The following is a 57,075-nucleotide window of genomic DNA, read 5'->3' as shown; positions in this document are numbered from 1 at the left end:
GAACAGCGGGACCTGGACGGCGAGGCGCAACGCGAACATCCCGACCCACAGCCACGTCGCCAGCGCGTACCGGCGCATGAGCGCCGCGTCCCCGCGCCAGCGCTGGGCCCACGCTCGGAACGCGCCGGGAGCCGGCTCGTCCTGGTCGGCTTCGGTGCTGCCGACGACACCCACGTTGCTCTCGACGCGCTCCCCCGCGGCGCCGTGCGCTCCCGAGGTCGTGGCGCCGTCGGGCACGTCGCTCGCCGCGACCGCGGCCTTGACCTTGTCCCCGTCCGTCCAGCCGCTGCGCAGCGCCTCGACGACCAGGCCCACCACGGGCCACCGGACCAGCACCGAGACCGCCATCGCGACCAGGTAGGCCGCGTTCGTGAGCAGCCCCGCCGCGTAGTAGTTCTGCGCCTCGCCCGAGCGCCACGCCCACAGCACGCCGATCGCGACGCCCAGGAAGCCGCCGAACGCCTGCGTGACGGGCGTGCGCTGCACGAGGCGCGCCGCCACGGCCACGAGCGCGACCGCGACCGACGCGATGAGCGCAGGCCGCAGGGTGTTGCCCGTCGCGATGAAGACGACCACGAACACGAGGCCAGGAGCCATGGACTCCACGAGTCCGCGCACCCCGCCGATCGTCTCGGCGAGCGAGAACGACTCCCCCGCCAGGGCGCGCACGCCGCGCGCGGCACCCTCGTCCGGTGGGACGACGTCGTCGATCGCCTCCGCGACCTCCTCGACCTCCTGGGCGGGGTCCACCGGGCCGCGCTCACGCGTGGGCTCGTGCGTCATGTCGTCTCTCTCGCCAGCAGGAAGGGTCACGGACTCACTCGCCTGCGCGGGGGCGCAGCTCGTAGCGGGGGTTGAACATGGTGCGCCGACCCGCGATCTCGCAGACCAGCCCCTCGACGCGGACGCGACGTCCCGGCTCGACGCCGGCGATGCGGCGACGACCGAGCCAGACCAGGTCGAGCGAGCCCGACCCGTCGTAGAGCTCGGCCTCGACCGTGGGCACGCCCTCACGGGGGCGCAGGATGACCGAGCGCATGACGCCCGAGACGGTCGCGCGCTTGCGGTTCGCGAGGTCGGAGACGGCCGAGCACCCGACCTGGCTGGCCGAGTCGTGACGCTCCTCGTCCGCGGCGATCTCCTCCTGGGAGGCCAGCACGGAGTGCAGGGCCTGACGCAGCGTCATGGTCAGCGCCTCTCGGTGATCTCCGGCCCGCGCGTGAGCGGGTCGAAGGTCGGGAGCGAGGGAGCCGCGCCCTCGGGGGCGGCGGCAGCGGGACGCTGCGCCTGGCCGGGAAGGTGCATCGCGAGGAGGTCGCGGGGCGGGCGCGCGTTCTGGTCACGGACCACGACGATGTTCGCGAAGACCGACTCGAGCAGCCGGGCCGCCTCCGGGTCCGCAGCGGCCTTGCCCGTCAGGACACCCCGCAGGAACCAGCGCGGGCCGTCGACACCGACGAACCGGGCCGCACGGAAGCCCTTCTGACCGTCCGGCCCCGTGGCCGGGAGCTTCGCGAGCAGCTCGCGACCGAACGTGCCGGGGATGTCGTCGACCGTCCCGCCCTGCTGACGCACGGACTCCGCGATCTCCTCGCGGATCTCGTCCCAGATGCCCATGGTCTTGGGCGCCGCGAAGGCCTGGATCTGCAGGGCGGAACCGTTGACCGCCACGGCGGCCCCCGTGATCTTCTGCGTCTTCTTGTCGACCTCCATGCGCAGCTCCATGCCCGGGACGCCCGGCAGCCAGATGGCTCCGAGGTCCGCGCGGGCACCGAGCTCGCTCACCTGCGAGGAGTCGAACGGGCCACGAGCGCCCGCCGCGGGCACGACCGGCGCCTGGGTCCCCGGGGTGCCGACCGCGTCTGCTGCGGTCTCCTCGGTCCCGGAGCCCTCGGCGGCGACCGCTTCGTCGCTCGACTTCTGCGACGCACTACGCCGGAACAAACCCACGGACGTTCTCCTTCAGCTCTTCGCCGTGTCGACCATCGACCACGGCTCGTTCGGGACGGCAGAACCGACCCCTGCTCCTACCACCCTAGACCGCTGCGCCGCCTGCGTGACCGTCCTTGGCCACGGGCGAACACCCCCCGCGTCACGGGGCTCACTGCGCGGCGACCCACCCGCCGCTCGACCCGAACCCGCCCTCGCCGCGGTGCGAGCCGGGCAGCCGCTCGGCCTGCAGGAAGCGCGCGTGCTCGACCTTCTGGACCACGAGCTGGGCGATGCGGTCGCCACGGTGCAGCACGACGGAGGTCTGCGGGTCCGTGTTGTGCAGGACCACCTTGATCTCGCCGCGGTAGCCCGCGTCGACGGTCCCCGGGGCGTTGACGATCGTCAGGCCGTGCCGGGCCGCGAGGCCCGAACGGGGGTGGACGAACGCGGCGTAGCCGTCGGGCAGCGCGATCGCGAGCCCCGTCGGGACGGTCGCGCGGCCCTGCGGCGCGATCTCCACGTCGACGGTGGTCACGAGGTCCGCGCCGGCGTCGCCGGGGTGGGCGTAGGCGGGGACGGGGGTCACGTCGTCGAGGAGCTGGACCAGCACCTCGACGTCGCCCGGTCGGGCGGGCACGGGCGCGAGGGCGGTCGGAGCCGCCGGTTCGTCGATGGGCACCCGCAGAGCCTAGTCCGCGGCGGGCGGACCCGCGAACACCCTCGGGCGCCGGGCCGTGCTCCCGCTCCCTCCGGACACGCGGCGAGCACGCCGGACGGACCTGGGATGATGGGCTCATGCCTCAGCCTGCCCCTGCCTACAGCGAACGCCTGCTCCCCGGCCCGGGCGGGTGGTCCGCCGCCGTCGCCTTCGCCGTCATCCTCGGTGTGGCGCTCTGGCCCGTCGACGACGTGCTGTCGATCAGCACGGCGGTCGTGGCTCTCGTGGTCCTCGTCGTGCTCGCGTGGTGGACCTCCCCCGTGGTCTCGGTCTCCCCCGGCCCGGACGGCCTGCGGATGCTGCGCGCCGGCCGGGCCACGATCCCGACGTCGCTCCTCGGGACCACCACGGTGCTCGACCGTGCGGCGATGACCCGCGAGCTCGGCCCCTCGCTCGACGCCCGGGCGTACGTCTGCCTGCGGGCCTGGGCCCGGACCGGGGTACGCGTCGAGCTCGTCGACCCGGCCGACCCGACCCCGTACTGGCTCGTCTCCACGCGGCACCCCGCCGAGCTCGCCGCGGCCCTGGCCGCGAGCGCCCCGGCGACCGGTCCAGGGGCTCCGGGCGCCACGACCGACGCCGGACCGCCCCCCCGCTGACCCCGGACGCGCGGACGGCCGCCACCCCTCGTGGGGTGGCGGCCGTCCGTCGTTGGGGCTCAGGCCGTCAGGCCGCGCACTCCGAGCAGATCTGCTGCCCGTTCTTCTCGTACGCGAGCTGGCTGCGGTGGTGCACGAGGAAGCAGCTCGAACAGGTGAACTCGTCAGCCTGTCGAGGCAGCACGCGGACCGAGAGCTCTTCGCCGGAGAGGTCCGCGCCCGGGAGCTCGAACCCTTCCGCAGCCTCGGTCTCGTCTTCGTCCACAACGCCCGAGCTCTTGTCGGAGCGACGAGCCTGCAGCTCTTGGATCGAGTCCTCGCTGAGATCCTCTTCGCTCTTGCGGGGGGCGTCGTAGTCAGTTGCCATCTGTGGGGTCACACTCCGGAACGTCGTGGTCGAACATGGGGGTCGTTCGGTCCGGCGAAGGCCGTCGAACAGGCACTCCGTAGGACGTGTTGCTGGACGTCCTGACTGGTGTACGCGGTGTAATGCTCCGCCGCCGGGAATTGTTCCCGGGGGCGAACGGATTCTGCACCATTTACCGCGCGGGCGCATCCCCGACGCGAGTGGTCCTCGTCACCTCTCACGAGGCCCGACGGATTCCCTCACCTGGAGCCGTCGGAATCGGCACCGGCCGCCTCCAGGAGCGCCACCAGGTCCGACACGGCCTGCGGCGGACCCGCGACCGTCATGTCGACCCCCGCCGCGCGGCCGTGCAGGCCCGTCACGGTCGCACCGGCCTCCTGCGCGACGAGCGCTCCCGCAGCGAGGTCCCAGGGGTTGAGGCCGCGCTCGTAGTACAGGTCCAGGCTGCCGGTCGCGACGAGGCACAGGTCGATCGCCGCCGAACCGAGCCGGCGGATGTCGCGCACCCTCGGCAGCACGTCCACGAGCACCTGCGCCTGGTGGCGCCGCCGGTCGGCGTCGTAACCGAAGCCCGTCCCGACGAGGGACGTCGCGAGAGGGCCCGCGGGGTTGACGGCCACGGGCTCGCCGTCGAGGGTCGCACCCGCGCCGAGCCCGGCCGTCCAGGTGCGGCCGTCGACGATCGAGTGCACGGCACCGGCGAGCACGGTCCACTCGGCCGGGTCGGGAGGACCGGCCACCACGGCGACCGAGATCGCGTACGAGGCGACCGAGTACAGGTAGTTGACCGTGCCGTCGATCGGGTCGATGACCCACGTCAGCCCGGACGTGCCCGCCGACGCCCCCTCCTCCTCGCCGAGGATCGCGTCGTCGGGACGCTCGCGGGCGATGATGCGCCGCAGCAGAGCCTCCGACTCGGCGTCCATGGCCGTCACGACGTCGACCGCGCTCGACTTGGTCGCGGCCACCTCGACGTGCTCGGGGCGGCCGTCGCGCACGAGCGCCCCGGCCTCCCGGGCCAGGCGCTCGGCGAGGGCTCGCAGCTCCGCGACGGTGACGTCGTCGGGCAGGCGGGGGTCATCGATGAAGGAGGTCACGCATTACATCCTGCCCGACCCCGCGCCGCCGCGACGACCCGACCACGGACCGGGGACGGTCCACCCGAGGCGCAGCGAGACCAGCCGGAAGCCGAAGATCAGCGCAATCGTCGCGAGCTGCGTCCACCCCGTGAGCCACCCCTCACGCCACAGGACGGCGGTGATCGACGCGCCGACGATCGCGGGCACCGCGTAGAGCTGGCGGTCCTGGAGGATGAGAGGCGCCTCGCTCGTGAGCAGGTCGCGCAGGACCCCGCCGCCGATCCCCGTCAGGGTGCCGACGATCACCGCGGCCATGAGGCCGACCCCGTAGTCGAGCCCCTTGGTCGTCCCGACGATCACGAACAGCGCGAGCGCTCCCGCGTCGAGCACGATGATCCCGCGCCGCATCCGTTCGAGGCGCGGGTGGAAGAAGTAGATGACCACCCCCGCGGCCAGCGCGGCCACCACGAGGCGCCAGCTCGAGATCCCCACGGGAGGCGTCGCGCCGATGAGCACGTCGCGAAGGATCCCGCCGCCCAGGCCCGTCGCCCATGCGAGCACGAGCACCCCGAAGATGTCGAAGGACTTGCGGATCGCGGACAGCCCGCCGGACAGCGCGGCGCAGAACACAGCGCCCAGCTCGAGGACGTCGTCCATCGGGAACTCGATCACGGGGAGAATCATCCCAGCAGACCCCGGAACGCGGCACACCGAGCCGCCTGCGCCGCGCGGGCGATCCGGGATGGCACTCTCGGGAGTGCAGGCCCACCGGCGACGAGCCGGTCTGCACGGCGTGGGAGGATTCATGAACGAGCTCGAGCTGGTGAGGTTGCACGAGGACGGGGAGACCCTCGTCCTCGCCGGAGCGGACGGTGCGCGGTTCACGCTGCCCATCGACGACGCGTTGCGCGCTGCCGTACGCCGCGACCGCACCCAGCTCGAACAGCTGCGGGCCCAGGCCCCCGGGGTCCTGCCCGTGCGGGAGATCCAGTCCCAGCTGCGCGCGGGCCACAGCGCCCGTGAGGTCGCCGAGAAGGCCGGCATCCCGATCGAGCAGGTGCGCCGCTTCGAGGGGCCCGTGCTCGCCGAGCAGGAGTTCGTCGTCGAGCAGGTCCGCAAGAACCGCCTGGGGCACGACGAGGGCTCCCCCACCCTGGGCGAGCTCGTCACCGAGCGACTGACCGCCCGCGGCGTCGAGCCCGAGGACGTCGAGTGGTCCGCGGCCCGCCCCCACGGGGCGCCGTGGACCGTCACGGCGCTCTTCCTGATCGGCGACCGTGCCCGCAGCGCGCGCTGGTCGTACGACCCCCAGTCCCGCTCTCTGCACGCCCTCGAGGACGAGGCCCGCTGGTTGTCCGGCGCCTCGCCCGAGGCCGAGCCCGTGCGCGGCGTGCGCGGCGCGATCTTCGACCACGCTGCACGCGGGGGCGGCCAGGCGCCGTCCGCACCGTCGCCCGAGCGGGCTGGCACCGACTCGTCGGACGAGCCCGCGAGCACGCCGGTCGTCGAGACCCTGCCGGTGCACGACGAGACGACGTCGATCCTCGACGACCTCAGCCAGCGGCGCGGGGTGCGCGCGCACCGCGACGAGGACCCGGCGATCTTCGAGGGCTTCGGCCCTCCGCAGACCTTCGACCTGGGCGACCGGTCGTCGCGCCGCGACGACTCGCGCGGCGACGAGGAGCCCGCAGGGGCCAAGGTCATCACCCTGGGTCAGGGCGGGCGCCAAGGAGCGCACCACCGGCCCGACGACGGCGCTCACCCGTCACGGTCGGCCCGCCGGGGCGCGGGCCGGGACGAGGGGCTCGACCCGTCCGAGGTGCCTCCTGACCAGGACTCGCGCGACGCCCACCCCGCAGGGTCGGGAAACCGCGAGCGCCGCACCGGCGACGACCGTACGGCCGACGTCGACCCAGACGACGCACCGGCCAGCGCGCCGCGCTCCCGGCGCGAGGACGCCGGGAACCGCACCGAGCCTGCGGCGCACCCGGCCGAGCCACGGCGCAGCGGTCGCAAGCCGCGGGCGAGCGTCCCCAGCTGGGACGAGATCGTCTTCGGGGCCAAGCCCGAGCACTGACCTGCGACGGGCGAGGGGCCGTGTCCCTCCGCGCCCCCTCGTCCGCGGCGTCCCCGGGGTTCCTTGCGCGCGGCGTCGCCGCCGGCTCAGCGTGTGGCCGGGTCGTCCGACAGCTCGAGGACCAGCCCGTCCCCGGTCGCCGAGCGCAGCCGGGCCGACGCAGAGGTCATGCGTCTCATGTGGTGCCGTCGGCACAGGACCTCGTACGCGACCTCGCTCTCGCTGTCCCCCGTGTCGCCGACCACGACCTGCGCCCCCTCGACGACCATCCAGCCGTCGACCGTGCGCGCGTTGTGGGTCGCGCGGGCCCCGCACCAGCACAGCGCCTGCACCTGGAGCACCTCGACCCGGTCCGCCAGCTCGATGAGCCGCGCGGAGCCCGGGAACAGGTGGGAGCGGAAGTCCGCCGTGATGCCGAACGCGAACACGTCGATCTCGACCTCGTCCACCAGGCGTGCGAGCTGCTCGACCTGGGTCGTCGAGTAGAACTGGGCCTCGTCGCAGATCAGGTAGTCGACGGTCTCACCGTGCCGGCGCGCGTCCACCACGAACGACCAGAAGTCGGTGTCGTCCCGTACCTCGTGCGCGGCGACCTCGAGGCCGAGGCGCGAGGAGAGCCGGTCCGTCCCGGCACGGTCGTTGCGGGAGAACTTGAGACCCGTCCGACCACGCGCGGAATGGTTGTGGTCGAGCTGCAGGGCGAGGGTGGACTTGCCGCAGTCCATCGTGCCGGAGAAGAAGACCAGCTCTGCCACGGTCGTGGGCCTTTCGGGTACGGGGGACGGTCCCCTGAGGACACCCGGCCGTAGGTCAGGACCGGGTGGGGTGGGTTCGTGCTCAGGTGGTCGTGACGAGCAGCGGGACCTGCATCTCGGTGCGGGTCAGCGAGCCGTGGACGCCGACGAGCTGGAGGGAGGCCGCGGTCTGCGTGCGGGAGTCCACGACGGTGGCACGGCCACGCATCGCGACGACGACGTCCCCGATCGCAGGGAGCACATGGTCGGCGACGGGGCCGAACCAGCCCGCGGCCACGGCGTCCTCGCGCAGCGCCACGATCGCGTCGTCGCCCAGGACGGACGACCAGCGCGCCGCGACCGAGGAGGCCTGGTCCGGGCGGGCGTAGACGTGCACCGCACGGGGCTCGCCACCCACGAGGTCGACACCACGCCCCAGCTCCGGGGTCTTCGCGACGTCCCAGCGCTTCGAGCGGTCGACGTCGACCATGCCGTGGTCGGCCGTCACGATCAGCAGGGTGCCGTGCGGCAGCGACCGGGCGAGGCGCCCGAGCTCGCGGTCCAGGTCCGACAGCGCGTCGCCCCACTGCCGGGAGCGCCAGCCGTGGTGGTGACCGGCCTTGTCGACGTCGCCCCAGTAGAGGTAGACGATCCCGGGGGCCGTGAGCTCGAACGCCACGGTGTCGACGCGGTCCGCGATGGACTCGGCCGCGAGATAGCGTGCGCCGCGCAGCGCGGCCACGGTCATGCCCGAACCCGCGAACCTGGCGGGACCGACCGAGGAGACCTCGACCCCGGCCTCGGCCAGGCGCTCCAGCACGGGCGGTTCCTGCTGCAGGTCGCGCGGGTCGGCGGCGCCGTCCCACGAGACCATGTTCGCGAGCCGACCGGAGACGGTGTCGCGCTGGGTGTAGCCGAGCATGCCGGTGCGACCTGGTGACGTCCCTGTCCCGAACGTGCCGATCGCCGCGGCCGTCGTGCTGGGGAAGCTCGACGTGAGGACGCGTGAGGTGCCGAGCAGCGAGCGCAGGAACGGCGCGTGGCCCGCCCGCTCGGTGAGGTTCGCGTGGCCCAGGCCGTCGACGAGCACGACGCACACCCGGTCTGCGGCGGGCAGGCCCAGGTCCGCCCGGGCCCGCAGGGAGCTCGTGCCGGTCGTGGTCGTGAGGTCCAGCCCCAGGGCGCCCGCCGCACCGGGCAGGACCGAGCTCAGGGCGAGCCCGTCGTAACGCGGGGCGAGGAGCCCGTCCGGGAGGACCTCGGGCAGGACCGTCACCGGCTCGCCCGGCCCACGCCGTGGGCCGTCGCCGCCGACAGGGCCTTGGCGAACGCGAGGGCGTTGCGCACCGCGTCGCGCCCTTCCGCCTCGGCGCTCACGCGCACCACGATGTCGTCGGGCGTGATCTGCCCCGTCAGGCCGTGGTCCGCCTCGCAGCCCGGGTCGGGGCACTGCGCCGGCTCCAGGTCCACCCGGGACACGGCTCCCCAGCCGATCGCGAGCGTCACCTCGATGGGCGGCGTGCCGCTGCGGTGCTTCTCCGGGTCGACGACCACGTGCGACAACGAGACCGAGCGCAGCTCGGAGATCGGCACCGACTCGGTCGTCGCCGCGGCCGACGCGGACGGGTTCTCGCTGTCCGCGGGGTGGTCGTCCACGTGCGCGGTGATCAGGCGGGTCGGCGTGAGGACCAGGACCGTCAGGTGGCGGCGGACCTCGACGTCGAACGTCGTCTCGACGTAGACGAGGTGGGACACGAGGTCCTCCCCGGCGATGGCGACGTCGAGCACGTCCTGCACGAGCTCCGGGTAGTAGCCCGCGCGGCGCAGCTGGGAGGTCAGGTCGGTCCGGGAGGGGGATTCAGCAGATGGCACCCGCGCATTCTCCCACCGCACGGCGCGGCGGGGCCAGCCCGCCCGCGCGCCTGGGACCGCTCAGCCCGGGAGCGCGCGGCGCAGGGTGTCGGCCCGCTGCGCGCCGGCCACCTGGACCCGCGCCCCGAGCACCGCCGCGCCGTGCTCGGCGACCACGACCGGGTAGAGCTCGACGCTGCGCAGCTCGGGCAGCTCGTCGGCCATGAGCGACATGCGGGAGAGCAGGTCCTCGAGCGCCGCGGTGTCCGCCACGGGCGCCCCCATGTAGCCGAACAGGCGGGGCGCGGCCCGGATCGAGCGCACCATCGTGGCGACGTCGACGTCGGTGAGCGGGGGCACGCCGTAGCTCACGTCGCCCAGGAGGTCGACGGCGTCGCCCGCGAGACCGAACGAGACGACCGGCCCGAAGAGCTGGTCCTCGGTCGAGCGCACGACGCACGCCACACCCGCGTCGGCCATGCGCTGGACCTCGAAGGGTGCGGGGCCCGTGTGCCCGTCGGCCCCGGTGCCGGCCTCCCCCGTCGTGGCGCGCCCCGGGTTCCCCGCGGGCAGCACGGCCGCGAGCGAGGCCCTCATCTGCTCGACGTCGGCGCGCAGCTCGTCCTCGTCGCCGATGTCGAGGCGTACGCCGCCCAGGTCCGCCCGGTGGCGCAGCGACTCAGCGGTGCTCTTGAGCGCGACGGGCCAGCCGATCTCGTGCGCCGCGGCCACGGCCTCGTCGGCCGTGCGGACGCGGCGCGAGGGCCACAGCTCGATGCCGTACGCCGCGAGGAGCCGGGCCGTGGTCCCTGCGTCGAGGTCGACCACCGAGTCGCCCGCGAGGGCGCCCTCGACGATCGCCCGGGCGCGGTCGGAGTCGACGTCCGCGGGACGGTCGACCGTGCCGTGGTCGGCGTCGCGCCAGCGCGCGTACCCGACGACCGCGCCGACCGCCGCGACGGCGTCCTCCGGCGTCGAGTAGGCGGGCACGTGCAGGCGCGGCCCGTCGGGGTCCGCAGGGTTCGGTGCGCTGAGCTCGGCGGCGAGGCCGTGGAGCCCGAGGACGCTCGCGACCGTGGTGCGTCCGCTCGCCGCGGCCGCCCGGGCGACGGCCCGCGAGACGGTGCCGACGCGGGGTCGGACGGTGGGGACGTGCACCGCGACGACGACGTCGCACGCGTCCGGGGCGTAGAGGGCGGCGACCGCGCTCTCGATCCGCTCGTCGTCGGCGTCCTCGGGCAGGAAGGTCGAGCAGTCGGAGACCACGAGCCCGGCCGAGACCACGGCCTCCGCGACGAGCGCGGTCAGCGCGGCCGACGACGCGAGGATCCCGATGCGCCGCCCGGACGGCAGCGGCTGGTTCGCGAGGAGCTGGGCGATGTCGACGAGGTGGTGGGTGTTCTCGGCGTGGATCACCCCGGACTGGCGCAGCATCTCGTCGAGCGTGCGGCGCGGGGCGCGCGTCGAGCGGACCGCGTGACCGGGCGGCACGACCTGCCCAGAGCGCCCCGCGGTCACGACCACGACCGGCTTGACCGACGCCAGCCGTCGGGCGATGCGGGAGAACTTGCGGGGGTTCCCGATCGACTCGAGGTACAGGCACACGACCGACGTCTCGGGGTCGTCCTGCCAGAACTGCATGAGGTCGTTGCCCGAGACGTCCGCGCGGTGCCCGGCCGACACGAACGACGAGATGCCGATCCCGCGGCGCAGCGCCGTCGCCAGGAGAGTCACGGCCGTGGGCGCGGACTGGCAGAAGATCCCGATGCTGCCCGCGACCGGCTCGACCTCGGCGAGGCTCGCGTTGAGCCTGTGCCCCGCGTGCGTCGTCAGGAGCCCGTAGGTCGCGGGGCCGACCACGCGCATGCCCGCGGTGTGCGCGGTGCGCAGGAGGTCGCGCTGGAGCGCGAGCCCGTCGGGTCCGGTCTCGGCGAAGCCCGCGGAGAGCACGACGACGGCGCGCACCCCGAGGCGTTCGAGCTCGGCCGTCGCGGCGATCGCCTCGCGCGGGGGCAGCGCCAGCAGCGCGAGGTCCACGGGCCCGGGGACGTCCGCGATGCGGGCCCGGAAGCGGACCGGGGGCCCGGCGGCCTCGTCGTCGAGCTCCTCGACCAGCTCCTCGACGAGCTCGGCAGCCGCCGCGGCGTCGTGCAGGTGCCCGTGCGCGGAGCCGTGATCGTGATGGTGCGGCCCCTCCGGCTCCTCGACGTGGCTCGGACCCTCTCCGCCGTGCCGCTCCCCGCGGTGCTCGCCCGCGGTCTGGACCGGGAGCTCGGGGCTGCCGGGCGCGGTGAGGCCGACCACCTCGAACGTCCCGTCGCCCGGGTCACGGAGGGCGTTGGCGAGCACACGCTCGGCCAGGAGCCGCTCCGCGGTGCCGGGCGCCGCCGTCGGGCCGGGGCCCACGAGCAGGACCCGGCGGGCCGTGAGCAGGCCGTGCATGGACCGCGCCTCGGCGCGGTGCTCACGGTCCGCCATGACCTCGCGCGAGCGGTCCGTCGGGTCGAGGTCGACGCTCACCGCGACGATCCCGTCGTCGACGTGCTGGCTCACGACGTAACCGGCCTCCTGGAAGACCGCGAGCATCTTGCCGTTCTGCGGCAGCACCTCGGCACTGAACCTGCGCACGCCACGCTCGCGGGCCGCGGCCGCCAGGTGCTCCAGGAGGACCGACCCGAGGCCGCGCCCCTGCTCGGCGTCGGCGATGTTGAAGGCGACCTCGGCCTCGTGCGGGGCGACCTTGTCGAAGCGCGCGACGCCGATGATGTCCTCGCGCAGGTCCTGGCCCACCCGCTTGACCGCGACCAGAGCCACGCGCTCGGCGTGGTCGACGACCGTGAAGCGCTCGAGGTCCCGGTCCGAGAGCCGCTCGATGTTCGCGAAGAAGCGCAGGTACGTCGAGCGTTCGCTCTGGCCCATGTGGAAGCGCTGGAGCGCCGCGGCGTCGGAGGGCCGGATCGGACGCACGTGCGTCGTCGTGCCGTCGCGCAGCACGACGTCGGCCTCCCACTCGACCGGGTACTGGTCCGGCTGCGGCGCCGGGTCAGGGTCGGCCGGGACGTCGTGTCCGTTCACCCGCCCTAGGCTACTGGTCGGAGCGACGCTGGTCAGCGGCGCGCCCGGCGCGCGGGAGAATGAGGGCCCGGATGTCGGTGGGCCGCGCTACCGTTCGCCGACGAGCACTCGTGCCCGGCCGTCCGGCCCGCCGACCGCACCGCCGACCGCACCGAAGCACCCGACCCATCGACCCGCAGGAGCCCGACGACCCATGGCGCGCAGACCGTCCGCCTCGAAAGCCCCGCTCGACCCGAGCGAGGTCCACGAGAAGATCATCGACATCGACGTCACGACGGAGATGGAGGGGTCCTTCCTCGAGTACGCGTACTCGGTCATCTACGCCCGCGCGCTGCCGGACGCGCGCGACGGGCTCAAGCCCGTCCAGCGCCGCATCCTGTTCCAGATGTCCGACATGGGGCTGCGCCCGGAACGCGGGCACGTGAAGTCGGCGCGCGTCGTCGGCGAGGTCATGGGCAAGCTCCACCCCCACGGCGACACCGCGATCTACGACGCCCTGGTGCGCCTGGCCCAGCCGTTCTCGCTGCGCCTGCCGCTCGTCGACGGCCACGGGAACTTCGGGTCGCTCGACGACGGACCCGCCGCGCCGCGCTACACCGAGGCGCGCCTCGCGAGCGCCGCGATGGCCATGACGATCGGGCTCGACGAGGACGTCGTCGACTTCATCCCGAACTACGACAACAAGCTGACCCAGCCCGAGGTCCTGCCCTCCGCGATCCCGAACCTGCTCGTCAACGGCGCCGCGGGCATCGCGGTCGGCATGGCGACCAACATGGCCCCGCACAACCTGGTCGAGGTCGTCGCCGCGGCCCAGCACCTCATCACGCACCCGACCGCGGACCTCGACGCGCTCATGCGCTTCGTCCCCGGCCCGGACCTGCCGGGCGGCGGCAAGATCGTCGGCCTCGACGGCATCCGCGACGCCTACCGCACGGGGCGCGGCTCGTTCCGCACCCGGGCCACCGCGCGCATCGAGAACATCACGGCCAAGCGCAAGGGCATCGTCTTCACCGAGCTCCCCTACCTCGTGGGGCCGGAGAAGGTCATCGAGAAGATCGCCGAGGGCGTGAAGTCGAAGAAGCTCGTCGGCATCACCAACGCGACAGACCTGACGGACCGCGCGCACGGGCTGCGCCTCGTCGTCGAGATCAAGACGGGCTTCAACCCCGAGGCCGTGCTCGAACAGCTCTACAAGGTCACGCCGCTCGAGGACTCGTTCGGCATCAACAACGTCGCGCTCGTCGAGGGACAGCCCCGCACGCTCGGCCTGCGCGAGCTCCTCCAGGTGTGGGTCGACCACCGTATCGACGTCGTCCGTCGTCGCAGCTCCTACCGCCTCGCCAAGCGCAAGGAACGCCTGCACCTGGTCGAGGGCCTGCTGCTCGCGATCGTCGACATCGACGAGGTCATCCAGGTCATCCGGTCGAGCGACGACGCCGAGACGGCGCGCACCCGTCTGCGCGAGGTCTTCGACCTGTCCGAGCCGCAGGCCGAGTACATCCTCGAGCTGCGCCTGCGCCGCCTGACCAAGTTCTCGCGCCTCGAGCTCGAGAAGGAGCAGGAGGCGCTGCGCCTGGAGATCGCCCAGCTCGAGGAGATCCTCGGCGACGAGGCCAAGCTCCGCGCGGTCGTCTCCGCGGAGATGAAGGAGGTCGCGAAGGTCTACGGGACGCCGCGACGCACCATCCTGCTCGAGTCGGCGGGCGCGTCCCCCACGTCCGCGCAGGGCGTGCTGGGCACCATCTCGGCCGTCCCGCTCGAGGTCGAGGACACCCCGTGCTGGGCGCTGATGTCCGCGACTGGGCTCCTGGCCCGCACGGGCGACGCGACCGAGCCGGGCACCGGCGGCCGCCGCCACTCGCACGACGCCCTGAGCGGCGCCGTGCCGGCCAGCGTGCGCAGCGACGTCGGGCTCGTGACGAGCAAGGGCCGCATCGTGCGGCTCTCAGTGCTCGACCTGCCCGCCCTCCCGCCGACCGACGGCGCCCCGAGCCTGTCCGGCGGCGTGCCCCTGAGCGAGATCGTGAGCCTCGAGGCCGGCGAGAAGCCGCTGACGATCGTGTCCCTCGACCCCGACGCCCCCACGCTCGCGCTCGGCACCGCGGGCGGCGTCGTCAAGCGCGTCATCGCGGGCGACATGCCGACCAACAGGGACACCTGGGAGGTCATCTCGCTCAAGGAGGGCGACGCCGTGGTCGGCGCGGCCCCCGTGACCGAGGCGGACGAGCTCGTCTTCGTGAGCTCCGACGCGAGCCTGCTGCACTTCGACGCGTCGGCCGTACGCCCGCAGGGACGCAGCGCGGCGGGCATGGCGGGCATCAAGCTCGCCCCGGGCCAGCAGGTCACGTTCTTCGGCGTGATCGACGCCGCGAGCCGCGACCTCATGACGGTAGTGACCATCGCCGGCGCCTCCGACGCCCTGCCGGGCACGCAGGCAGGCTCGGGCAAGGTCACCCCGTACGAGCTCTACCCCGGCAAGGGCCGCGCGACGGGCGGCGTCCGCGCCCAGCGGTTCCTCAAGGGCGAGGACACGCTCATCTTCGCGTGGGTCGGCCGCGGTCCCGGCCGGGCCGTGGGGTCCGCGGGCCAGCCCGTCGAGCTGCCGCCCGTCGACCAGCGCCGCGACGGCTCGGGCGCACCGCTCGACGTCCCGATCACGGCGATCGGCGTGGGCTGTGCCTCCCGACGGGGTGACCGACGGTGGGTGCGCCGGGGTGCCCGGGTCGCCCCCACGGTCGTTCACGTTCCTGCCGGCTCTGCGCAGCAGGACCACGGCCCGCTCAGGCCGACGGTGCGCCCGCCGCTCCGCCTGCGACCGCCGGTGCCCCGCCGGCCGGGCCCGCAGCGGACGCGTCCTGCACGTCGCGGCGCAGGATCCCGACGACGAGCAGCGCCTGCCCTGCGAGATACGTGAGCATGACCCAGAAACCGGACGACAGCGGACCCGGGACCTCGAAGCCGGGCACGAACGCCCCGAGCGCGATGAGCGCGTCCGAGACGAGGAAGATCGCGCCGCCGACGCCCGCGACCCGGTTCACCCCGGTCGACAGCACCGCCATGACCGTCAGGCACACGCCGTAGACCATGACCGGGACGAGCAGAGCGCCCGCGTGCGGGGCGCACACCGCGACCAGGGCCCCGAGCGCGACCCCGTAGGGCACGAGCAGGAGCGGACGGCGCAGCAGGCTCTCCCCGCGTCGCGGCCAGAACGCGGCCGCGTACGCGAGCTGGGCGAGCAGGAAGAACCCGACCATGGTCAGGAAGGAGACGTCACCGCTCGACAGGTCGGGCGCGCTGTCGCCGAGCCACGAGAAGCCCAGCGCGACGAGCGTCCAGCGCACGAGGCGCGACCGTCGGGCGCCGGACGTCGCCGCCCACACGACCAGCGCGAGCAGCGGCATGACGAACCACTGCGTGACCTCGGCGAGCTGCTCGGCCCCGGCCAGGTGCGCCCCGAGGTGCACCGCCGAGAGCAGCAGGAACGCCCCGGCCGCGAGCGCCGCTGGGCGCCGCCGCAGGAAGGTGGACGGGACGGGGGCGTGCGAGACGCGCGAGATCGAGGCAACCACGGTGTTCCCTTTCGAGGCGAGGGCACCCGCGTCACGGGTGTCCCAGCAGCGCGGCACCGTTGCCGCGCTGAGCTGGGAACACGGTAGAGCCTCAGAGCTCGATCGAGTACATCCGTGAGCCGTCGGTCTTCTCGTAGCCGAGGCTCGCATAGAGACCGTGGGCGCCGGACGGGTTCTCGGTGTCGACGTCGAGCTCGGCGAAGTCGATGCCGCTCGCCCGGTAGGCGGCCATGCCCGCGCTGAGCAGGGCGACGGCGATCTTGCGCCCGCGGTAGGCGCGGCGCACGCCCAGGGTCTCGGTGTACCCGCTCGAGTAGCCCTGGACGGGCCAGTCCTGCTCGTAGCGCCCCGACAGCAGGTACCCGGCCACGACCGGCCCCCCGCCCGTGCTCCCGGCGGGAGCGACGCCGTCGGGCAGGCTGCCCTCGACGGGCGAGCCGTCCGAGGGTGCGGGCGAGTCGTCCACGACCAGGACGCTCCACTCGGGAGCGAACATGCTGCGCCCGTGCACCCAGGACTCCGGCGTCGCGGGCTCGCTGCCCCAGTGGTCGCGGAACGCGTCGTTGTGCGCGAGGCGCGTGGCCTCGTCGAGCTCGGGCGACCACGGCACGACGCGCAGCCCCTCGCCGAGGGTGACCTCGGGCACCGGGAGCGACAGGTCGCGCCGCAGGTTCGAGTAGAAGCGGTTCGCGGTGAACCCCGCGGCCTCGAACAGGCGGCACTCGAGCTCGTCGTCGTCCTGGGCATAGCCCGCGATGCGGGCGGGCAGCTCCTTGCCCGAGGCCGCGAGGAGCTGGCGGGCGCGCCCCGTGGACCAGGCGATGACCTGGCGGCCGACGCCCCGCCCCCGCCACTGCGGGTGCACGGCACCCTGGACGAACGCGCGCACGACCGTCGTGTCCCCGGGCCGTGTGTCGACCGACGCGTACGCGCGCGGCTCGCCGTCGGCGTCGATCCCGACCAGGGTGTCGCGGGGCAGGTCGCGCCAGTCGCCCTCGAAGATCTCCTCGGTCTCCTCGAGCGAGGTGCGGTACGGGTGCTTGTCGTGCTCCTCGACGGCCGCGATCAGGCCGAAGAGCGCCGGCGTGTCCTCGACCACCAGGGGCCGCCAGGTCAGCCCCTCGACGTGCGGGACGGGCACGACGTCGGGCGCGGCGACGCGCTCGGCGATCGGGGCGAGGGTCTGACGGACGGAGGGTGCTGGGCTCATGGGCACCACGCTAGGGTCGGGCGCCGGACGCGGCACCCTGTTTTTCCGGACGCCCCGGCCGCGCACGCTCCCCCGGCGTTACAGTTCCCCCCATGTCCCACGACGCCGCCGACGCCCGTTCCGCCGCCTTCGCCGAGGCCCTGCGCACCCGCGTCGTCGTGGCCGACGGCGCGATGGGCACCATGATCCAGGAGCAGGACCCGAGCCTGGACGACTACCAGCAGCTCGAGGGCTGCAACGAGATCCTCAACGTCTCGCGGCCCGACATCATCGCGGCCGTGCACGACGCGTACCTCGCGGTCGGCGTCGACTGCGTCGAGACCAACACGTTCGGCGCCAACTGGTCCAACCTGTCGGACTACGACATCGAGGACCGTATCCGCGAGCTGGCCGCGGCCGGCGCGCGCATCGCCCGGGAGCGGGCCGACGCCTGGTCGACCCCCGAGCAGCCGCGGTGGGTCCTGGGCTCCATGGGACCCGGCACCAAGCTCCCCAGCCTGGGGCACACGACGTACGCCAACCTGCGCGACACGTTCGCCGAGCAGGCCGCAGGACTGCTCGACGGCGGCGTCGACGCGATCCTCGTCGAGACGAGTCAGGACCTGCTCCAGGCCAAGGCCGCGGTCAACGGCTCGCGCGCCGCGATGCGCGACGTCGGGCGCTCGGTGCCGGTCATCGTGCAGGTCACGGTCGAGACCACGGGCACCATGCTCATGGGCTCCGAGATCGGTGCGGCCCTCACGACGCTGCAGTCGTTGGGCGTCGACGCGATCGGGCTGAACTGCGCGACGGGCCCGGCCGAGATGAGCGAGCACCTGCGCCACCTGGCCAAGCACGCCGAGATCCCCGTGACGTGCATGCCCAACGCCGGGCTACCGGTGCTGGGCGCCAACGGGGCCTCGTACCCCCTCACGCCGAGCGAGCTCGCGGCGGCGCACACCCAGTTCGTCACCGAGTTCGGCCTGGGCCTCGTGGGCGGCTGCTGCGGCACGACGCCCGAGCACCTGCGCCAGGTCGTCGAGGCCGTGCGCGCACGGCCCGTCGCGCCACGCAGCCCCGAGCGTGAGAACGGCGTCGCGAGCCTGTACTCGCACGTCGACTTCCACCAGGACTCGGCGTTCCTCGCGATCGGCGAGCGCACCAACGCCAACGGCTCCAAGGCGTTCCGCGACGCGATGCTCGCCGAGAACTGGGAGGAGTGCGTCCAGATCGCGCGGGCGCAGACGCGCGACGGCGCCCACCTGCTCGACGTCTGCATCGACTACGTGGGGCGCGACGGCGTCGCGGACGCCCGCGAGGTCGTCTCGCGTCTCGCGAGCGCGTCCACGCTCCCCCTCGTGATCGACTCGACCGAGCCGGCCGTCATCCAGGCAGGCCTCGAGCTCGTGGGCGGGCGCGCCGTCGTGAACTCGGTCAACTTCGAGGACGGCGACGGGCCCACCTCGCGCTTCGCACGCATCATGCCGCTCGTCACGGAGCACGGTGCCGCCGTCATCGCGCTCACGATCGACGAGGAGGGGCAGGCGCGCACGGCCGAGACCAAGGTCGCGATCGCCTCGCGCCTCATCGACACGCTCGTGGGCGAGTGGGGCGTGCGCCTCGACGACATCGTCGTCGACACCCTCACGTTCCCCATCGCGACGGGCCAGGAGGAGACGCGGCGCGACGCGATCGAGACCATCGAGGCGATCCGCGAGCTGGTCGCGCGCTACCCGGGCGTGCACACCACGCTCGGCGTCTCCAACGTGTCGTTCGGCCTCAACCCGGCCGCGCGCACCGTGCTCAACTCGGTGTTCCTGCACGAGGCCACGCAGGCCGGGCTCGACTCCGCGATCGTGCACGCCGCGAAGATCCTGCCGCTCGCCTCGATCCCCGACGACCAGCGCCAGGCCGCGCTCGACCTCGTGTGGGACAAGCGCGAGTACGACGCCGAGGGCAACCTCACGCACGACCCCCTGGCCCACCTGCTCGACCTCTTCTCCGGCGTCGACTCCGCGGCGCTCAAGGACGCGCGCGCCGCCGAGATGGCAGCGCTGCCCGTGGGCCCGCGCCTCGAGCGACGCATCGTCGACGGCGAGCGCAAGGGCCTCGAGGCCGACGTCGACGAGGCGCTCGCCTCCGGCATCAAGGCGCTCGACATCGTCAACGACCACCTCCTGGAGGGCATGAAGGTCGTCGGCGAGCTGTTCGGCAAGGGCGAGATGCAGCTCCCGTTCGTGCTGCAGTCCGCCGAGGTCATGAAGACCGCGGTCGCGCTGCTCGAACCGCACATGGAGAAGACCGACGAGGCGGGCAAGGGCACCATCGTCCTGGCGACCGTGCGCGGCGACGTCCACGACATCGGCAAGAACCTCGTCGACATCATCCTCACCAACAACGGGTACACGGTCGTCAACATCGGCATCAAGCAGTCGATCGGCGCCATGATCGACGCGGCCGAGGAGCACGACGCCGACGTGATCGGCATGTCGGGGCTCCTCGTGAAGTCGACCGTCGTCATGCGCGAGAACCTCGAGGAGCTCGCCACGCGCGGGCTCGCCTCCCGCTGGCCGGTCCTGCTCGGCGGCGCGGCCCTGACCCGCACCTACGTCGAGGACGACCTCGCCGGCATCTTCCCGGGCGAGGTCCGCTACGCCCGCGACGCGTTCGAAGGCCTGCGACTCATGGAACCGCTCGTCCGCGTGGCGCGGGGAGAGGCGCGCGACGCCGTCGGGCTGCCTCCCCTCAAGAAGCGCCGCCACGCGACCGTGACCGTGACGCAGACGCCCCTGGAGGACCTGCCCGCACGCTCCGACGTCGCCGCGGACAACCCCGTGCCCGCCCCGCCCTTCTGGGGCACGCGCATCGTCAAGGGCATCCAGCTCGCCGACTACGCCGCGTTCCTCGACGAGCGCGCCACCTTCATGGGGCAGTGGGGGCTCAAGCCGGGGCGGTCCTCCGATGCGGACGGCGCAGCCGGAGCCTCATACGAGGAGCTCGTCCAGACCGAAGGGCGCCCGCGCCTCAACGCGTGGCTCGAGCAGATCCGCACGGACGGCATCGTCGACCCGTCCGTGATCTACGGGTACTTCCCCGTGTGGTCGGAGGGCGACGACGTGGTCGTGGCGCACCACGGCCCCGGGCTCGCGGGCATCGGAGCGCCCGACGGCGGCTCGGGCGGTCCCGTGGGCGAGGAGCGGCTGCGCTTCACGTTCCCCCGGCAACGCCGCGACCGCCACCTGTGCCTCGCGGACTTCGTCAAGCCCCGCTCGTGGGTCGAGGAGACCGGGCGCTACGACGTCCTGCCCGTCCAGCTCGTGACCGTGGGCGACACGGTCGACGTGCACACCGCCAAGCTCTTCGCCGCGAACAAGTACCGCGAGTACATGGAGCTCCACGGGCTGTCCGTGCAGCTCACCGAAGCGCTCGCCGAGATGTGGCACTCCCGCGTCCGGTCCGAGCTCGGGTTCTCGGACGAAGACCCTGCTGACGTCCAGGGGATGTTCGACCTCGACTACCGCGGGGCGCGGTTCTCCCTCGGCTACCCCGCGTGCCCCGACATGGAGGACCGGCGCAAGGTCGTGGAACTGCTTCGGCCGGAGCGGGTGGGCGTGGTGCTCTCTGACGAGCTGCAGCTGCACCCGGAGCAGTCGACCGACGCGTTCGTGTTCCACCACGGGGAGGCGAAGTACTTCTCGGTCTAGTCTTGGCCGCGGAACATACGCCCAGGTCAGGGCGCACTCCGTGTCCACAGGCCTCGTGAGTCCTGATCGTGCGCATCGGCCCATGCGTCCCGGCGAGCGGACTTCGATGCCGGTGTGGCGCGCCAGACAAAGTCCTGCGTGCCCACACCTGTGGCTGCATTCAGGGCTGCACCCAGCCGACGTTCGAGAACAAGCGCCCGGCCGACGAGGTAGACCGACTACTGGCCGATGCGGTGATCGGCCTGGCGACGGAGTCCAGCCTCATGGTCGAGGTCGAGCGGGTGGTTGCCGAGCGTGATGCGGCGTGGGCAGGGGAGGCGGGGCCCTTTCGCGTCACCGGGTGAAATCTCCGATTCGGGTTGCGTTGCGCAGAATGAATGAAATCCTCTTCTCATCCGCTATGGCGCGAACTAGGAGGAATGTGGCAATGGTGCCCCTTGGACCGTCCGATGGCTCGAAAGACCCGCCTGGCCTCACCCGACGTGCAGCCCTGCAAGGCGCCGGGGTGTTAGCACTGGCAGCCGCAATGGGGGTGGCCACCGCCGCCCCGGCTGCCGCTGCCACAACAGACCAGTTCGTCACACTGTGCCTCGCGCAGGTCGGAAAGCGGTACGTCTTCGGGGCCGCCGGTCCGAACACCTTCGACTGCTCAGGCCTCATCTACTGGTCGCTAGGGCAGCTCGGAATTACCTCCCCGCGGCCCTCGGACAAAATCATCAACTTCACCCAGCCCATCTCAGTGAAGCAGGGCATCGCCACCCGCGGCGCACTGCTCTACTACGGCGTCTACGGCGACCGCCGGGCGCACATCGCCGTCTCGCTCGGCGACGGTCGCATCGTCGAAGCCGCGAACGAGAGGCTCGGCGTCCGAGTCCACAGCGCGTTCGGCTACGGCTGGACCCACGCCGGCGTCATCACCCAACTCACCTCCCCACCACCCCCCGCACCCGACCCGGTGCCCGACGTCCAGGAGGACGAAATGCTGCTCATCCGTGACAACTCCACCGGCGCCGTGATGCTCGTCATCGGCGGTGTTGGCAGCTCAGTCCTCGGCCCGGACTACGCCGCCTACCAAGCCGCCGGGATCCCCGTCGCAGGCGTGAGCGCCGACGGCTTCGCGATCGCCACACAGCGCTACCTCCAGCGCTGACGGGTCTCTCGACCCGAGAGCACCTGACCCGAGCACGACTAAGCCCCGCCCTCCCGGGCGAGTTCTAGCGGTCGTCGCAACACCCGAGCGATGGGCATGCGATGGGCTTCGAGATTCGTCAGGAGCGGCAGAGTGCTGGGCGGAGGCTGAGGTTGGAGAGGGCGGAATACTTCCGCCTCATGGACCTTGGTTACGCCAACGCTGAGGCGTGCGAGCGAGTAGGTATCAACCCTCGAACGGGCAGGGAGTGGCGCAACGGTCGTCCGGACGGGCGCAAGAGGCCCCCGGTGGCTCCTGTGCGTCGTGAACAGGAGCCACCTGGGGCCTCTCGCCATTTGTCCGAGATCGAGCGCGTGCACATCGCAGACCGCATCCGGGAGATGGCCTCGATCCGTGTAATCGCAGCGGAACTCGGGCGGAGCCCCTCGACGATCAGTCGAGAGGTCCGGCGCAACCGGTCACCCCTGCGAGGCTCGTCCTATGTCTACCGGCCCTACGCTGCTCAGCGTCGAGCCGAGGCACGGCGCCCGCGCCCCAAGCCCCGAAAGCTTGAGACGAACCCTGAGCTGCGCCACTTCGTCCGGTCGCATCTGGGCGTGTGGTGGAGCCCTGAGCAGATCAGCAAGACACTGGCTCGGCGCTTCTCGCACCGCCCGGAGATGAGGGTCTGCCACGAGACGATCTACCAGGCGATCTACCACGGCACAGACACCGACCTCACCAGGACCGCAGCCCTGGCCCTGCGGCGCCGGAGGACCTACCGCCGCCCGCAGCGACAGGCGACCTCACGCCGTCCCCGGTTCACCGGGACGATGCTCATGATTCGCGACCGACCCCACGAGGCCGAGGACAGGACGATCCCTGGACATTGGGAGGGGGACCTCATCATCGGCGCGAAGAACGCCTCTGCGATCGGCACGTTGGTCGAGCGCGCATCCCGGTTCACCATGCTCGTCCATCTGCCCGGCACACGCCGAACGGACCTGTTTCACCGTGAGCTCGCTGGCGCCGTCCAAGCACTGCCGCCGATTTTGCGTCGATCGTTGACCTGGGACCAGGGAAACGAGATGGCCACGCACCAGCTCTTCACTACCGCTTCGGGCATGCCCGTCTACTTCTGCGACCCTGCTAGTCCCTGGCAGCGGGGCACGAATGAGAACACGAACGGGCTCCTGCGTCAGTACTTCCCCAAGGGCACCGACCTTCGCCGATTCACATCCGCCGACCTCATCGCCGTCGCCGCCGAACTCAACACCCGGCCCCGCAAGACGCTGGGCTGGCAGACACCAGCCCAGCGTCTCCGCGAACTCATCACATCGCCGATGTGATGCCCCCTCACATCAGGCTAGGCATCAATGCCATAGCCAGGTTTAGCCACCGCCACTTTCACCGCTCGAGCGAAGACGGGTACCGAGATCTGGCCACCGTCATCGGCAGGCGCGTCCTCAAGTTCGCCAGCCAACCTCTGGAAGAACGCCTCTGCGGCGAAGGCGCTCCATACCTCAGGTGTGTCGTAGGCCGAGTCACGCAGGTCCCACAAGGCACCCACAAGCTCGTCCTTCGTGCGGGCCGCATCGAGCCTCTGCAGCGCAATCGAGAGTCCGTCCATGCGCCGATCGTAGAGCTGAGCGTCGGTCACATGACCTTCGATGCCTACCCCTACGATCGTGATGGGATACTGCGCTACACACACACCGTGTTGCGACGATCGCTAGAACTCGCCCCGTAGGAGGGCGGGGCTGTTCCTAGCGACCAGGTTCGTCGATCCGGATCTCCACGACGTCGGCAAACGGAAACGGCACACGGTGCAGTGCGGCTGCCACGGCGATCACTGGGTTCGCGTCCGTGATGCCCAACGGTACGGTCGGTGCCGAGACGCGTACATAGGGACCATGGTGCAGGTGCCAGTCGTAGGTGAACAGTCCACGCCGACTGCACTCGAAACAGTCGGAGTAGTTGCCGCTCAACCGATCCTGGGACCGCAGATCTACTGACTCTCCTCGAGGGTGCATGCACCTCAGCGAATCAACTCCCTGCTCCACCGCCGCACGCTCACCGAAGACAGCCAGAGGGATCGCTCCCGCCCCCGTGGTCGTGAACATCGCGATCAAGCCATCGCGATCGTGCCAGGAAGTCCCACGCGATCCCGTAGAGGTCTTCCCGACTACTGACGTCGCTCATGAACCCATTGTCTCAACTGTCCATAGGGAAACGCGTCCGAGGCGCATTGCCGGAGACGGTCCGGAAGCTCATCGCATCGGGCGACCTCAAAGCGTACCGACTCGGTGGCGATCGCGGCCCATGGCGCATCAGACCCGAGGCACTCCGTGCCTACCGCGAGCAGCAGGCCCGACGAGCCGCAGACCCGAGGGTACGCACACGGCCCACGCGCGGGCGAACATGGTCGTTGACCACACCACTGGCTACACCTGACCCAGTTCTCGTTGCAATACAGGAAATGCGTGGGGTTAGAACTGGAGGCGAAGTACTTCAGCATGTGCCAACGGCACAGGTGCGTAGGGGCGAACGCTGGCGTGGCAGGCGATCTGCCGCTCAGTGCCACTGCCACGTCTCGATGACCTGAGCGATGAGCTCGGCGCCGTTGTCATACGGGGTGACGATTCCGATCACGAAGAACTGGACCGTCTCCGTGCCCGGCGCGAACGGTGCGGGCGTGAACGCAGAGATGAACACCTTCGTCTGCGTCGTGCTACTGATCCCTTCGACCCGGGTGATGTTCGCCGGGACACCGTCGAGGGTGGCCGCTTCGCGCAAGCTGATGACCTCTCCGTTCTAGGCGAAGTACGAATCCGCGACCGCGTCGACGGCTCCGTCGACGTCGGTCCCGACCATCCAGGAGTCGGACGTCGAGACGCGCACCGGTTCGACGCTCACCTGTCCGTAGATCGCACCGACGCCCGTCGGCACCACCGTGCCCTCCCTGACCTCGCCCCAGAGCTCGAGGGCGCCTGCGCACCGGCGCTCCTCGTCGGCCGAGATGTTGTTCACAAAGGTCTGCGGACCCTCGTAGGACCCCAGGAGCCTCCACCGAGGACGACGACCACCACAGAGCTCCTGCGCGAGGCGGGGGCGGTGCCGTACGCGGCACCTGGTGTCGAGGGCCTCGCCCCGATGACTTCTCCCCCGCCCCCCGGTCTACCCCCATGACCCTGCCACCGACCAACCGGAGCACATCATGGGATCGATCGAGATCGAGCTGTTCACGACCCTGGACCTCGTCGGGCAGGCGCCCGGCGGCCCCGACGAGGACCCGATCGGGTTCCCGTTCGGCGGTTGGCAGGCTCCCCTGCTGGACGACGTCGCCGGGGAGCAGGTCGCCGCCGCCTACGAGGGCACCGACGCTTTGCTGCTCGGCCGCCGCACGTACGACATCTTCGCCGCCTACTGGCCCCACCAGGAGGGCGGTCAGGACGACGACTTCGCCGCCCTCTTCAACCGCATCCCCAAGTACGTCGCCTCGCGGGGCAAGCCGGATCTCTCCTGGTCCGGGTCGACGCAGCTCGGCCACGACCTCGTGGCCGCAGTTCGCGAGATCCGCGACCGGCACGAGCACGTCAAGGTCGTCGGCAGCCTGGGTCTGGTGCAGACGCTCCTGCGCGAGAAGCTCTTCGACCGCCTCGACCTGTGGGTGCACCCCATCGTCCTCGGCGTCGGGAAGTCGGTGTTCGACGGCGGCGCCGTGCCCACCAACCTCACCCTCCTCGAACCGCCCGTCGCCAGCCCTGCGGGCACCGTGCTGCTGCGTTACGGTCTAGCCGACGGCACGCCCTCGACGGGCGACATGGCGGCCGCAGACCGCGGTGTCGACCGCCAGGCCGAGAACACCTGAGACGGGACCAGACATGGCGATCCAGCGACTCGACAACGTCGGCATCGTCGTCGACGACCTCGACGCGGCAGTGGCGTTCTTCGTCGAGCTCGGGATGGAGCTCGAAAGCAGGGCACCGATCGAGGGCGCCTGGGCGGGGCACGTCGTCGGGCTCGACGGGATGCGGTCGGAGATCGCGATGATGCGCGTGCCCGACGGTCCTGGCCGGCTCGAGCTCAGCACGTACCACTCCCCTGCGGCCGTGGACGTCGGCCTGGGCAGTGCACCGTCGAACACCCTGGGCCTGCACCGCGTGATGTTCGCGGTCGACGACATCGACGACACGGTCGAACGGCTGCGTGGGCACGGGGCCACGCTCGTCGGCGAGATCGTGCGGTACGAGGACGCCTACCGGCTCTGCTACCTCCGCGGGCCGGAAGGGATCGTCGTCGCGCTGGCTGAAGAGCTCGGGTGACCACCTGGGCTCGTGGTCCTTCGTTGCCCGACGACGTCACCCTCGCCGCCGGAGCACGTCACCGTCGGCGGCAGGCACGGCCGGGGAGGGCGCACCCCGGAATTCGCCTGACGTGACCGCCGTCACCTTCGTAGACTGCGGGGCATGGCATCCCGCATCAGTGAGCTCGTCCTCGACTGCGCCGACCCCGAGCTGCTCGCGCGGTTCTGGAGCGGAGTCCTCGGCTACGTCGAGCTCGGACGGGAGGAGGGGGCGATCGAGATCGGCCCGGCCGACGTCGGGTTCGGCGGCCTCCAGCCGACCATCATCCTGAGCCCCAGCAACGACCCGAAGACGGCCAAGCTCCCCCTGCACATCGACATCAACGCGGTCGACCGGGACCAGGACGCCGAGCTCGAACGCCTGCTGGCCCTGGGCGCACGTCGCGCGGACGTCGGGCAGACGGGTGACGAGTCGTGGCACGTCCTCGCCGACCCCGAGGGGAACGAGTTCTGCCTCCTGCGCAAGCGTCTGAACCCCTGACGCCGAGGTAGACCCGTGTGTGCGAGGTAGACCTCCCGGAGACCTACCTCGCACACACGAGTCTACCTCGGCGAACGTGAGCAGAGGCAGGGGCTCATGCCGCCTGCGGGACGGCCACGAGTCCCCGCGAGCGCTCGAGCCGCTCGACGAGCAGCGTCCCCGCAGCCACGACCGGCAGGAGCACGAGGTTCCCGACCAGCATGGTCCGCAGGAACGGCAGGCCGGCGACGTAGCTCGCCACGAGCCCGTCGACGCCTGCCGGGAACCAGACGCCGCGCCCCTGGAACCAGACACCGAAGTTGGTCCAGAGGAAGAACCACAGCGACCCGCCTACGCCCAGCCCGGCCGCTGCGCCGACGCGGCCCCACCCGGAGGTGTTGCGGGTCAGGAGCGCCGCGAGCCCGATGACGAGCCACGCGCTCCACGTGAACAGCGCGATCGACGTGTTGCCGAGCACCAGGTCGGACACGACGGCGACGAGCAGCGGGGCCAGGAACGCCAGGCGGTGCCGCACGAGCACCGCGGCCGCGAACGCGGCGGACGTCACGAGCTCGAGGTTCGGCGGGGCGCCGATCTCCTCGCGCACGAGGCGGAACACCACGGCGAGCGCCACGACCGCGACCGCGATCGCGGGGCGCCACCAACGCGTCAGGAGGTGAACTTCTCGAGCTTCCACGTGATCTCGTCTCCCGTCTCCGTCACGAGCGACCCGGCACCGACCTGGGCCATCTCACCGTTGACGTACAGCGCCCAGAACTCGCCGGCCGGGTCCGCGGCGACGCCGCCGATGCCCGTCACGAACGCCATGTCGCCCTCGCCCTGGACGGTCGCGCTCGGGTCGGCAGCGAGCAGCAGCTCGAGCGCCGTCTTCCCGGCGACGCCCTCGTAGGAGAGCTCGGAGTCGTCAGCAGCGTCGTCAGCGCCGTCGGTCGAGTCGTCGGAGGCGTCGGACGCGTCGTCGTCAGCGGCGACCGACGAGGACGCCGAGGTGTCGTCCGCCGGTGCGTCGTCGGCCGCACCGCAACCGGCCAGGAGGCCGACGGCGAGCAGGAGCGACGTGAGGGCGGTCAGCGAGCGTGCCGGGGTGGCACGGAGAGTCTGGGGGTTCACACCGTGAAGTCTACGAACGAGCCGGTGACCGGGCGGCCGGTGCCCAGCAGACGGGACGTCACGCGTCGATCCGCGCCCGGTCCAGGCCCGCCGCCCCAGCGATGATGAAGTCCTTGCGCGGCGCGACGTCCGAGCCCATGAGGAGCTCGAACACGCGCTCGGCGGCCTCGGCGTGCTCTGCGGTGACGCGGCGCAGCGTGCGGTGGCGCGGGTCCATGGTGGTCTCCGCGAGCTGGTCGGCGTCCATCTCCCCCAGACCCTTGTAGCGCTGGATGTCCTCCTTGTAGCGTTTGCCCGACTTGTCGAGCTTCTTGAGGACGTCGCGCAGCTCGCCCTCGGAGTACGTGTAGATGTACTCGTTCTTGCGCGAGCCCGCGCCGATGACCTCGACGCGGTGCAGGGGCGGCACTGCCGCGTAGACCCGGCCCGCGTCCACGAGGGGGCGCATGTACCGGAAGAAGAGCGTGAGCAGGAGCGTGCGGATGTGCGCACCGTCGACGTCGGCGTCCGTCATGAGCACGACCTTGCCGTAGCGCGCGCCCTCGAGGTCGAACGAGCGCCCCGAGCCCGCGCCGATGACCTGGATGATCGCGGCGCACTCGGCGTTGCGGAGCATGTCCGTGACCGAGGCCTTCTGGACGTTGAGGATCTTCCCGCGGATGGGCAGGAGGGCCTGGAAGTCGGAGCTGCGCGCGAGCTTCGCGGTGCCGAGCGCCGAGTCGCCCTCGACGATGAAGAGCTCGCTGCGCTCGACGTCGTCGCTGCGGCAGTCCGCGAGCTTGGACGGTAGCGACGAGGTCTCGAGCGCGTTCTTGCGGCGCGAGATCTCCTTCTGCTTGCGCGCGGTGATGCGCGCGCGCATCTCGGCGACGACCTTGTCGAGGAGCAGGGAGGCCTGCGTCTTCTCGTCGCGCTTGGTCGAGGTCAGCATGGCGCCGAGCTGCTGCTCGATGACGCGGGCCACGATCGCACGCACGGGGGCCGTGCCGAGGACCTCCTTGGTCTGGCCCTCGAACTGCGGCTCGGCCAGGCGCACCGTCAGCACTGCCGTGAGGCCCGCGAGGACGTCGTCCTTCTCGATGCGCTCCGACGCGTCCTTGGTGGAGACCTTGAGGCGGCGGGCGTTGGTCTCGACGCCCTTGCGCAGGATCTTGAGCAGCCCCGCCTCGAAGCCCGCGAGGTGCGAGCCGCCCTTGGGCGTCGAGATGATGTTGACGAACGTCCGCAGCTCGGTGTCGTAGCCGGTGCCCCAGCGCAGCGCGACGTCGACCTCGCAGTCACGCGTGACTTCCTGCGGGGTCAGGTGCCCGCGGTCGTCGAGGACGGGCACGGTCTCCTTGAACGTCCCCGAGCCCGTCAGGTGCCACGTCGCGGTGACGGCCGGGTCGGGGGCGAGGAAGTCGACGAAGTCGACCGTGCCGCCCGAGTGCTGGAAGCTCTCCTCGACCGGTCCGTCGGCGCCCGGGGTGCCGGCCAGGCCGCGCTCGTCGCGCAGCGTGATCTTGAGCCCGGGCACGAGGAACGTCGTCTGGCGCGCGCGCGTCACGAGCTCGTCGTAGGAGAACACGGCGGTCTTGGGGAAGACCTGGCGGTCGGCCCAGTAGCGCACGCGTGTGCCGGTCTTTCCACGGGGTGCCTTGCCGACCACGGCCAGCTCGGAGCGCTCGACGAACGGCGTGAACGCCGCGTCGGGGTCCGGCCCGGTCTTGGGGTCGGCGAAGACGCCGGGCTCGCCCCGGTGGAACGTCATGCGGTAGGTCTTGGAGCCGCGGTCCACCTCGACGTCCAGGCGTGAGGACAGGGCGTTGACGACCGACGCACCCACGCCGTGCAGGCCGCCCGATGCCGTGTACGAGCCGCCGCCGAACTTGCCGCCCGCGTGCAGCTTGGTGAAGACGACCTCGACACCGCTGAGCCCCGTCTTGGGCTCGATGTCCACGGGGATGCCTCGCCCGTTGTCCTTGACGGTCACGGAGGTGTCGGCGTGCAGCACGACCTCGATCGCGTCGCAGTTGCCCGCGAGAGCCTCGTCGACCGAGTTGTCGATGATCTCCCACAGGCAGTGCATGAGTCCGCGCGAGTCGGTCGACCCGATGTACATGCCGGGTCGCTTGCGGACGGCCTCCAGGCCTTCGAGGACGGAGAGGTGCCGCGCGGTGTAGCTGGACTCAGAAGTGGTCGTCACGAAGGGAAAGCCTAGACGCTGCCACCCACAGGATCGGTCAGCCTGGCCGCACCGGGCCGGACCTCCACACGATCCCGACGTATTCCCGGAACCGCGCGGCTACGCGGGTAGCGAACCCGGGCCTTTTCGGTACGAGGAATGCGCCCCGAGGTGATTACATGGTCACGTGACTGCTACGACGACTCCATCGCTGACCGTGGCCGACCGTTGCGACCGCTGCGGCGCTCAGGCCTACGTGCGCGTGACCATGCCCAGTGGGGAGCTGCTCTTCTGCGCCCACCACGCACGCGCGCACGCCGCTGCTTTCGCAGACATCGCCACGCACGTCCAGGACGAGACCGACCGCCTGCTCGCAGAGCACGGCGCCCGCTGACAAGACCCGGCGCGCACTCGTAGCGCGCCGCACTCCTGAACCCCGACCGGTGCTCGTCACCGGCCGGGGTTCTTTCGTCCCCGCCTCTCCGCGGCGAGACGCATCACGGAACCGGTGCGCCGCCCGTCGGGCGGGCGACGCCGCACACCCGACACCGCGACCCCCTCGCGTCGCATCGCCACCGCTCCCCTGCCCGACGACGCCGCGCAGCCCGCGACCCACGTCGCCATCGAGCGCCGACTTCAGGGAGACGACAGAGGCCCGCACCCCGTCGGGGTGCGGGCCTCTGGCCGTGGCAGAGCGGACCGGTCAGTCCAGGTAGTCGCGCAGGACCTGCGAGCGGCTCGGGTGACGCAGCTTCGACATGGTCTTGGACTCGATCTGACGGATGCGCTCACGCGTCACGCCGTAGACCTTGCCGATCTCGTCGAGCGTCTTGGGCTGCCCGTCGCTCAGGCCGAAGCGCATCGAGACCACGCCGGCCTCACGCTCGGAGAGCGTGTCGAGGACCTGGTGCAGCTGCTCCTGGAGCAGCGTGAAGCTCACGGCGTCCGCGGGGACGACGGCTTCGGAGTCCTCGATGAGGTCACCGAACTCGCTGTCACCGTCCTCACCGAGCGGCGTGTGCAGCGAGATGGGCTCGCGGCCGTACTTCTGGACCTCGACGACCTTCTCCGGGGTCATGTCGAGCTCCTTGGCGAGCTCCTCCGGGGTGGGCTCGCGGCCCAGGTCCTGGAGCATCTGGCGCTGCACGCGGGCCAGCTTGTTGATGACCTCGACCATGTGCACCGGGATACGGATGGTGCGGGCCTGGTCGGCCATGGCACGCGTGATGGCCTGACGGATCCACCACGTCGCGTACGTCGAGAACTTGTAGCCCTTGGTGTAGTCGAACTTCTCGACCGCACGGATCAGACCGAGGTTGCCCTCCTGGATCAGGTCCAGGAACAGCATGCCGCGACCCGTGTAGCGCTTGGCGAGCGAGACGACCAGACGCAGGTTGGCCTCGAGCAGGTGGTTCTTCGCCCGGCGCCCGTCCGAGGAGATCCACTCGAGCTCACGACGCAGCTTGGGCTCGAACGTGTCGCCCGACCCCAGACGCTCCTCGGCGAACAGGCCGGCCTCGATGCGCTTGGCGAGCTCGACCTCCTGCTCGGCGTTCAGCAGCGCGACCTTGCCGATCTGCTTGAGGTAGTCCTTGACCGGGTCCGCGGTGGCGCCCGCGGTCACGACCTGCTGGGCCGGGGCGTCGTCGTCGTCCGCGTCGGAGTACACGAAGCCGCGCGACTCGTCGGGCTCCTCGCCCGGCTTGGCCGCGGGGGCTGCGGTCTCGGTCTCCTCGTCGGACTCGACCAGGTCCTCGACCACGACCTCGTCGGTGTCCTCGTCGTCCTTGGCGCCGCGCTTCTTGCGCGTGGCGGCGGCCTTGGGAGCAGCGGTCTTGGCGGTCGCGGCGCGCTTGCGGGTCGCGGGAGCCTTGGCGGCAGGTGCGGCGTCCTCGGCGGAAGCCGCCTCGGGGGCGTCGACCGTCTCGGTGGCCGCCGCGGTGCGCGTCGTCGTGACGGCGCTCGCTCGCGGGGTCGTCGCCTTCTTGGTCGCGGGCTTCACGGCTCGCGACGTCGTCGTGGAACGCGACGAGGTGGCCGCGGCGACCTTCGTCGCGACGGGGATCTCGACCTCGACACCGGCACCGGCCAGTGCACGGAGCACGGCCTTCAGTCGCTTGGGGTCGCCGATCGTCGCGCTCTCGCAGGCGTTGCGGAAGCTCTCGGCGTCGACCCGACCGTTCTCACTCCCCTTGCGCAGGAGCTCCTGCAGGGCGGGGTGTTCGAACTCGTGCGGGAGAGCGGGGTTCTGTGAAGAGGGCGCCACAAACCGACCTTTCGGCAATCACTGGAGGGGCGTGCCCGGGAGATCGGAGGACTCTCGGATCATGAGCGGACACCTATATTGTACCGGCCGATCCGTCAACGGTCGCCGGGGAAGAAGTTCCGACACGGGTGAGTCGCCGCCGACGGGCCTGCACACGTCCACTCCGCTGGATGTCGTCCCCTGGTCAACGCCTCGTCCGCGCCGAAGATTCCCTCCGCTGGGGGTCGCGTCACACCACGCGGCCCTCACCACGCCGCCGTCGACGCACACCGGGACAGACCGGGACACACCGCCCGGCCGGGTCGCGGCCGGACCGCTCCCGCTTCTCGGTCAGCGCTCGGCGGTTCTCCTGTCCACGCCATGCCTCTGTGGTGCGTCCACGGTCAGGTCGGCCGCTCCTCGCCGGCCCTTCGTGTCAGGACCGGTCTGGCTTGACCGCGAGGACGGGGCAGGGGGCGTCGAGCAGGATGCGCTGCGCGTTGGAGCCGAGGATGAGCTTGCCGACGGGGCTGCGCCGCCGCAGGCCGATCACGATGAGCTCGGCCTGGTTCGTCTCGGCCGTGCCGACGAGATCCTCTGCGACCTCGCCCGTGCCCGCGACGACCCGGTGCTCCAGGCCCGCGGCGTCGAGAGGGGCGATGATCCGGGCGATGTCCTCGCTCCGCTCGCCGGCCTGCTCGGGAGTCGTGTGCCCGCCCTTGTCGCTCACGACCACCAGGAGCTCGCTCCGACGGGCGATCGCCTCGCCGACCGCGGTCGCGAGCGCCTCGCGCCCCTCGGGGGTGGACAGGTAACCGACAACGACTGTCATGGGATTCCTCCGTCATGCCTGGGCATGCCTGCTGGCGCGCGTGGAGCGGGTGGCGCTCGGGCCGCGATCCGGGACCACCCCGGCACGTGCGACGGTACCGGAACCGCCCCTGATCCTCACGTCGCCCGCCCCGCGCGACCCTGCTGCCGAGCCCATCCCGGCGCGAGCCCCGCGTCGAGCGCCCGCTCGAGAAGGAGCGCCAGCTGGTAGGACGGGTCCGCGTCGAGCGCCGCCGCGAGCCTGTCGGTCGCGAGCACGCCGTCGCCGTCCCACCACGCGAGGAGCGACAGGAGCGTCAGGGCGGGCGCCTGCGCCCCGCGCCGCCCGGCCCCTGCGACCGCCTCGAGGACCTCACGGGCGCACCGCGCCCGAAGGGGGTCGGGCGGCAGCCCCGAGTCGGGGTCCACGACGGCCGCGAGCGCCGCCGCGGTCCCCGTCCCGACCTGTTCGTCCGCGACCGCCGTGGCGGTGAGCGCGGCGAGCTCGTCGTTGCCGGCGACGAACGAGAGCAGCACCGCGTCCCGCACGGGGACGCTCTCGAGCGCGACCTCGAGGCGTCCGAGGACGGTGGCCGGCACGGCGGCGGGGAGCGGGGCCCGAGCACCCTCCTCGATGCTGCGGTGCGCCTGCTCGACCACCCCGGTCGCGGCACGCCAGGCGGCGAGACCTTCCTGTCGCCACGCCGTGAGCCCTTCGTGGTCGTGCGTGGCCTGCGCGGCGTCCCGCCGGGCCCGCCAACGGTTCGCGGCCCGGGAGGCCTTGCGGCGGAGCACGGCGTCGAGCACCGGTATCGACGTGGCCTGCGCCCGGCTCGGCGCGACGGTGGCCCCGGCGAGGACCATGTGCGCGCCCACCTCGGTCGCCTCGAGGTCCGCGAGCGGGCGCCCTCCGGGAGGGCAGCACGTCTCGTCCTGGCAGTCGGCGCCGTGGTAGCCCGTCGCAGAGACGACCCAGACCTCGGGCTCGCCGAGATGGCCCTCGGCGGCCTCGGTCCAGTGCTCGACGGCGGCACGCTCGCGAGCGGCGGGCGCCCCGCCTGCGCGCAGGTCGACGTCGGCGTAGAGCACGAGGACCGCGCGGGCGGCGCCGTCCGAGGAGAGGTGCGACACGAGTGTGCGCGCCACCTGGGGTCCGTGCTCGAGGTCGGCCAGGTCGTCGAGGTCCACGCGTGCGACGAGCCCGACCCGGCCGCGGGACGTGCGCAGGCTGACCAGGACGCCGCTGTCCTGCGGGCGGTAGCCGAGGCGGAAGGGGATGTACGCGAGGAGCTCTCGTGGCCCGCGGGCCCGGATCGTCGTTGTCATGCGGCCCATCCCAGCGCCGTCGCAGCGCGTGCGGGGACGGGACGGCGGTCCTGTGGACGGCGGGATGGACTGTGGTCGGGCTCCGTGCCGCGCACTGACTACGGTGTGGGGGTGCGTCGCTCTTCACCTTTCCCCGAGGCTTTCCCCGGGACACCGTCCGGTCGCCGCCGTCCGGCACCGGTCCTCGTCGTCTCGGTCTGCCTCCTGGCCGGTGCGCTGGCGGGCTGCACGACCCCCGCCGACCGGCCGGAACCCGGCCCCGGGGCCGAAGCTCCCTCCTCGGACGACGGAGCCCTCCCTGTCGACGGGGTTCCCGGTCCCGAGGCGTCGATGCCGACGTTCGACGACTCCTCGGTCGCCGGGTCCCTCGTCGCCGGCTTCCCTGCCGACGTCGTCCCCGTCCCGCCGGACGCAGACGTCCTGGCGAGCTCGGCGACCGACGTCGAGGGCGTCCCGCTTCGCCAGGTGACGCTGAACCTCTCCTCCCCCGGGACCGTCCAGGAGGTCCTGGACTTCTACACCACGTCGATGACGGCCGCGGGGTTCGCAGCCCTGCCCGGGAGCGTCCCCGGCGGTCTCAGCGGCCAGGCGGCCTTCAACCGGGCGACGCCCGACGGGGCGACCGAGACGCTGTCCGTCGGGGTCCTCGACACGACCGACGCCCGCCTGGTCACGATCAGCGGCCAGGTCCTCCCGCCCGCGTGACCTAGGCTGCCCTCATGCCTGCCGACGCCACCGCGCCCGCTCCGTCCCTGCCGGTCGACCGTGAGAACCTCCGCCCCGACGTGGACGCCGCGCTCGGCGCCTTCCTCGAGGACCAACGGGTCCGTCTCGCCGCCATCAGCGAGGACGCCGCGCCGCTGGCCGAGGCGACCGCCGCCCTCCTCACGGGAGGCAAGCGCCTGCGTGCCGCGTTCTGCTACTGGTCCTGGCGTGCCCACGGCGGACACGTCGACGACGGGCGGCGGACAGCCGCCGTGCGTACGGGTGCGGCGCTCGAGCTGTTCCAGGCCGCAGCCCTGTTCCACGACGACGTCATGGACAACTCGGACACCCGCCGCGGCCGCCCGGCGGCACACCGCGCGTTCGCGAGCCACCACCGCGCGGCCGGCTGGTCGGGCAGCGACGTGCAGTACGGCTCGTCGAGCGCGATCCTGCTCGGCGACCTGTGCCTCATCGCGAGCCAGGCCGAGATCCGCAGGGGGCTCGTCGACATTCCCGAGGACGTCGCGCTGCGCACGCGCACGCTGTTCGACGACATGCAGACCGAGGTGACCGTCGGCCAGTACCTCGACGTGCTGGCCCAGGCCGTGCCGTGGGGCACGGACCTCGACGCCGACGAGGCCCGGGCGCGCGCCGTGATCCGCTCGAAGTCCGCCCGGTACAGCGTCGAGCACCCCCTCGCGCTCGGTGCGGCGCTCGCCGGAGCCCCGGAGGAGGCCCTCGCTGCCGTCCCGTCGTACGGTCTGCCGCTCGGCGAGGCGTTCCAGCTCCGCGACGACGTGCTGGGGGTCTACGGCGACCCGTCCGTCACGGGCAAGCCTGCGGGCGACGACCTGCGCGAGGGCAAGCGCACGGTCCTCGTGTCCCGGGCCCTGCGCACCGCGACCCCGACGCAGAGCGCGTTCCTCCTGGATTCCCTCGGGAACCCCGACCTGGACCAGGACGCGGTCGAGAACCTGCGGGGGCTGCTGGTCGAGACGGGGGCCGTGGACGCGGTCGAGCAGCTCATCGCGGACCTCACGGACGAGGCCTTCACCGCGCTCGACGCGGCGGGCCTGGCCTCACCCGGCACGGAGATGGTCGCGGAGCTCGCGCGCGCCGCGGTCCAGCGCTCGGCCTGACCGGCACGGCGCCCCGGTGGGGGGCCGCGCCCGTCAGTGCGGAGACGGTGTCAGAGCAGCGCCTGAGCGACGCGCCGCACCTCTGCCTTGCGTCCGGCGCGCAGCGCGGCCATGGGCGTGGACCCGAGCGCCTCGTCGGGCGAGAAGAGCCACTCCAGGATCTCGACGTCCGAGTACCCGAAGTCGGTGAGCAGGGCGATCGTGCCCTGGAGCGACATGAGGACCACCTGGCGGCCCTCGTCGGGGTTCTCGGGGGCGGGCTTGGCATTGGCCGGGTTGGCCAGGTGCGCCGGGACGACGAACGCCGCGGGGATCTGGAACGAGGAGCGCTCGCCGCGCTTGACGCCGACCACACGCCTGTCCTGGGCGATCTTGCGGGCCTGGGTCATGTCGGTGCCGAGCACCTCGGCGAGGTCGGGAAGGGTCAGCCACTCGGTCACGAGCTGCTCGAGGTCAGTCACGGAAGTCACGGGTCAAGCGTACGTGGCGCGCGAGCTCGCGCCCGCCGGGCACCGTCACGATCCGTCCGCACGACCCGCACGCGGTCCGGGCACGACCTCACCGGTTCCGCGCTCCGGGACGCCTAGACTTCCGACGTGGCAACTGTGACGTCTGATCCGTTCGTTGGCCGCCTGGTCGACGGGCGGTACCACGTCGTGTCCAGGATCGCCCGGGGCGGCATGGCGACCGTGTACCTCGCGGTGGACCGGCGCCTCGACCGCGAGGTCGCGCTCAAGGTCATGCACCCGCACCTCGCGGAGGGCACCGACGGCGGCGAGTTCGTCGCGCGCTTCCGGCGCGAGGCACGCGCCGCGGCGCGCCTGGCCCACCCCGGGGTGGTCGCCGTGTTCGACCAGGGGGTCGACGGCGAGACCAGCTACCTGACCATGGAGTACGTGCCCGGCACGAACCTCCGCCACGTCCTGCAGGACGAGGGCTCGCTCAGCGTGGGGCGGACGCTCGACCTGCTCGAGGAGATCCTGGACGCGCTCGCCGCGGCCCACCGCAAGGGTCTGGTCCATCGTGACGTCAAGCCGGAGAACGTCCTCCTCGACGAGTCGGGGCGGGTCAAGGTCGCGGACTTCGGTCTCGCCCGCGCCGTGAGCGAGGGCGCGTCGACCGCGACGAGCACCATCCTCGGCACCGTGGCATACCTCGGACCCGAGCTCATCACGTCGGGACGTTGCGACGCGCGCACCGACGTGTACTCCGTGGGGGTGCTCGCGTACGAGATGCTCACCGGGCGCCACCCCTTCACGGGCGAGACTCCCCTGCAGGTCGCCTTCCAGCACGTCAACTCCGACGTCCCGGCACCGTCCGACGTCGAGCCCTGGATCCCCGCCGAGGTCGACGTCCTCGTGTGCGCGCTCGCCGCCCGGTCGCCCGAGGACCGGCCGGTCGACGCGTCGGCGGCCCTCGCGCTGGTCCGCCAGACCCGGCAGGCTCTCGACCCCGCCGCCCTCGAGGGGCGCTCGTCGCACCCGACCCGTACCGCGGCGGCGTCGGGTGCGGAGCCCGCCCCCAGCACCGGCTCGCCCGACACGGCCGTGCTCGGGGTCGCGACCGCCGCCCTCGCGGGAGCGCTCGCCAGGCCCGGTGACACGCCGTCGGGCACCACCGGGACACCGGCCCCGCCGACGGCCCCGGACTCGACCCCTACGACCGCACTCCCGGGCCTGTGGGCGACCCGCGGCGAGGGCGCCACCCAGCCCACCGATCGCGCCGGCACGCAGCACACCCTGGCGCTCGACCGCGCCACGGTCGCCGCGCCCGGCTCCGAGGACGGCCCGGAGGACGAGGTGCTCCGTCGCGCGGGGCGTCGCCGCCGCGCCTGGTGGTGGGGCCTCGCGATCGTCGTGCTGCTCGCAGGTGCCCTCACCGGTGCCTCCTGGTGGTTCCTCAGCGGCCCGGGCGCCTACACCATCGTGCCCGGCGGCCTGGTCGGTGCCCCACAGGCCGGGGCCGAGCAGACCCTCGCCGCGGTCGACCTGCGCAGCGACGTGACCGAGGCCTACGACGACACCTTCGCCGCCGGGACGGTCATCTCGACCGATCCTGGTGCGGGAGAGAAGGTCCGCAAGGACGGCGAGGTGCACCTCCTGGTCTCGCTCGGCGTCAAGATGATCGAGATCCCCACCGGGCTGGTCGGCAAGCCCGCAGAGGAGGCCACCGAGGCGCTGAAGGACGCCGGCTTCACGGTCGGGGACCCCGTCGAGGCCTACAGCGACACCGTCCCTGCCGGGACCGTGGTCAGCGTCTCCGAGGCCGAGGGCACCTCGGTGCCGCACTCGACGGTCCCCGTGCTGACGGTCTCGCAGGGCCCCGCCCCGGTGACGATCCCGCAGGTCGTGGGCCTCGGGAAGGACGCCGCGCTCACGGCCCTCACGGACCTGGGGCTGGACCCGAGCTCGACCGACGACTACTCCGAGACGGTCGCCGCGGGCCTCGTCATCAGCCAGACCCCGGAGAACGGCACGGAGGGGCACCGGGGCGACAAGGTCGCGCTCGTCGTCTCGCTCGGCCCGCCGCTCGTCGAGATCCCGAACACCTACGGCCGCAACGTCACCGAGGCCGAGAAGATGCTCAAGGACGCCGGGTTCGCGGTCGAGATCCGGCACCCCCAGGGCATCAGCCCGCTCAACATCGTCTACGCGCAGGACCCGGCGGGAGGCGCGGGCAAGACCGCGCCCAAGGGGTCGACGATCGTCATCAACGTCTTCTGACCGGTCTCGCGAGATTGAGGGCCCGCGCAACAGCCCCTCGCGCACGGCACCACGACGCAGCCCGACGGCGGCGCCCCAGCGGGGGCGCCGCCGTCGGGCTGCGTGGGGTCGGGCCGGGCCCGCGGGCGGGCGACGGCTCAGCGGGCCTGGAGCATCTCCGCGACCTGGAACGCCATCTCGAGCGACTGCTGGTGGTTCAGGCGCGGGTCCACGAGGGTCTCGTAGCGCAGGGCCAGGCCCGCGTCGTCGATCTCCTCGCTGCCACCCAGCACCTCGGTCACGTCGTCACCGGTGAGCTCGACGTGCAGGCCCCCTGGCACCGTGCCCAGCGCGCGGTGGACCTCGAAGAAGCCCCGGACCTCGTCCAGGACGTCCTCGAGCCGGCGCGTCTTGTAGCCGCTGTCGGACGTGATGGTGTTGCCGTGCATGGGGTCCGTGACCCAGGTGACGGGTGCGCCGGACTCCCGCACGGCCTCCACGAGCGCGGGCAGCGCGTCACGGATCTTGCCCGCCCCCATGCGCGTGATGAACGTCAGCCGACCGGGGACGGCGTCCGGGTTGAGCTTGTCGATGAGGCGCAGCGCGTCGTCGGGAGCCGTGGTCGGGCCGAGCTTGACCCCGATCGGGTTGGCCACGCGCGACAGGAAGTCGACGTGCGCGCCGTCGAGCTGGCGCGTGCGCTCCCCGATCCACAGGAAGTGGCCCGAGGTGTCGTAGGCGTCGCCCGAGCGCGAGTCGATGCGCGTGAGCGAACGCTCGTAGTCGAGGATGAGCGCCTCGTGGCTCACGAAGAACTCCACGGTGCGCAGCGCGTCGAAGTCGACGCCGCAGGCCTTCATGAAGCGGATCGCGCGGTCGATCTCCGCCGCCGTGCTCTCGTAGCGCGCGTAGGCCGGGTTCCGCATGAAGCCGCGGTTCCACTCGTGCACCTGGCGCAGGTCGGCGAACCCGCCGCCCGTGAACGCGCGCACCACGTTGAGGGTGGCCGACGAGATCCGGTACGCCTGCATCAGGCGCTCGGGGTCCGGGACCCGGTCCTCGGGCGTGAACGCGTGACCGTTGACCATGTCGCCCCGGTACGCGGGCAGCGTCACGCCGTCGCGCGTCTCGTCGTTCGAGCTGCGCGGCTTGGCGTACTGCCCTGCGAGCCGCCCCATCTTCACGACGGGCATGCTCGCGCCGTGCGTGAGGATCACGGCCATCTGCAGGATGGTGCGCACCTTGTTGCGGATGCGCAGGGCGTTCGCGTCCGCGAACGTCTCGGCGCAGTCGCCGCCCTGCAGGAGGAAGGCCTCGCCCCGGCCCGCGGCGGCGAGCCGCGAGCGCAGGGTGTCGGCCTCGGTGGGGACCACGAGCGGCGCGGAGGCCGCGAGCCGCGCGGACACGTCCGCGAGGGCCGCGGCGTCGGGCCACGTGGGTTGCTGCTGCGCGACGAGGGAACGGAACGCGTCCAGTCCCTGGCTGATCTCCGCGCCGGTCGTGGTCGCCATCAGCGGATCAGTGCTCCGCGGGTGCAGCCGGCACGAGCGGCTGGCCGATCTCGTCCAGCAGCTCGCCGAACCACTGCTGCGAGACGTCGAACGCCTTGCCACCGGCGATGCGCGGGAACTCGATCGCGCGCAGGCGGTCGCCGTTCTCCTCGTCGTGCCCGATCACGCCCGACTCGCCCTTGAACGCGCAGTCGACCGCGAGGTCCGTCATCGACTTGATGAGGCGCAGGTCCTCGGCGTTCGCAGCAGCGGCGCGCGAGTAGTAGCCCGACTTCTGGACCATGGTCTTCTCGGCGCCCAGCTTCTCCGCGAACTGCTTGGCGAACCAGGCACCCGGGTTGATGGTGTCGAGCTTGACGTGGCCGAACGGGTCGCGCTCGACCGTCTCGCCCGACGCCTCGAGCTGCGCGACGATCTCGTTCATGCCGGCGCCCTCGGACAGGAAGATGTTGACGTTGCCGACCTCGTCCATGACGGTGCGCAGGCGCGCGGCCTCGGCCTCGATGTCGAGCGCGAGCTCGGGCACGAACACCGCGTGGATGTCCCAGCGTTCCTTGGTCAGGCCGATGCCCGGGACCCACTCCTGCGTGTCGAGCCACTTGCGGTACTCGGCGGCCGAGGCGGCGGTCAGCCAGCCGCAGTGGCGGCCCATGACCTCGTGCACGATCAGCATGCGCGGACCGGAGCGGTGCTCACCGATGATGTTGCGCGCGAACCCGGCGGCCTCCTCGGCGGCGGTCCACGCACCGAGGGACTGACGGATCGGGATCACGTCGTTGTCGATCGTCTTGGGCAGGCCCACGACCGTTAGCTCGTAGTCGTTCTCGTGGAGGTAGGCCGCGAGGTCTGCCGCCGTGGTGTTCGTGTCGTCGCCACCGATGGTGTGCAGGACGTCGACGCCGTCGGCCTTGAGCTGCTCGGCCGCGACCTGCAGCGGGTCCTGGCCCTCCTGGACGAGGCCGCGCTTGACGCAGTCCTTCGCGTTGGTGAGCTTGACGCGCGAGTTGCCGATCGGCGAGCCGCCGAAGCGGTGCAGGACGCCCGCCTTCTTGCGGGTCTCCGCGTCCACGACGATCTTGGTGCCGGTCAGCAGGCCGTGGTAGCCGTGCTGGTAGGCGATGATCTCGACCTCGGGGGCGAGCTCGGTGTAGCGCTCGATCAGGCCACCGACGGCGGAGGACAGGCACGGGGCGAAACCACCGGCCGTCAGGAGTGCGACGCGACGGACCTGCCGACGATCAGACATAGCAAAGGAGCCTCTCGTTGAAGGATGCCGCCGTGCCTGCGTCGCTCGACGCTGGGGATCACCCGGGGCAGCGGGACGGCCTGCTCCCTCAGTCTACTGACGGTGCGGGCTCCTCCTGCGGCGGTTCCGGAACCTGGACGTCCGGGACCGGCCTGCCACCGGGAGCCGCGGGTGAGGCCGGAGGTGTGGTAGCGGCGGGGCCGGTGGCGAGGCGCGCCTTGGCCGTCGCGGCGTAGATGTCGACGTACTCCTGGCCCGACAGGCTCATGATCGCGTACATGATCTCGTCCGCGACCGAGCGCAGGATGAAGCGGTCGTTCTCCATGCCCTTGTAGCGGCTGAAGTCGAGCGGCTCGCCGATCACGATCCCGATGCGCATGGGCTTGGGGATGACCTTGCCGATGGGCTGGGCGATGTTGGTGCCGATCATCGCGACGGGGACCACGGGCGCGCCGGACTCGAGCGCGAGCCGCGCGACGCCCGTCTTGCCGCGGTACAGACGCCCGTCAGGGCTCCGGGTGCCTTCCGGGTAGATCCCGAACAGCTCGCCGTCGCCGAGGACCCTCAGGCCCGTGGTGAGCGCCGCCTCGCTGGCCTTGCCGCCTGCTCGGTCCACCGGGATGGTCCCCACGCCGCGCATGAAGCCGGCCGTCAGGCGCCCTTTGATCCCCTTGCCCGTGAAGTAGTCGGACTTGCCGAGGAACTGCACCTTGCGGTTCAGCACGAGAGGAAGGATGAACGAGTCGATGACCGCGAGGTGGTTGCTCGCGAGGATCGCGCCGCCCTCGTCGGGCACGTTCTCGACGCCGCGCGTCCACGGACGGTAGAGCAGCCGGAGCAGGGGGCCGACCATCACCTGCTTCATGAACCAGTAGAACAACGTTCCTCCTTGGTGGCCCTCGCGAACACGAGGCGCTCTTCCGACTCTAGAGTGAACCCCATGGCCGCACCGAATGCAGGACCGCAGGGTGAGAACGACGGGAAGGACGACGCGATCGACCCGACCGACCCCGGATCGACCGACGCATCGAGCACGCCCCACGACGACCTTCCCGACGTCGAGGCCCGCTGGGCCGACATCGTCGCGGACCTCTCCGACGTGTCCGCGGCCGCGGAGAGCGCCGCCGGCACCGACCGCCCGACGCCCGCCGGCCCGCGCGACCTGCACGAGACCTTCCCCGTCGCGCCCTGGGTCCAGGCCCCGGGCCCCCGGGACTGGCCGACGACGCCCGAGGTCGAGGACCTCGAGGACGCCGAGAGCCACTTCACTCCCCCGGACCCCGAGATCGGCATGGGACGCGACCCGCTCATGACCATGGCCTGGGGCCTGGTCGCGGGCATCCCGGTCCTCCTGCTCGTCGGCATGGTCGTGCTCCGGCCCTTCCCGACGATCGTCGCGCAGGTCGCGGGCGGGCTGTTCCTCGCAGGGCTGGCCGTGCTCCTCTGGCGCATGCCGCACCGCCGCGAGGACGACCACGCGGGACCGGGCGCCGTCGTCTGAGGGCGCGCTGCGCCGTCGGGCCCGGGCCGTGGCCGGCGCGGGCGCCACGCTGCACCCTGCCCGACGGCGGTGCTCCCCGGGGAGCGCCTGCTCCCTCGCGCGCGACGCGGCCCCGGCCTCACGCGGAAGCCGGGGCCGTGCAGGTCACTAGCTGCGGGCGAGGTCGGCCGCGCCGACGATGCCGGCCTCGTTGCCCTGCTGGGCGAGGTCGATCTGCGCCTCGGGGCGGTGGCCGCGTGCCGAGAGCTGGTCCGCGAAGGCCTTGCGGACCGGCTGGAGCAGCAGGTCGCCCGCCGCACCCACGCCCCCGCCGATGACGATGAGCTCGGGGTCGAGCAGCGCCGTGACCGACGCGGCCCCCTCGCCGATCCAGCGGCCCAGGGTCGCGAGCAGCTCGATCGCGAGCTCGTCGCCCGCCTGCGCGGCCTGCGTGATCTGGGGACCGTTGAGCTTGGACGGGTCGCCGCCCGCGAGCTCGAGGAGGGCGCCGGCACGGTCGGGCTGGGCGATGAGCGCGGCCTGGCCGTCGCGCACGAGAGCGCTCCCGGAGGCGTACTGCTCCCAGCAGCCCTCGTGGCCGCAGCCGCAGTAGTGACCGCCGGGCACGACGCGCATGTGGCCGACCTCGGCCGCCACGCCCCAGCGCCCGCGCACGAGCTTGCGGTCGACGATGATCGCGCCGCCCAGCCCCGTGCCGACCGTGAGCATGAGCATGTCGGTGGCGTCGCGGCCCGCGCCGAACGCGAACTCGGCCCAGCCCGCCGCGTTGGCGTCGTTCTCGACGACGATCTTGACGTCGTCGTCGCCGATGAGCGTGCGGACCTTGTCGGCCAGCGGGTACTCGCGCCACGCGATGTTGGGGGCGAAGAGGACAGACGAGCGGTCAGGGCTCACGAAGCCGGCCGCGGCCAGGCCCATGGCCTCGACCTGGAACTCCTTGGACAGCTCCGCGTAGACGTCCGCGACCGCCGCGTCGATGCTCGCGACGTCGTCGGGCTCGGTGTCGCGACGCGTCTGCGCAAGGATCGTGCCGTTCTCGTCGACCACACCCGCGGCGATCTTCGTTCCGCCGATGTCGACTCCGATGGCATGCATGTCAGGTCCTCACTCACGTAGCGGTCTGGAACTCCCGATGAGAACACCAGCCGGTAACGGTTGTGCACCGCCTCGGCATCGGTTCTGCGTACGTCCGTCGGCTCCGAAGTCCGGTCGCTCCCGGTCTTCGCCCAGGTACGGCCTGAAATCTTGCGCAACAGCGCACAGCACCATGAAGAGTACCGACTCGGAGGCGGTCAACGACACTTGCGACCTGTGGGTACTGTTCTCACACCGTCGACTTCTGCCACTGGAGCCAGCATGGACGAGTTCAGCGCACCGCGCATCATCGATGTCGATCCTCTCGACAACCTCAACGACCTCTTCGCGACCCGCGTCGCCGCCGGGCCAGACCTCCCCATGATCGAGGTCAAGAGCGGGCCGGGCGCCCCCTGGAAGACCCTCTCGGCACGGGAGGTCGACACCGACGTCGTCTCCGTCGCCAAGGGCCTCGTCGCACTGGGCATCGAGCCCGGCGACCACGTCGGCATCATGTCCCGCACCCGCTACGAGTGGACGCTGCTCGACTGGGCCGCGTGGGCCGCGGGAGCCGTGCCCGTGCCGTTGTACGAGACCTCGAGCGCCGAGCAGGTCCAGTGGATCCTCTCGGACGCGGCGGTCAAGCTGCTCGTCGTCGAGTCCGCCGCGAACGCCGCGACCGTCGCCGAGGTCCGCGAGCAGGCCCCCGAGCTCCGCGACGTGTTCGTGATCGACGACGGCGGGATCGCCGCGCTCAAGGCGGCGGGCAAGGACGTCAGCGACGACGAGATCGCCCGCCGCCGCGGCCTCGCGAACCTCACCGACGTTGCGACCATCATCTACACCTCGGGCACCACCGGCCGTCCCAAGGGGGCCGAGCTCACGCACGAGAACTTCTACTCGCTGACCGTCAACGCCGTCGAGGCGCTGCCCGAGGTCTTCGCCGAGGCCAACGGCCGGACGCTGCTCTTCATGCCGCTCGCGCACGTGTTCGCGCGCTTCATCGGGGTGCTCGTCGTCGCGGGCGGCACGGTGCTCGGCCACACCCCGGACACCAAGACCCTCCTCGAGGACCTGGGCGAGTTCAAGCCGACGTACATCCTCTCGGTGCCCCGCGTGTTCGAGAAGGTCTACAACTCCTCGGAGCAGAAGGCCGCCGCGGGCGGCAAGGTCAAGATCTTCCACTGGGCCGCCGCGACCGCGATCGCCTGGTCCCGTGCGCTCGACGACCCCAAGGGGCCGGGTCTCGGCCTCAAGGTCCAGCACAAGGTCGCCGACGCGCTCGTCTACAAGAAGCTGCGCGCGGCGCTCGGTGGCCAGACCAAGTGGGCCGTCTCGGGCGGCGCACCGCTCGGCGAGCGCCTTGGCCACTTCTACCGCGGCATCGGCGTGCGCATCCTCGAGGGCTACGGCCTGACCGAGTCCACGGCCCCGACGTCGGTCAACCGCCCCACGGCGACCAAGATCGGGACGGTCGGGCCCCAGCTCCCCGGCTGCGGCGCGAGGATCGCGGAGGACGGCGAGATCCTCCTCCAGGGACACCACGTCTTCCGTGGCTACCACAACAACCCGCAGGCCACGGCCGACGCGTTCGTCGACGGCTGGTTCCGCACGGGCGACCTGGGCTCGCTCGACGAGGACGGCTTCCTGCGCATCACCGGGCGCAAGAAGGAGATCATCGTGACCGCGGGCGGCAAGAACGTCGCCCCGGCCGTGCTCGAGGACCGCATCCGCGCGCACGCGCTCGTGAGCCAGTGCGTGGTCGTCGGCGACGGCCAGCCGTTCATCGGCGCCCTCGTGACGCTCGACCCCGAGGGCCTGCCAGGCTGGCTCGCGATGCACGGCAAGGAGCCCATGAGCGTCGACGCCGCCGCGCTCGACGTGGACGTCCTCGCGGCGCTCGACACCGCGGTGGACCGCGCCAACAAGGCCGTCTCGCGCGCCGAGTCGATCCGCAAGTTCACCATCCTGGCGACGGACTTCACGGTCGAGAACGGCTACCTGACGCCGTCGCTCAAGGTCAAGCGCAACGTCGTCCTCAAGGACTTCTCGGTCGAGGTCGACGCGATCTACTCGGGCGTGCCTGCGCAGTGACCTGACGCGACCTGAGACGCCGGAACGACGGGCACGACGGCCGGTCCCCCACCAGGGGGCCGGCCGTCGTCGCCTCTCGACCCGCCCGCCGAGGGTGACGCACCCGCCCGCCGAGGGTGACGACCCGCCGACTCGTCAGAGCCGCGCGAGCCGCCCGACGAGGGCCGGCGAGCCGATGGCGACCGCCCCCATGGCCTGGACGTCGTCGGCCACCTCGCGGTCGCTCGTGACGACCGCCACGGGCCGGCCCTCGGGCTCCGCGGCGACCAGGCGCCGGATCAGGTGGTCGGCGATCTCCCCCGACGAGAACAGGACCCGCACCCCGCGCGTGCTCGCGGGCGGCATGTGCCCCAGCTCCTGGCCGTCGAAGCAGCACGTGACCTCGGCGCCCGTGCGCGACGCGATGCGCACGAGCCCGTCGACGAGGCGGCGCCTCTGCTGCGCGAGCGTGAGCGTGCCGAAGCCTGTCTTGCTGACGTTGTACCCGTCGACGATCAGGTGCATCTGGGGCACGGCGAGCACGTCGTCGAGCAGCGCCGGGTCGTCGCCTGCGCGACCGCGCGAGCCCGGTCGCGTCGTGCCGCCCGTGCCGTGACCTGCGGCGTCGACCTCGACGGGTGCCACGGTGTCGCCCGGCCGCAGCGTGGTCGGCGGGATCCCGAGCTCCCGGCGGAGACCCACCGCCGCGTCGACGACCGTCTCCAGCAGCAGTCGCGCCCGCGCGTTGGCGAGCTCGGCCCCGGTGTGCGTGAGGGTGCGCGCCTCGTCGCGGGCAGCGTGGGCGCGTTCGAGCGCGACCGCGGCCTCGCGCCGCTCGGCGGCGGCCTGGGTGGCGAGCGCCTCGGCGGCCTGCGTCCGCGCGTCAGCCTCCGCGCGGGCCGCGCGCGCCTCGGAACGGGCCCGGTCGGCGTCCGATCGCAGCTTGCGCTCGGTGCGGCGCAGGCTCGCGACCTCGGCACGGGCCTCCTCGAGCGCGGAGCGGTCGGCGGCCGCGGCCAGCCTGGCCGCGTCGAGCTCGGCAAGGGCCTTGTCGCGCTCGATGACGGCCCGTCCGGCCTCCTGGGCCCGGCGCTGCTCCTGCTCGCGCTCCTGGGTGTCCTGGAGCGCTCGGTCGAGGTGGGCCACCCAGTCGTCCGGACGCAGCAGGAACGCGCCGACGGCCAGGTCCACGGCGCGCCCCGCCCTGTCGGGGACGGCCTGGGCCACGGGGGCAGCTCCCCCGTCCTGCCCGACGGCGCCGCTCCCCTCGGGGGCGGACGTGCGGTCGGGTGCGGGGCCGGGCGCCGGAGGGGGCACCTCGCGCACGGTCGGCGTCGCGCTCGCCGGCTCCGTGGGGGCGGCCAGGGGCTCGGCCACCACATCGACGGAGACGGCGCCCGAGCCGGGGGCCCTCTCGTCGTCGCCCGGCCCGTCCGACGCGCCGGGGCCGGTCGTCGCGGTGGTCGCGGCGCCGTCGGGCACGAGCTCGCGCGCCTCCCGCGGGTGCGCGGTGCTCCACGTGGCCGCGACCGCGGACCGGAACGACGGGCTCGTCTCGAGCGCCTGCCAGAGCGGGACCGCGCCGGACGCGGCGCGCCGACGCGGCGCGAACGTCCTGACGCGGCGCAGCGCCGCCGGGACCGTCGCGGGGTCCCACGCGCCGAGGGTGCGCGCGGCCAGCTCGAGGAGCTGGGTGCGGACCTCGGGCGGGACGGGCGGACGTGCGACGTCACCCTCGGGAGACGACCCCGCGGACGCACCCGGGATCTCGGCCGAGCGCGGCGCAGCGTCCTTGTTGTCCCGACTCGTCCCATCCATGGGTCAACACTACGGGCGAACGGGGCGTCGGGTCCTGACGGCGCGGCGCGGGCGTGCGCCACGTCCCGCACGGCCGCCACCGACCGTGTCGGTGCCCCCGGGTACGTTCGGGCCCATGCCGTCCCCGACCGCCGCAGCCTCGGCCGCTCCCCCGCAGCTCTCGGTCCGTTCGTTCACCCCCGACGCCATCCCCGGGAGCATGCCCGTCCAGCTCGGCCTCGACGAGCTGGGCACCCCGTTGCAGGACGTCACGTTCGTCGTGGTCGACCTCGAGACGACCGGGGGCTCGCCCGCCTCGGCGGGCATCACCGAGATCGGCGCCGTCAAGGTCCGCGGAGGCGAGGTCCTCGGCGAGTTCCAGACCCTCGTCAACCCCGGCACGCCCGTCCCGGCGTTCATCGCCCGCCTGACCGGGATCAGCACCGCGATGGTCGCGACCGCACCCCGGATCGAGGCCGTGCTGCCCTCGTTCCTCGAGTTCTCCCGGGGTGCGGTCCTGGTCGCGCACAACGCGCCGTTCGACATCGGGTTCCTCAAGGCGGCCGCGCGCGGCGCGGGCTACGACTGGCCCGGCAACCAGGTCCTCGACACGGTCCCCCTCGCCCGGCGCGTCGTGACGCGCGACGAGGCCCCCAACCACAAGCTCTCGACGCTCGCCGCGCTCTTCCACGCGGCCGTGACCCCCGAGCACCGGGCGCTGGCCGACGCGCGCGCCACGGTCGACGTCCTGCACGCGCTGCTCGAACGGCTCGCCCCGTTCGGCATCACGCACCTCGAGGACCTCGCGACCGCGACCGACCCGGTCCCGCCCGACGTGCGGCGCAAGCGCACCCTCGCCGACGGCCTCCCGGACGCACCGGGCGTCTACCTGTTCCGCGGTCCGGGCGAGGAGGTCCTCTACGTGGGGACGTCGACCTCGATCCGCCGCCGGGTCCGCAGCTACTTCACGGCCGCCGAGAAGCGCAGCCGCATGACCGAGATGGTGCGCATCGCGCACGCCGTCACGCCCGTCGTGTGCGCGACCGTGCTCGAGGCCCAGGTCCGCGAGCTGCGGCTCATCGCCGAGCACTCGCCCCGCTACAACCGTCGCTCCAAGTTCCCCGAGCGCATGAGCTGGGTGCGCCTGACGCGCGAGCACCACCCGCGGCTCTCGATCGTCCAGGACGTCAAGCCCGACGCCGCGCACATCGGCCCCTACTCGTCGCGCAGACAGGCCCAGCAGGCGATCGACGCGATGCACGACGCGCTGCCCCTGCGCCAGTGCACGCCGCGCCTGCCGCTGCTGCCCGCCCCGGGGGCCAGCGCGTGCGCCCTCGCCGAGATGGGGCGGTGCGGGGCGCCCTGCACGACGAGGCAGGAACCGGACGGATACCCCGCCGTCGTAGGGCGCGCACGGCGGACGCTGCTCGCGGACCCGAGCGACGTCGTCGACCCCCTGACCGCGCGGATCGCCGCGCTCGCCGCCGACGAACGCTACGAGCAGGCCGCCGAGGTCACCGCGCGCCTCGAGGCGTTCCTGCTCGGGGCCGGCCGCGCGCAACGGCTCGGGCCGCTCGCGGAGTGCGCCGAGCTCGTCGCCGCCAAGCCCCTCGAGCGGGGCGGGTGGGAGATCGTCGTCGTGCGGCACGCGCGCCTCGCGGCGACCGGGGTCTCGGCGCCGGGTGCCGCCCCCTGGCCGACCATCGAGGCGCTCGTCGCGACGGCCGAGGACGTCGCGCCGCCCGTCGCCCCTGCACCCGCGTGCCACCCGCACGAGGCCGAGCTCGTCCTCGGCTGGCTGGAGCAGCCCGGCGTCCGGCTGGTCGACGTGACCCACCCGCTCGCCTGGCCCGTCCGCTCCGCACGCGCCTTCGCGGACCGCGACCGCACCGCGCAGCGCGTCGCCCAGCACGTCGAGGCTAGATTGGACCCCGGCTCGTCGAACGACGGGCCCCGCGCCTCGGACCCGACGGAGGACCCATGCTGACCGCGATCGTGCTGATCGACACCGAACCGAACCTCATCCCCGAGGTGGCCTCGCAGGTCGCCTCGCTCCGCGGTGTCAGCGAGGTCTACTCGGTCACCGGGAAGGCCGACCTCGTGGCCATGGTCCGCGTCAAGGAGCACGACGACCTGGCCGACGTGATCGCCGACCGCGTCAGCAAGATCGAGGGCGTGCTGCGCACCGAGACCTTCATCGCGTTCCGCGCGTACTCCGACGTCGACCTCGAGCAGGCGTTCGCCCTGGGGCTCGACGACTGACCCACGCACGAGGGCGGGGTGCGGGCGGGCCTCCCGCCCCCACCCCGCCCTCGTCGTCATCCCCTGTCGTCACCGCGTCGAGGCGGCGACCCAACGCTCCAGGACGCCCGCTGCCGCGCCCGAGTCGACGCTCGTCGCCGCGTGCACCATGCCCGCGCGCAGACGCTCGACGAGGGTCCCCTCGGCGGTGCCGGGCAGGCTCGCGTCCGCGACGAGCGCGGCCGCGGCGTTGAGCAGCACGGTCTCCCGCACCGGCCCGGTCTCGCCCGCCAGCACGCGACGCGCGACCTCGGCGTTGAACGACGCGTCGGCCCCGCGCAGGTCCTCGACCGAGATCCGCTGCAGGCCCAGCTCGGCCGCCGCGTCGAGCGACCGGGTCGTGACGGAGCCGTTACGCACCTCCCAGACGGTCGAGGTACCGGTCGCCGCGAGCTCGTCGAGGCCGTCGTCCCCGCGGAACACGAGGGCCGAGGTCCCGCGCGACGCGAAGACGCCGGCCACGAGCGGGGCCATGCGCGCGTCGGCGACCCCGACGGCGGTCGCGGGGGGCTGGGCCGGATTCGTGAGGGGCCCGAGGAAGTTGAACGCCGTCGGGATCCCGAGCTCCTTGCGCGCGACCGCCGAGTGCCGGAACGAGGGGTGGAAGACCTGCGCGAAGCAGAACGTGATGCCGACCTCCTCGACCAGCTGCGTGACCCGCTCCGGGGACTGGTCGAGGCGGATGCCCAGGACCTCGAGCACGTCGGCCGAGCCCGACGACGACGACGCGGCGCGGTTCCCGTGCTTGACGACGCGCACGCCCGTCCCGGCGATCACGACAGCGGCCATGGTCGAGACGTTGACCGTGTGCGCACGGTCGCCGCCCGTCCCGACGATGTCCACCGTCGGGCCCTGCACCGTGAACCGGGTCGCGTGGGCCAGCATCGCGTCGGCCAGGCCGCGCAGCTCGCCCACGGTCTCGCCCTTGGACCGCAGCGCGACGAGGAACGCCGCGAGCCGGACGGGGCTGACCTCGCCCGACAGGACCATGCCCATGGCCCACGCCGTCAGCTCCGGGCTCAGCTCGCGCCCCGCGATGAGCTCCGAGAGGAGACCCGGCCACGACGGCGCCGTCTGCTCAGGCACCAGGGAGGTGCCCTGGGGTGCGAGGACGGACGGGACGGTTGCCGGAGTGCCCGGTGTCGTGGTCACGGGATCTGCCCTTCATGAGGTCATTCGATCAGCGAGACGATCGCTCGCTGCAGCTCGATCGCGTCGAACGGCCGGGGGACGGCCTCGTCGGCGAGCGACCACGATGCTAGCCAACCGTCCTGCGGCCTGCCGGTGAGGACCAGAACCGGAGGACACCGGAAGATCTCGTTCTTGAGCTGGCGGCACAGGCCCATGCCCCCGGCCTTGTCGGCCTCGCCGTCGAGCACGAGCAGGTCCCACCCGCCCGCGTCGGCAGCGGCCACGACCGCGGTGGAGGTCGCGACCTCCTTCCAGACGATGTCGGGTGCTCCGGCCCGGACACGACGCCCGACGGCGAGGCGCACCTGCTCCCGCACCGTCACGTCGTCGCTGTAGAGCAGGATGTGCGGCGCGCGCGCGGCCTGGACCGGACCGACCTCGGACAGCGTGTCCTGCTCCGGGTGGGTGGTCGTCAGGTCGCTCGTCGTCGACGTCATCGTCGCCTCCTTCTGGGTCGGGTCTCGTCCGGTTCCCGGTCGAGCCTGCGTGCCTGCCGGTCGTCCGGTGGGAGACCACCGCGATCGCCGAGCCGGAGGCACAGCACTCCTGGGAATCTTGGCACGTCGCAGGCCCGGACGACATCCTCGCGCGCCGGGACGGACGCGGGCGTTCCAGGCCGTGGTCACGACCCCCGAAATCCCGCCGTTTCATGGCACTTCACCGTGATCCGTCATGAAGTGCAGGGCTTGGTGGGAGAATCTGGAGAGTTTGTGAGATTCGCCGCGCGCCACCCCCCGATCCAGTGGTCCAAATCGCTCCGCGGTCGGCCATAATGGCTGATGTGTCGACCGCAACGGCTGCCCCCCACGCCCACCAGCACGTGAGCGTCAACCGACCGAACCCTGTCTCGGTCGGGACGATCGTGTGGCTGGCCAGCGAGCTCATGTTCTTCGCTGGACTGTTCGCTATGTACTTCACCGCTCGATCGGTGATACCCGCCGAGGAGTGGGCTTCTCAGACCGAGAAGCTCAACATCCCCTTCGCCGTGATCAACACGTCGATCCTGGTGCTGTCCTCCGTGACGTGCCAGCTGGGTGTCCTCGCGGCGGAGCGTTTCCAGCCCGTCCGCACCGGATCGATCTTCCAGGTCAACCGGTGGGGGATGAACGAGTGGATCACGCTCACGTACCTCATGGGTGCGTTCTTCATCGGCGGTCAGGTCTACGAGTACGCCGAGCTCGTGCACGAGGGACTCACCATCTCGTCGCACCCCTACGGCTCGGTCTTCTTCCTGGCCACGGGCTTCCACGGACTCCACGTCGTGGGTGGTCTGATCGCCTTCCTGTTCCTTCTCGGTCGGTCCTTCGCCGCCAAGAACTTCGGGCACCACGAGGCCACCACCGGCATCGTGACGTCCTACTACTGGCACTTCGTCGACGTCGTGTGGATCGCACTCTTCTTCGTGATCTACATCCTCCGCTGACGCGGTGACGCCCGCGGCACCGATGCCCGGACAACCACATCTGCCCCCTGCACCCCCCACTTGCGAGACGAGGATCATTTCGTGAAGGCACTCGCCGCCCGCAGGCACCACCGCTTCGCACCGGTCGTGCTGCTGCTGCTGGCGCTGCTGGTCACCGGCGGCGTCTACGCCGCCCTTGCCCCGAGTCCAGCCAGCGCTGACACCGCCAGCACCGAGGACATCGAGACAGGCCAGAAGCTTTTCCAGGCGAACTGCGCCACCTGCCACGGCCCCAGCGCCGAGGGATCGGACACCGTCCCGTCCCTCGTCGGCGTCGGAGCGGCCGCTGTCGACTTCCAGGTGTCGACCGGTCGTATGCCCATGCAGATGGAAGGCCCCCAGGCCATCCAGAAGCCGCGCCAGTTCGACGAGGAGCAGACGGCGCAGCTCGCTGCGTACGTCGCCTCCCTGGGCGCCGGCCCGGCGATCCCCACGGACGAGCAGGTCGACGCCTCGCTCGGTGACCCGTCGAACGGTGCTGCGGTCTTCCGCACCAACTGCGCGATGTGCCACAACGCCGTCGGTGCGGGCGGTGCCCTCTCCGAGGGCAAGTTCGCGCCCCCGCTGTGGGAGACCTCGGAGCGCAACATCTACCAGGCGATGCAGACCGGACCGCAGTCCATGCCGGTCTTCAACGACATGAACGTGACGCCCGACGAGAAGCGCGACGTCATCGCCTACCTCGTCGAGCAGCGTGACGGTTCCGCCGGTGGACTCGACCTTGGTTCTCTCGGCCCCGTCAGCGAGGGCCTCTGGGTGTGGATCGTGGGCATGGGCCTGCTGATCGGCGCCGCTGTGTGGATCGGAGCGAAGTCGTCGTGAGCGACAACCAGCACTCGACGGACCTGACGAAGCAGGATGGGCACGAGCTCGACCGCTTCCAGGATCCGGGTATCCCGGCTCACAAGAGCCGGATGGCAGACCGTGACCCGAAGGCAGCCAAGCGTGCCGAGAAGCAGGTCGTGATCCTCTTCACGATCTCGATCATCGGCACCATCGGCATGCTCGTCGCGTTCTTCGCACTGCCCGAGGACACCTCGATCGCGGGGATCCGGACGGCCAACCTCATCATCGGGCTCGGCCTGGCGTTCTCTCTCCTCGGCATCGGCCTCGCCGCCGTGCACTGGGCCAAGACCCTCATGTCGGACCACGAGCACGTCGACGAGCGGCACGGCCAGCGCAGCTCTGACGCGGTCCGCGCCGAGGCCGTGCAGGCCCTCACCGAGGGCGCACAGGACTCCGGCATCGCCCGTCGTGGCGTGCTCAAGGGCGCGGTCGTCACCGCTCTCGCGCTCTTCCCCCTCGCGATCGCTGTTCCCCTCGTGGCCGAGGTGGGTGGAGACTGGAACGTCAACAAGTTCCGCCACACGCTCTGGAAGCCCAAGATGCGCCTCGCGCTCGACCCCTCGGGCCGCCCGATCAAGGCCGAGGACGTCACGATCGGCAGCGCCTTCCACGTCATCCCCGACGTGCCGGAAGAGGTGCGCACCTCGCACGAGTGGATCTCCGAGAAGGCCAAGGCAATCGTCCTGATGGTGCGTCTCGACCCTCGTGACCTCAAGGAGGCCGAGGACCGCAAGGACTGGTCCTACGACGGGATCGTCGCCTACTCCAAGGTCTGCACCCACGTCGGGTGCCCGGTCGCGCTCTACGAGCAGCAGACGCACCACCTGCTGTGCCCGTGCCACCAGTCGACCTTCGACGTCGCGGACGGCGCCAAGGTCGTCTTCGGCCCCGCCAAGCGGCCGCTCCCGCAGCTGCCGATCACCGTTGACGACGAGGGCTACCTGATCGCGCAGAGCGACTTCCTGGAGCCCGTCGGACCGAGCTACTGGGAGCGCCTCAAGTGAGCACCAGCACCGCGGGACCCGCTGAAGCGACCGCAGACTATCTGGACCAGCGGACCGGCATCGCCGGGGCCGTCAAGGAGTTCGCCCGCAAGGTCTTCCCGGACCACTGGTCGTTCCTCCTGGGCGAGATCGCCCTCTACTCGTTCGTCGTCCTGATCCTCTCGGGATTCTTCCTGACGATGTTCTTCGTGCCGAGCATGGGCCTGGTCACGTACCACGGCGAGCCCGCCACGATGGACGGCCAGCTCATGTCCGAGGCCTTCGCCTCGACGCTTCACACCTCGTTCGAGGTGCGCGGCGGTCTCCTGATGCGTCAGATCCACCACTGGTCGGCCCTGCTCTTCATGGCCGCGATCGTGACGCACATGATGCGCGTGTTCTTCACCGGGGCGTTCCGCAAGCCGCGTGAGCTCAACTGGATGGTCGGGTTCCTCCTGATGATCCTCGGCCTCGCCGCGGGCTTCACGGGTTACTCGCTCCCGGACGACGTGCTCTCCGGCAACGGTCTGCGCATCACCGACGGCGTCGTCAAGTCGATCCCGATCATCGGCTCGTACATGTCGTACTTCATCTTCGGTGGCGAGTTCCCGGGCGAGCACATCATCCCGAGGCTCTTCACGCTGCACATCCTCGTGGTCCCGGGCCTCATCCTGGCGCTCGTCGCCCTCCACCTGTTCTTCGTCGTGCTGCACAAGCACACGCAGTACCCGGGTGGCGGCCGCACCAACGCCAACGTGGTCGGCTTCCCGCTGTTCCCCGTGTACGTCGCCAAGGCCGGTGGCTTCTTCTTCGTGGTGTTCGGAGTCATCGCCGCGATGGGCGCCACGATGGCCATCAACAACGTCTGGAACTACGGACCGTACGACCCCTCCCCCGTCTCGGCCGGTGCTCAGCCCGACTGGTACATGCTGTTCCTCGAGGGTTCGCTGCGACTCATGCCGGGGCAGACGGAGTACGTGATCGCGGGCTACACGCTCTCGCTCAACATCCTGATCCCGGCGGTCGTGATCCCGGGCCTGCTGTTCACGTTCCTCGCGGTCTACCCGTTCCTCGAGGCGGCCGTGACCAAGGACAAGCGCGAGCACCACGTGCTCGACCGTCCGCGCAACGTCCCGGTCCGCACGGGCCTGGGCGTCGGCTTCCTGACGGCGTTCATCATCCTGGCCCTCGCCGGATCGAACGACCTCATCGCGACGCACTTCCACCTGTCGATCAACGCGATCACCTGGGTGTTCCGTGTGCTGCTCTTCGTCGGCCCGGTGATCGCGTTCTGGATCACCAAGCGCATCTGCCTCGGGCTGCAGCGCAAGGATCGCGAGCTCGTCCTGCACGGGCACGAGACCGGACGCATCGTGCGCTTCGCGCACGGCGAGTACATCGAGGTCCACCGCCCGCTCGACGACCAGGAGCGCTGGCTCCGTGTGAACTACACGGCGCACGCTCCCCTGGAGATCGAGCCGGCGACCGACTCTCGCGGTGTCCGCCGCAAGGGCTACAAGAAGGACCGCCGGATGCAGCGCCTGTCGCGCTTCTTCTACGAGGACCGGGTCGAGCCCGTGACCCCGTCCGAGGTGGCGGCGTCCCACTCGCACGGCGAGCACGACGCTCTCGGCGCCGCGGACACCACGCACGCCGTGGAGTCCGGTTCCGCGGTGGGTGGCGGCAGCCACATCGTCAGCCCTGACGACACCGGCAGCACCAAGCACTGACCCGCTCCCCCTGCGGAGCACGACGACCCGTGAGACGGTCCGGCACCAAGCCGGAACATCTCACGGGTCGTTCGCGTTCCACGGGTGTCGTGTTCGCTCGGTTTTGCACCGGCCGAACCTTTCGCCACAGTTGTCGCACCGTCCGCGGTACGACACACCGATCCAGGAGGCATTCCGGCATGGCTGTCTACACCCTTCCCGAGCTGTCGTACGACTACGGCGCACTCGAGCCCCACATCTCCGGCCGCATCATGGAGCTGCACCACTCCAAGCACCACCAGGCCTACGT

General features: G+C 71.9%; 51 protein-coding genes and 2 pseudogenes (1 of these 53 only partly in view). 23 read left to right on the top strand and 30 right to left on the bottom strand.

All coding sequences use genetic code 11. The features are described from left to right. From WFH32_RS18475 to dut, 4 genes are all read right to left on the bottom strand, one after another. Positions 1 to 783, bottom strand: partial view of a DUF3159 domain-containing protein gene (locus WFH32_RS18475; protein WP_191795225.1) — the 5' portion only. 141 nt of this gene lie to the left of the window's left edge; only the first 783 of its 924 coding nucleotides appear in the window; it begins with the start codon at positions 781 to 783; the stop codon falls past the left edge of the window. A gap of 34 nt (positions 784 to 817) precedes the next feature. Beyond that, positions 818 to 1,186 (bottom strand): OB-fold nucleic acid binding domain-containing protein, encoded by a 369-nt coding sequence (locus tag WFH32_RS18470; RefSeq protein WP_138824289.1) that lies wholly within the window; start codon positions 1,184 to 1,186, stop codon positions 818 to 820. Positions 1,187 to 1,188: 2 nt separating this feature from the next. After that, complete coding sequence (locus WFH32_RS18465; RefSeq protein WP_191795224.1) at positions 1,189 to 1,950, bottom strand: DUF3710 domain-containing protein; 762 nt, start codon at positions 1,948 to 1,950, stop codon at positions 1,189 to 1,191. Positions 1,951 to 2,101: 151 nt separating this feature from the next. Beyond that, on the bottom strand, positions 2,102 to 2,605 hold the full coding sequence (gene dut, locus WFH32_RS18460; RefSeq protein WP_318243991.1) for a dUTP diphosphatase: 504 nt from the start codon (positions 2,603 to 2,605) through the stop codon (positions 2,102 to 2,104). Positions 2,606 to 2,727: 122 nt separating this feature from the next. On the opposite strand from dut, the gene WFH32_RS18455 reads away from it, so the two are divergent. Next, entirely contained in the window at positions 2,728 to 3,249 is a 522-nt protein-coding gene (locus WFH32_RS18455) for a DUF3093 domain-containing protein (RefSeq protein ID WP_336708748.1), read from the top strand. Between the two features lie 67 nt (positions 3,250 to 3,316). Here the strand turns inward: WFH32_RS18455 and WFH32_RS18450 are convergent, their stop codons facing one another. The 3 genes from WFH32_RS18450 to WFH32_RS18440 all read right to left on the bottom strand — a co-directional run bounded on the left by WFH32_RS18450 (position 3,317) and on the right by WFH32_RS18440 (position 5,367). After that, positions 3,317 to 3,616, bottom strand: coding sequence for a DUF4193 domain-containing protein (locus WFH32_RS18450; protein WP_030152516.1), 300 nt, complete (start codon positions 3,614 to 3,616; stop codon positions 3,317 to 3,319). 239 nt (positions 3,617 to 3,855) lie between these two features. Next, a complete protein-coding gene (locus tag WFH32_RS18445; protein ID WP_318243983.1) occupies positions 3,856 to 4,713 on the bottom strand; it encodes an inositol monophosphatase family protein in 858 nt (285 codons plus the stop codon). A gap of 3 nt (positions 4,714 to 4,716) precedes the next feature. After that, complete coding sequence (locus tag WFH32_RS18440) at positions 4,717 to 5,367, bottom strand: trimeric intracellular cation channel family protein (RefSeq protein WP_318243982.1); 651 nt, start codon at positions 5,365 to 5,367, stop codon at positions 4,717 to 4,719. Positions 5,368 to 5,500: 133 nt separating this feature from the next. Here WFH32_RS18440 and sepH point away from each other — a divergent pair, with 133 nt between their 5' ends. After that, positions 5,501 to 6,772, top strand: a complete 1,272-nt coding sequence (sepH, locus tag WFH32_RS18435; RefSeq protein WP_336708747.1) for a septation protein SepH — start codon at positions 5,501 to 5,503, stop codon at positions 6,770 to 6,772. Positions 6,773 to 6,858: 86 nt separating this feature from the next. Here the strand turns inward: sepH and WFH32_RS18430 are convergent, their stop codons facing one another. The 4 genes from WFH32_RS18430 to WFH32_RS18415 all read right to left on the bottom strand — a co-directional run bounded on the left by WFH32_RS18430 (position 6,859) and on the right by WFH32_RS18415 (position 12,432). Beyond that, a complete protein-coding gene (locus tag WFH32_RS18430; protein WP_191795217.1) occupies positions 6,859 to 7,527 on the bottom strand; it encodes a thymidine kinase in 669 nt (222 codons plus the stop codon). 82 nt (positions 7,528 to 7,609) lie between these two features. Continuing rightward, entirely contained in the window at positions 7,610 to 8,782 is a 1,173-nt protein-coding gene (locus WFH32_RS18425) for an alkaline phosphatase family protein (protein WP_191795215.1), read from the bottom strand. Continuing rightward, on the bottom strand, positions 8,779 to 9,378 hold the full coding sequence (locus tag WFH32_RS18420) for a DUF5998 family protein (RefSeq protein ID WP_138824282.1): 600 nt from the start codon (positions 9,376 to 9,378) through the stop codon (positions 8,779 to 8,781). The genes WFH32_RS18425 and WFH32_RS18420 overlap by 4 nt, the downstream gene beginning before the upstream one ends. A 60-nt stretch (positions 9,379 to 9,438) precedes the next feature. After that, positions 9,439 to 12,432, bottom strand: a complete 2,994-nt coding sequence (locus WFH32_RS18415; protein ID WP_336708745.1) for a bifunctional acetate--CoA ligase family protein/GNAT family N-acetyltransferase — start codon at positions 12,430 to 12,432, stop codon at positions 9,439 to 9,441. Positions 12,433 to 12,625: 193 nt separating this feature from the next. Between WFH32_RS18415 and WFH32_RS18410 the strand changes: the two genes are divergently transcribed. Beyond that, complete coding sequence (locus WFH32_RS18410) at positions 12,626 to 15,346, top strand: DNA gyrase/topoisomerase IV subunit A (RefSeq protein WP_336708743.1); 2,721 nt, start codon at positions 12,626 to 12,628, stop codon at positions 15,344 to 15,346. A 22-nt stretch (positions 15,347 to 15,368) separates the two neighbouring features. On the opposite strand, the pseudogene WFH32_RS18405 reads toward WFH32_RS18410, so the two are convergent. Both WFH32_RS18405 and WFH32_RS18400 read right to left on the bottom strand, forming a co-directional pair. After that, positions 15,369 to 15,833, bottom strand: a pseudogene (locus WFH32_RS18405) (lysoplasmalogenase family protein); the annotation flags it as partial. A 259-nt stretch (positions 15,834 to 16,092) separates the two neighbouring features. Next, positions 16,093 to 17,211 (bottom strand): GNAT family N-acetyltransferase, encoded by a 1,119-nt coding sequence (locus tag WFH32_RS18400; RefSeq protein WP_336708741.1) that lies wholly within the window; start codon positions 17,209 to 17,211, stop codon positions 16,093 to 16,095. Positions 17,212 to 17,303: 92 nt separating this feature from the next. Between WFH32_RS18400 and metH the strand changes: the two genes are divergently transcribed. The 3 genes from metH (at position 17,304) to WFH32_RS18385 (ending at position 23,372) form a co-directional block, all read left to right on the top strand. Next, positions 17,304 to 20,894 (top strand): methionine synthase, encoded by a 3,591-nt coding sequence (metH, locus tag WFH32_RS18395; protein ID WP_336708740.1) that lies wholly within the window; start codon positions 17,304 to 17,306, stop codon positions 20,892 to 20,894. A gap of 505 nt (positions 20,895 to 21,399) precedes the next feature. Beyond that, positions 21,400 to 22,044, top strand: a complete 645-nt coding sequence (locus WFH32_RS18390) for a C40 family peptidase (protein WP_336708738.1) — start codon at positions 21,400 to 21,402, stop codon at positions 22,042 to 22,044. A gap of 179 nt (positions 22,045 to 22,223) precedes the next feature. Beyond that, complete coding sequence (locus WFH32_RS18385) at positions 22,224 to 23,372, top strand: IS30 family transposase (protein WP_442946362.1); 1,149 nt, start codon at positions 22,224 to 22,226, stop codon at positions 23,370 to 23,372. Between the two features lie 17 nt (positions 23,373 to 23,389). Here the strand turns inward: WFH32_RS18385 and WFH32_RS18380 are convergent, their stop codons facing one another. Next, on the bottom strand, positions 23,390 to 23,653 hold the full coding sequence (locus WFH32_RS18380; protein WP_336708736.1) for a hypothetical protein: 264 nt from the start codon (positions 23,651 to 23,653) through the stop codon (positions 23,390 to 23,392). Between the two features lie 570 nt (positions 23,654 to 24,223). Between WFH32_RS18380 and WFH32_RS19315 the strand changes: the two genes are divergently transcribed. Next, positions 24,224 to 24,628 (top strand): helix-turn-helix domain-containing protein, encoded by a 405-nt coding sequence (locus tag WFH32_RS19315; RefSeq protein WP_442946361.1) that lies wholly within the window; start codon positions 24,224 to 24,226, stop codon positions 24,626 to 24,628. Here the strand turns inward: WFH32_RS19315 and WFH32_RS18375 are convergent. Together WFH32_RS18375 and WFH32_RS18370 are read right to left on the bottom strand one after the other, a co-directional pair. After that, the gene (locus WFH32_RS18375; protein WP_336708735.1) at positions 24,598 to 24,819 is read right to left on the bottom strand and encodes a hypothetical protein; all 222 of its coding nucleotides are present in this window, start codon (positions 24,817 to 24,819) and stop codon (positions 24,598 to 24,600) included. The two genes, WFH32_RS19315 and WFH32_RS18375, sit on opposite strands and share 31 nt — an antisense overlap. A gap of 18 nt (positions 24,820 to 24,837) precedes the next feature. Further along, the gene (locus tag WFH32_RS18370; protein WP_336708734.1) at positions 24,838 to 25,053 is read right to left on the bottom strand and encodes a hypothetical protein; all 216 of its coding nucleotides are present in this window, start codon (positions 25,051 to 25,053) and stop codon (positions 24,838 to 24,840) included. A gap of 187 nt (positions 25,054 to 25,240) precedes the next feature. Between WFH32_RS18370 and WFH32_RS18365 the strand changes: the two genes are divergently transcribed. From WFH32_RS18365 to WFH32_RS18355, 3 genes are all read left to right on the top strand, one after another. Further along, positions 25,241 to 25,894 (top strand): dihydrofolate reductase family protein, encoded by a 654-nt coding sequence (locus WFH32_RS18365; protein ID WP_191795193.1) that lies wholly within the window; start codon positions 25,241 to 25,243, stop codon positions 25,892 to 25,894. Between the two features lie 13 nt (positions 25,895 to 25,907). Next, positions 25,908 to 26,348: a VOC family protein gene (locus WFH32_RS18360; protein ID WP_336708733.1), complete on the top strand. Its 441-nt coding sequence runs from the start codon at positions 25,908 to 25,910 to the stop codon at positions 26,346 to 26,348. A gap of 144 nt (positions 26,349 to 26,492) precedes the next feature. Beyond that, a complete protein-coding gene (locus tag WFH32_RS18355; RefSeq protein WP_336708731.1) occupies positions 26,493 to 26,870 on the top strand; it encodes a VOC family protein in 378 nt (125 codons plus the stop codon). A gap of 94 nt (positions 26,871 to 26,964) precedes the next feature. Here WFH32_RS18355 and WFH32_RS18350 read toward each other — a convergent pair whose 3' ends face one another. Genes WFH32_RS18350 through WFH32_RS18340 form a run of 3 tightly spaced genes read right to left on the bottom strand, consistent with a single transcriptional unit; the run spans position 26,965 to position 30,165 of the window. Beyond that, on the bottom strand, positions 26,965 to 27,546 hold the full coding sequence (locus tag WFH32_RS18350) for a DUF6580 family putative transport protein (protein ID WP_336708730.1): 582 nt from the start codon (positions 27,544 to 27,546) through the stop codon (positions 26,965 to 26,967). Continuing rightward, a complete protein-coding gene (locus tag WFH32_RS18345; RefSeq protein WP_191795189.1) occupies positions 27,519 to 27,980 on the bottom strand; it encodes a DUF4430 domain-containing protein in 462 nt (153 codons plus the stop codon). The genes WFH32_RS18350 and WFH32_RS18345 overlap by 28 nt, the downstream gene beginning before the upstream one ends. Positions 27,981 to 28,038: 58 nt before the next feature. After that, the gene (locus WFH32_RS18340) at positions 28,039 to 30,165 is read right to left on the bottom strand and encodes a DNA gyrase/topoisomerase IV subunit B (RefSeq protein WP_191795188.1); all 2,127 of its coding nucleotides are present in this window, start codon (positions 30,163 to 30,165) and stop codon (positions 28,039 to 28,041) included. A gap of 166 nt (positions 30,166 to 30,331) precedes the next feature. Here WFH32_RS18340 and WFH32_RS18335 point away from each other — a divergent pair, with 166 nt between their 5' ends. Continuing rightward, positions 30,332 to 30,538: a DUF7455 domain-containing protein gene (locus tag WFH32_RS18335; RefSeq protein WP_030152534.1), complete on the top strand. Its 207-nt coding sequence runs from the start codon at positions 30,332 to 30,334 to the stop codon at positions 30,536 to 30,538. 309 nt (positions 30,539 to 30,847) lie between these two features. Here the strand turns inward: WFH32_RS18335 and WFH32_RS18330 are convergent, their stop codons facing one another. The 3 genes from WFH32_RS18330 to WFH32_RS18320 form a co-directional block, all read right to left on the bottom strand. Continuing rightward, positions 30,848 to 32,410, bottom strand: a complete 1,563-nt coding sequence (locus tag WFH32_RS18330) for an RNA polymerase sigma factor (protein WP_191795186.1) — start codon at positions 32,408 to 32,410, stop codon at positions 30,848 to 30,850. 415 nt (positions 32,411 to 32,825) lie between these two features. After that, positions 32,826 to 33,221 carry a universal stress protein gene (locus tag WFH32_RS18325; RefSeq protein WP_191795184.1) on the bottom strand — a complete coding sequence of 132 codons (396 nt, stop codon included), beginning with the start codon at positions 33,219 to 33,221 and terminating at the stop codon, positions 32,826 to 32,828. A 116-nt stretch (positions 33,222 to 33,337) separates the two neighbouring features. Then, on the bottom strand, positions 33,338 to 34,525 hold the full coding sequence (locus WFH32_RS18320) for a DUF4192 domain-containing protein (protein ID WP_336708728.1): 1,188 nt from the start codon (positions 34,523 to 34,525) through the stop codon (positions 33,338 to 33,340). A gap of 330 nt (positions 34,526 to 34,855) precedes the next feature. Between WFH32_RS18320 and WFH32_RS18315 the strand changes: the two genes are divergently transcribed. Together WFH32_RS18315 and WFH32_RS18310 are read left to right on the top strand one after the other, a co-directional pair. Further along, a complete protein-coding gene (locus tag WFH32_RS18315) occupies positions 34,856 to 35,230 on the top strand; it encodes a hypothetical protein (protein ID WP_336708726.1) in 375 nt (124 codons plus the stop codon). Positions 35,231 to 35,244: 14 nt separating this feature from the next. Further along, positions 35,245 to 36,369: a polyprenyl synthetase family protein gene (locus tag WFH32_RS18310; RefSeq protein WP_336708724.1), complete on the top strand. Its 1,125-nt coding sequence runs from the start codon at positions 35,245 to 35,247 to the stop codon at positions 36,367 to 36,369. 50 nt (positions 36,370 to 36,419) lie between these two features. Here WFH32_RS18310 and WFH32_RS18305 read toward each other — a convergent pair whose 3' ends face one another. Then, positions 36,420 to 36,839, bottom strand: coding sequence for an Rv2175c family DNA-binding protein (locus tag WFH32_RS18305; protein ID WP_318243979.1), 420 nt, complete (start codon positions 36,837 to 36,839; stop codon positions 36,420 to 36,422). Positions 36,840 to 36,965: 126 nt separating this feature from the next. Between WFH32_RS18305 and pknB the strand changes: the two genes are divergently transcribed. Beyond that, on the top strand, positions 36,966 to 39,092 hold the full coding sequence (pknB, locus tag WFH32_RS18300; protein ID WP_336708721.1) for a Stk1 family PASTA domain-containing Ser/Thr kinase: 2,127 nt from the start codon (positions 36,966 to 36,968) through the stop codon (positions 39,090 to 39,092). A 137-nt stretch (positions 39,093 to 39,229) separates the two neighbouring features. Here the strand turns inward: pknB and WFH32_RS18295 are convergent, their stop codons facing one another. The 3 genes from WFH32_RS18295 to WFH32_RS18285 all read right to left on the bottom strand — a co-directional run bounded on the left by WFH32_RS18295 (position 39,230) and on the right by WFH32_RS18285 (position 42,708). Then, positions 39,230 to 40,582, bottom strand: coding sequence for a class II 3-deoxy-7-phosphoheptulonate synthase (locus WFH32_RS18295; RefSeq protein ID WP_191795175.1), 1,353 nt, complete (start codon positions 40,580 to 40,582; stop codon positions 39,230 to 39,232). 7 nt (positions 40,583 to 40,589) lie between these two features. Beyond that, positions 40,590 to 41,828, bottom strand: coding sequence for a pyrophosphate--fructose-6-phosphate 1-phosphotransferase (locus tag WFH32_RS18290; RefSeq protein ID WP_191795173.1), 1,239 nt, complete (start codon positions 41,826 to 41,828; stop codon positions 40,590 to 40,592). A gap of 88 nt (positions 41,829 to 41,916) precedes the next feature. Further along, positions 41,917 to 42,708 carry a lysophospholipid acyltransferase family protein gene (locus WFH32_RS18285; protein WP_225227740.1) on the bottom strand — a complete coding sequence of 264 codons (792 nt, stop codon included), beginning with the start codon at positions 42,706 to 42,708 and terminating at the stop codon, positions 41,917 to 41,919. Between the two features lie 60 nt (positions 42,709 to 42,768). Here WFH32_RS18285 and WFH32_RS18280 point away from each other — a divergent pair, with 60 nt between their 5' ends. Further along, positions 42,769 to 43,329: a hypothetical protein gene (locus WFH32_RS18280; RefSeq protein ID WP_336708719.1), complete on the top strand. Its 561-nt coding sequence runs from the start codon at positions 42,769 to 42,771 to the stop codon at positions 43,327 to 43,329. 147 nt (positions 43,330 to 43,476) lie between these two features. Here WFH32_RS18280 and WFH32_RS18275 read toward each other — a convergent pair whose 3' ends face one another. Beyond that, positions 43,477 to 44,424: an ROK family glucokinase gene (locus WFH32_RS18275; protein WP_191795169.1), complete on the bottom strand. Its 948-nt coding sequence runs from the start codon at positions 44,422 to 44,424 to the stop codon at positions 43,477 to 43,479. A gap of 261 nt (positions 44,425 to 44,685) precedes the next feature. Here WFH32_RS18275 and WFH32_RS18270 point away from each other — a divergent pair, with 261 nt between their 5' ends. Then, positions 44,686 to 46,497, top strand: a complete 1,812-nt coding sequence (locus WFH32_RS18270) for an AMP-dependent synthetase/ligase (protein WP_336708717.1) — start codon at positions 44,686 to 44,688, stop codon at positions 46,495 to 46,497. 135 nt (positions 46,498 to 46,632) lie between these two features. Here the strand turns inward: WFH32_RS18270 and WFH32_RS18265 are convergent, their stop codons facing one another. Then, positions 46,633 to 48,294 carry an NYN domain-containing protein gene (locus tag WFH32_RS18265; RefSeq protein ID WP_336708716.1) on the bottom strand — a complete coding sequence of 554 codons (1,662 nt, stop codon included), beginning with the start codon at positions 48,292 to 48,294 and terminating at the stop codon, positions 46,633 to 46,635. Between the two features lie 115 nt (positions 48,295 to 48,409). On the opposite strand from WFH32_RS18265, the gene WFH32_RS18260 reads away from it, so the two are divergent. Together WFH32_RS18260 and WFH32_RS18255 are read left to right on the top strand one after the other, a co-directional pair. Next, the gene (locus WFH32_RS18260) at positions 48,410 to 50,260 is read left to right on the top strand and encodes a DEDD exonuclease domain-containing protein (RefSeq protein ID WP_442946360.1); all 1,851 of its coding nucleotides are present in this window, start codon (positions 48,410 to 48,412) and stop codon (positions 50,258 to 50,260) included. Then, positions 50,254 to 50,535 (top strand): Lrp/AsnC family transcriptional regulator, encoded by a 282-nt coding sequence (locus WFH32_RS18255; RefSeq protein ID WP_138824253.1) that lies wholly within the window; start codon positions 50,254 to 50,256, stop codon positions 50,533 to 50,535. The genes WFH32_RS18260 and WFH32_RS18255 overlap by 7 nt, the downstream gene beginning before the upstream one ends. 69 nt (positions 50,536 to 50,604) lie before the next feature. Here the strand turns inward: WFH32_RS18255 and trpD are convergent, their stop codons facing one another. After that, positions 50,605 to 51,663, bottom strand: coding sequence for an anthranilate phosphoribosyltransferase (gene trpD / locus WFH32_RS18250; RefSeq protein ID WP_336708775.1), 1,059 nt, complete (start codon positions 51,661 to 51,663; stop codon positions 50,605 to 50,607). A gap of 83 nt (positions 51,664 to 51,746) precedes the next feature. Beyond that, entirely contained in the window at positions 51,747 to 52,202 is a 456-nt protein-coding gene (locus WFH32_RS18245; protein WP_225228503.1) for a hypothetical protein, read from the bottom strand. A gap of 335 nt (positions 52,203 to 52,537) precedes the next feature. Between WFH32_RS18245 and ctaE the strand changes: the two genes are divergently transcribed. The 5 genes and pseudogenes from ctaE to WFH32_RS18220 all read left to right on the top strand — a co-directional run. Beyond that, positions 52,538 to 53,188, top strand: coding sequence for an aa3-type cytochrome oxidase subunit III (gene ctaE / locus WFH32_RS18240; protein ID WP_138824252.1), 651 nt, complete (start codon positions 52,538 to 52,540; stop codon positions 53,186 to 53,188). An 81-nt stretch (positions 53,189 to 53,269) separates the two neighbouring features. Further along, a complete protein-coding gene (gene qcrC / locus WFH32_RS18235; protein WP_336708713.1) occupies positions 53,270 to 54,049 on the top strand; it encodes a cytochrome bc1 complex diheme cytochrome c subunit in 780 nt (259 codons plus the stop codon). Continuing rightward, the gene (gene qcrA, locus WFH32_RS18230; protein ID WP_318244285.1) at positions 54,046 to 55,077 is read left to right on the top strand and encodes a cytochrome bc1 complex Rieske iron-sulfur subunit; all 1,032 of its coding nucleotides are present in this window, start codon (positions 54,046 to 54,048) and stop codon (positions 55,075 to 55,077) included. Before qcrC ends, qcrA begins: the two co-directional genes overlap by 4 nt. Next, positions 55,074 to 56,786: a cytochrome bc1 complex cytochrome b subunit gene (gene qcrB, locus WFH32_RS18225; RefSeq protein WP_138824251.1), complete on the top strand. Its 1,713-nt coding sequence runs from the start codon at positions 55,074 to 55,076 to the stop codon at positions 56,784 to 56,786. The genes qcrA and qcrB overlap by 4 nt, the downstream gene beginning before the upstream one ends. A gap of 179 nt (positions 56,787 to 56,965) precedes the next feature. Beyond that, positions 56,966 to 57,075 (top strand): annotated as a pseudogene (locus WFH32_RS18220) (superoxide dismutase); the annotation flags it as partial.

It is taken from the genome of Oerskovia sp. USHLN155 (assembly GCF_037145535.1).
Taxonomy (GTDB): Bacteria; Actinomycetota; Actinomycetes; order Actinomycetales; family Cellulomonadaceae; genus Oerskovia; species Oerskovia rustica.
The sequence above is the reverse complement of the archived record's forward strand: the minus strand, read 5'-3'. Positions and strand labels throughout refer to the sequence as shown.

Bases quoted from the DNA above. Each gene is read 5' to 3' on its own strand.
- WFH32_RS18470 (WP_138824289.1), bottom strand. From the start codon at position 1,186: ATGACGCTGCGTCAGGCCCTGCACTCCGTGCTGGCCTCCCAGGAGGAG.
- WFH32_RS18455 (WP_336708748.1), top strand. From the start codon at position 2,728: ATGCCTCAGCCTGCCCCTGCCTACAGCGAACGCCTGCTCCCCGGCCCG.
- WFH32_RS18450 (WP_030152516.1), bottom strand. From the start codon at position 3,616: ATGGCAACTGACTACGACGCCCCCCGCAAGAGCGAAGAGGATCTCAGC.
- sepH (WP_336708747.1), top strand. From the start codon at position 5,501: ATGAACGAGCTCGAGCTGGTGAGGTTGCACGAGGACGGGGAGACCCTC.
- WFH32_RS18410 (WP_336708743.1), top strand. From the start codon at position 12,626: ATGGCGCGCAGACCGTCCGCCTCGAAAGCCCCGCTCGACCCGAGCGAG.
- WFH32_RS18400 (WP_336708741.1), bottom strand. From the start codon at position 17,211: ATGAGCCCAGCACCCTCCGTCCGTCAGACCCTCGCCCCGATCGCCGAG.
- metH (WP_336708740.1), top strand. From the start codon at position 17,304: ATGTCCCACGACGCCGCCGACGCCCGTTCCGCCGCCTTCGCCGAGGCC.
- WFH32_RS18385 (WP_442946362.1), top strand. From the start codon at position 22,224: ATGGACCTTGGTTACGCCAACGCTGAGGCGTGCGAGCGAGTAGGTATC.
- WFH32_RS18380 (WP_336708736.1), bottom strand. From the start codon at position 23,653: ATGGACGGACTCTCGATTGCGCTGCAGAGGCTCGATGCGGCCCGCACG.
- WFH32_RS19315 (WP_442946361.1), top strand. From the start codon at position 24,224: ATGAACCCATTGTCTCAACTGTCCATAGGGAAACGCGTCCGAGGCGCA.
- WFH32_RS18365 (WP_191795193.1), top strand. From the start codon at position 25,241: ATGGGATCGATCGAGATCGAGCTGTTCACGACCCTGGACCTCGTCGGG.
- WFH32_RS18360 (WP_336708733.1), top strand. From the start codon at position 25,908: ATGGCGATCCAGCGACTCGACAACGTCGGCATCGTCGTCGACGACCTC.
- WFH32_RS18355 (WP_336708731.1), top strand. From the start codon at position 26,493: ATGGCATCCCGCATCAGTGAGCTCGTCCTCGACTGCGCCGACCCCGAG.
- WFH32_RS18325 (WP_191795184.1), bottom strand. From the start codon at position 33,221: ATGACAGTCGTTGTCGGTTACCTGTCCACCCCCGAGGGGCGCGAGGCG.
- WFH32_RS18320 (WP_336708728.1), bottom strand. From the start codon at position 34,525: ATGACAACGACGATCCGGGCCCGCGGGCCACGAGAGCTCCTCGCGTAC.
- WFH32_RS18315 (WP_336708726.1), top strand. From the start codon at position 34,856: ATGCCGACGTTCGACGACTCCTCGGTCGCCGGGTCCCTCGTCGCCGGC.
- WFH32_RS18310 (WP_336708724.1), top strand. From the start codon at position 35,245: ATGCCTGCCGACGCCACCGCGCCCGCTCCGTCCCTGCCGGTCGACCGT.
- WFH32_RS18295 (WP_191795175.1), bottom strand. From the start codon at position 40,582: ATGGCGACCACGACCGGCGCGGAGATCAGCCAGGGACTGGACGCGTTC.
- WFH32_RS18290 (WP_191795173.1), bottom strand. From the start codon at position 41,828: ATGTCTGATCGTCGGCAGGTCCGTCGCGTCGCACTCCTGACGGCCGGT.
- WFH32_RS18280 (WP_336708719.1), top strand. From the start codon at position 42,769: ATGGCCGCACCGAATGCAGGACCGCAGGGTGAGAACGACGGGAAGGAC.
- WFH32_RS18275 (WP_191795169.1), bottom strand. From the start codon at position 44,424: ATGCATGCCATCGGAGTCGACATCGGCGGAACGAAGATCGCCGCGGGT.
- WFH32_RS18270 (WP_336708717.1), top strand. From the start codon at position 44,686: ATGGACGAGTTCAGCGCACCGCGCATCATCGATGTCGATCCTCTCGAC.
- WFH32_RS18265 (WP_336708716.1), bottom strand. From the start codon at position 48,294: ATGGATGGGACGAGTCGGGACAACAAGGACGCTGCGCCGCGCTCGGCC.
- WFH32_RS18260 (WP_442946360.1), top strand. From the start codon at position 48,410: ATGCCGTCCCCGACCGCCGCAGCCTCGGCCGCTCCCCCGCAGCTCTCG.
- WFH32_RS18255 (WP_138824253.1), top strand. From the start codon at position 50,254: ATGCTGACCGCGATCGTGCTGATCGACACCGAACCGAACCTCATCCCC.
- WFH32_RS18245 (WP_225228503.1), bottom strand. From the start codon at position 52,202: ATGACGTCGACGACGAGCGACCTGACGACCACCCACCCGGAGCAGGAC.
- ctaE (WP_138824252.1), top strand. From the start codon at position 52,538: ATGGCTGATGTGTCGACCGCAACGGCTGCCCCCCACGCCCACCAGCAC.